This window comes from Candidatus Kryptoniota bacterium (assembly GCA_036567965.1).
In the GTDB taxonomy this organism is placed as follows: domain Bacteria; phylum Bacteroidota; class Ignavibacteria; order Kryptoniales; family JAKASW01; genus JAKASW01.
In genome coordinates, this window is sequence record DATCTN010000025.1 from 57672 (window position 1) to 115342 (window position 57671).

At 49.9% G+C, this 57671-nt stretch carries 37 protein-coding genes (2 of these 37 cut by a window edge); 13 read left to right on the top strand and 24 right to left on the bottom strand.

What is annotated here, in order from left to right:
- The 7 genes from VIS48_10365 to VIS48_10395 all read left to right on the top strand — a co-directional run.
- Nucleotides 1-269, top strand: partial view of a DUF5009 domain-containing protein gene (locus tag VIS48_10365; protein ID HEY9166552.1) — the final stretch only. The gene continues 868 nt to the left of window position 1, outside the view; only the last 269 of its 1137 coding nucleotides appear in the window; its start codon lies beyond the left edge, outside the window; the stop codon is at nucleotides 267-269.
- Between the two features lie 6 nt (nucleotides 270-275).
- Nucleotides 276-1097: a PIG-L family deacetylase gene (locus tag VIS48_10370; protein HEY9166553.1), complete on the top strand. Its 822-nt coding sequence runs from the start codon at nucleotides 276-278 to the stop codon at nucleotides 1095-1097.
- Nucleotides 1094-2068: a GNAT family N-acetyltransferase gene (locus VIS48_10375; GenBank protein ID HEY9166554.1), complete on the top strand. Its 975-nt coding sequence runs from the start codon at nucleotides 1094-1096 to the stop codon at nucleotides 2066-2068. Before VIS48_10370 ends, VIS48_10375 begins: the two co-directional genes overlap by 4 nt.
- Nucleotides 2065-3534 (top strand): sodium:solute symporter family protein, encoded by a 1470-nt coding sequence (locus tag VIS48_10380; GenBank protein ID HEY9166555.1) that lies wholly within the window; start codon nucleotides 2065-2067, stop codon nucleotides 3532-3534. Before VIS48_10375 ends, VIS48_10380 begins: the two co-directional genes overlap by 4 nt.
- Nucleotides 3535-3693: 159 nt before the next feature.
- Nucleotides 3694-3870, top strand: coding sequence for a hypothetical protein (locus tag VIS48_10385; protein HEY9166556.1), 177 nt, complete (start codon nucleotides 3694-3696; stop codon nucleotides 3868-3870).
- Nucleotides 3871-3898: 28 nt separating this feature from the next.
- Complete coding sequence (locus tag VIS48_10390; GenBank protein HEY9166557.1) at nucleotides 3899-5773, top strand: discoidin domain-containing protein; 1875 nt, start codon at nucleotides 3899-3901, stop codon at nucleotides 5771-5773.
- A gap of 8 nt (nucleotides 5774-5781) precedes the next feature.
- Nucleotides 5782-7005, top strand: a complete 1224-nt coding sequence (locus VIS48_10395; protein HEY9166558.1) for a DUF1343 domain-containing protein — start codon at nucleotides 5782-5784, stop codon at nucleotides 7003-7005.
- A gap of 907 nt (nucleotides 7006-7912) precedes the next feature.
- Here VIS48_10395 and VIS48_10400 read toward each other — a convergent pair.
- A complete protein-coding gene (locus VIS48_10400; GenBank protein ID HEY9166559.1) occupies nucleotides 7913-8764 on the bottom strand; it encodes a phytanoyl-CoA dioxygenase family protein in 852 nt (283 codons plus the stop codon).
- A gap of 160 nt (nucleotides 8765-8924) precedes the next feature.
- On the opposite strand from VIS48_10400, the gene VIS48_10405 reads away from it, so the two are divergent.
- On the top strand, nucleotides 8925-10103 hold the full coding sequence (locus VIS48_10405; protein ID HEY9166560.1) for an SH3 domain-containing C40 family peptidase: 1179 nt from the start codon (nucleotides 8925-8927) through the stop codon (nucleotides 10101-10103).
- Entirely contained in the window at nucleotides 10072-11157 is a 1086-nt protein-coding gene (locus VIS48_10410; protein ID HEY9166561.1) for a dipeptide epimerase, read from the top strand. Before VIS48_10405 ends, VIS48_10410 begins: the two co-directional genes overlap by 32 nt.
- Nucleotides 11158-11275: 118 nt before the next feature.
- Here the strand turns inward: VIS48_10410 and VIS48_10415 are convergent, their stop codons facing one another.
- The 8 genes from VIS48_10415 to asnA form a co-directional block, all read right to left on the bottom strand.
- Nucleotides 11276-13522, bottom strand: coding sequence for a GH92 family glycosyl hydrolase (locus VIS48_10415; protein HEY9166562.1), 2247 nt, complete (start codon nucleotides 13520-13522; stop codon nucleotides 11276-11278).
- A gap of 156 nt (nucleotides 13523-13678) precedes the next feature.
- Nucleotides 13679-16408, bottom strand: coding sequence for a TIM-barrel domain-containing protein (locus tag VIS48_10420; protein HEY9166563.1), 2730 nt, complete (start codon nucleotides 16406-16408; stop codon nucleotides 13679-13681).
- Nucleotides 16409-16923: 515 nt separating this feature from the next.
- Entirely contained in the window at nucleotides 16924-17679 is a 756-nt protein-coding gene (locus VIS48_10425) for an antibiotic biosynthesis monooxygenase family protein (GenBank protein HEY9166564.1), read from the bottom strand.
- 112 nt (nucleotides 17680-17791) lie between these two features.
- Nucleotides 17792-20533 (bottom strand): protein kinase, encoded by a 2742-nt coding sequence (locus VIS48_10430; GenBank protein ID HEY9166565.1) that lies wholly within the window; start codon nucleotides 20531-20533, stop codon nucleotides 17792-17794.
- A gap of 159 nt (nucleotides 20534-20692) precedes the next feature.
- Nucleotides 20693-22810, bottom strand: a complete 2118-nt coding sequence (locus tag VIS48_10435) for a protein kinase (protein HEY9166566.1) — start codon at nucleotides 22808-22810, stop codon at nucleotides 20693-20695.
- Nucleotides 22811-22919: 109 nt separating this feature from the next.
- Complete coding sequence (locus tag VIS48_10440; protein ID HEY9166567.1) at nucleotides 22920-24224, bottom strand: PP2C family protein-serine/threonine phosphatase; 1305 nt, start codon at nucleotides 24222-24224, stop codon at nucleotides 22920-22922.
- A 426-nt stretch (nucleotides 24225-24650) separates the two neighbouring features.
- Entirely contained in the window at nucleotides 24651-27899 is a 3249-nt protein-coding gene (locus tag VIS48_10445) for a PDZ domain-containing protein (protein HEY9166568.1), read from the bottom strand.
- 306 nt (nucleotides 27900-28205) lie between these two features.
- Entirely contained in the window at nucleotides 28206-29336 is a 1131-nt protein-coding gene (gene asnA, locus VIS48_10450) for an aspartate--ammonia ligase (GenBank protein HEY9166569.1), read from the bottom strand.
- Between the two features lie 307 nt (nucleotides 29337-29643).
- Between asnA and VIS48_10455 the strand changes: the two genes are divergently transcribed.
- Nucleotides 29644-32802 (top strand): cellulase family glycosylhydrolase, encoded by a 3159-nt coding sequence (locus VIS48_10455; protein ID HEY9166570.1) that lies wholly within the window; start codon nucleotides 29644-29646, stop codon nucleotides 32800-32802.
- A gap of 116 nt (nucleotides 32803-32918) precedes the next feature.
- Here VIS48_10455 and VIS48_10460 read toward each other — a convergent pair whose 3' ends face one another.
- The 5 genes from VIS48_10460 to VIS48_10480 form a co-directional block, all read right to left on the bottom strand.
- The gene (locus VIS48_10460) at nucleotides 32919-34124 is read right to left on the bottom strand and encodes a hypothetical protein (protein HEY9166571.1); all 1206 of its coding nucleotides are present in this window, start codon (nucleotides 34122-34124) and stop codon (nucleotides 32919-32921) included.
- Nucleotides 34125-34432: 308 nt separating this feature from the next.
- The gene (locus tag VIS48_10465; GenBank protein ID HEY9166572.1) at nucleotides 34433-36436 is read right to left on the bottom strand and encodes a YCF48-related protein; all 2004 of its coding nucleotides are present in this window, start codon (nucleotides 36434-36436) and stop codon (nucleotides 34433-34435) included.
- A gap of 128 nt (nucleotides 36437-36564) precedes the next feature.
- Entirely contained in the window at nucleotides 36565-38247 is a 1683-nt protein-coding gene (gene ggt / locus VIS48_10470; protein ID HEY9166573.1) for a gamma-glutamyltransferase, read from the bottom strand.
- A gap of 151 nt (nucleotides 38248-38398) precedes the next feature.
- Nucleotides 38399-38848: an SET domain-containing methyltransferase gene (locus VIS48_10475; protein HEY9166574.1), complete on the bottom strand. Its 450-nt coding sequence runs from the start codon at nucleotides 38846-38848 to the stop codon at nucleotides 38399-38401.
- A gap of 177 nt (nucleotides 38849-39025) precedes the next feature.
- Complete coding sequence (locus tag VIS48_10480) at nucleotides 39026-40090, bottom strand: tetratricopeptide repeat protein (GenBank protein HEY9166575.1); 1065 nt, start codon at nucleotides 40088-40090, stop codon at nucleotides 39026-39028.
- Nucleotides 40091-40603: 513 nt separating this feature from the next.
- On the opposite strand from VIS48_10480, the gene VIS48_10485 reads away from it, so the two are divergent.
- Nucleotides 40604-41401 (top strand): hypothetical protein, encoded by a 798-nt coding sequence (locus VIS48_10485; GenBank protein ID HEY9166576.1) that lies wholly within the window; start codon nucleotides 40604-40606, stop codon nucleotides 41399-41401.
- Between the two features lie 291 nt (nucleotides 41402-41692).
- On the opposite strand, the gene VIS48_10490 is transcribed toward VIS48_10485, so the two are convergent.
- The 5 genes from VIS48_10490 to VIS48_10510 form a co-directional block, all read right to left on the bottom strand.
- On the bottom strand, nucleotides 41693-42172 hold the full coding sequence (locus VIS48_10490; protein ID HEY9166577.1) for a DUF2012 domain-containing protein: 480 nt from the start codon (nucleotides 42170-42172) through the stop codon (nucleotides 41693-41695).
- Between the two features lie 65 nt (nucleotides 42173-42237).
- On the bottom strand, nucleotides 42238-42519 hold the full coding sequence (locus VIS48_10495) for a hypothetical protein (protein ID HEY9166578.1): 282 nt from the start codon (nucleotides 42517-42519) through the stop codon (nucleotides 42238-42240).
- A 467-nt stretch (nucleotides 42520-42986) separates the two neighbouring features.
- A complete protein-coding gene (gene galK / locus VIS48_10500) occupies nucleotides 42987-44162 on the bottom strand; it encodes a galactokinase (GenBank protein ID HEY9166579.1) in 1176 nt (391 codons plus the stop codon).
- Nucleotides 44163-44496: 334 nt separating this feature from the next.
- Nucleotides 44497-46212: a T9SS type A sorting domain-containing protein gene (locus tag VIS48_10505; protein HEY9166580.1), complete on the bottom strand. Its 1716-nt coding sequence runs from the start codon at nucleotides 46210-46212 to the stop codon at nucleotides 44497-44499.
- Nucleotides 46213-46388: 176 nt separating this feature from the next.
- Nucleotides 46389-49394, bottom strand: a complete 3006-nt coding sequence (locus tag VIS48_10510) for a carboxypeptidase-like regulatory domain-containing protein (protein ID HEY9166581.1) — start codon at nucleotides 49392-49394, stop codon at nucleotides 46389-46391.
- A 905-nt stretch (nucleotides 49395-50299) separates the two neighbouring features.
- On the opposite strand from VIS48_10510, the gene VIS48_10515 reads away from it, so the two are divergent.
- Together VIS48_10515 and VIS48_10520 are read left to right on the top strand one after the other, a co-directional pair.
- On the top strand, nucleotides 50300-50599 hold the full coding sequence (locus VIS48_10515) for a hypothetical protein (GenBank protein ID HEY9166582.1): 300 nt from the start codon (nucleotides 50300-50302) through the stop codon (nucleotides 50597-50599).
- A 112-nt stretch (nucleotides 50600-50711) separates the two neighbouring features.
- On the top strand, nucleotides 50712-52058 hold the full coding sequence (locus VIS48_10520) for a glycosyl hydrolase 53 family protein (GenBank protein HEY9166583.1): 1347 nt from the start codon (nucleotides 50712-50714) through the stop codon (nucleotides 52056-52058).
- Nucleotides 52059-52212: 154 nt separating this feature from the next.
- Here VIS48_10520 and VIS48_10525 read toward each other — a convergent pair whose 3' ends face one another.
- The 5 genes from VIS48_10525 to VIS48_10545 form a co-directional block, all read right to left on the bottom strand.
- On the bottom strand, nucleotides 52213-53607 hold the full coding sequence (locus VIS48_10525; protein ID HEY9166584.1) for a tetratricopeptide repeat protein: 1395 nt from the start codon (nucleotides 53605-53607) through the stop codon (nucleotides 52213-52215).
- A gap of 280 nt (nucleotides 53608-53887) precedes the next feature.
- Nucleotides 53888-54292, bottom strand: coding sequence for a response regulator (locus VIS48_10530; protein ID HEY9166585.1), 405 nt, complete (start codon nucleotides 54290-54292; stop codon nucleotides 53888-53890).
- A gap of 348 nt (nucleotides 54293-54640) precedes the next feature.
- Complete coding sequence (locus VIS48_10535) at nucleotides 54641-55666, bottom strand: YncE family protein (protein HEY9166586.1); 1026 nt, start codon at nucleotides 55664-55666, stop codon at nucleotides 54641-54643.
- Nucleotides 55667-56018: 352 nt separating this feature from the next.
- Nucleotides 56019-56525 (bottom strand): PepSY-like domain-containing protein, encoded by a 507-nt coding sequence (locus tag VIS48_10540; protein ID HEY9166587.1) that lies wholly within the window; start codon nucleotides 56523-56525, stop codon nucleotides 56019-56021.
- A 271-nt stretch (nucleotides 56526-56796) separates the two neighbouring features.
- On the bottom strand, nucleotides 56797-57671 hold the final stretch of the coding sequence (locus VIS48_10545; protein ID HEY9166588.1) for a T9SS type A sorting domain-containing protein. The gene runs 1189 nt beyond the window's last position; the window shows 875 of its 2064 coding nt (coding positions 1190-2064); its start codon lies beyond the right edge, outside the window — the gene reads right to left on this strand; it ends in the stop codon at nucleotides 56797-56799.

Sequence of the window (57671 nt, forward strand, 5' to 3'; positions counted from 1 at the left end):
AACCGTTCAAAGTTTTCGGCGCGAATGCGATCGCTTCCTTCTTCCTCTCCACTCTCGGCGCGATTATCCTCGAGCTCGTTACGATCACAATCCACTCCCCCGCCGGCGCCGCAATCAAGATGAGCCTTAAGGAATACGTTTACAGCACATTCTTCTCTCCGCTGGCGAGCAGTTACAACGCTTCGGTGCTTTTCTCCGTTGTTTACCTCCTCATCTGGTACGGAGTGATGTACGTTTTCTACAAGCGAAAAATATTCATAAAGATTTGAATACTCATGAAGAAAAAAATCTATTCTTGCGCGCTCCTGTTACTATTCGCCTTCGCGGGTGGAAAACATGACGCCGACGAAAGGAACTCCAGCAAAATGAAAAACGGTACACAGACTATCCTGGCAATCGGGGCTCACGCGGGTGATATGGAGATCTCATGCGGGGCAGTTCTTGCAAAGCAGGCCATGATGGGAGACCGGGTCGTGATTCTTCACCTGACGCTCGGTGAAGGCGGAAATCCAAAGATGTCAGCCGAAGACTACGGCAGCCAGAAGAAACGTGAGGCGCTCAAGGTCGACAGCCTCCTTGGCGCCGAGCCAATCTTCGGACCCTACCACGACGGCGAGCTCCCTAACGACGAGGTCGCGAGACATTATGTCGCCAACGTCATCAGGATGGTGAAACCGAGCTGCATAATAACACACTGGACAAAAAGCATTCATAAAGATCATTCCAACGCGCACGCGGTAGTGGTAGATGCCATACTCCTCGCAAGCTTGCCGTCGGTGGGAACTGTAACTCCTTACTCGGAGACCGAATATCCTGAGTGGCGCGGTGTGAAGCGCATCTTGTACACCGAGAACTGGGAGGACATGGACGATTATCAGCCGTACGTTTACGTGGACGTGAACGAGTCGCTTGAGAAATGGGAGAAAGCGGTAAAGGAGTACGAGTTCATCGGAGGAAAGATCTCGAGCTTCCCTTATTTGAATTATTACAAGTCGCTTGCATCGGTTCGCGGAGCGGAAGCCGGATTCGCCTGCGCTGTTTCATTCAACGTCGACCAGTTCGATAAGAAACTAATATGGAAGACAATTAATCCATGACAAACTTATATACTGCCACAAGCAGGCAGGAGTTGACCGGCGCATTTTCTATCCGTCCGTATGTTGGCGATGATGAAAACAGCGTGGTCGCTCTCTGGAACAAGTGCCTCCTCCGTGATCCGATAACAACGGAGACCTTCAGGAGAAAGGTGTTGCTTGATGAAAATTTCGATCAAGATGGTTGTATAATAGTTTCGATCGACGAGATGGTAGTCGGATTCTGCCTCGCGGTGAGGCGGCGATACCCGTACTTCGGTCTCGACATGGAACGCGGCAGGGGCTGGATCACCGCTTTTTTTGTCCATCCCAGCTATCGAACTAAGGGCTTCGGGAAGAAACTGGTGACCGCCGGTGAGCACTTCCTGAAATCCTGCGGGGTCCAGGACGTATTCGTGTCCTCATACACACCAAATTACTTCGCTCCCGGAATCGATCTCGACGCTTACGAAGACGCGCTTACCTTCTTGAAAAACCTTGGCTACAAAAGAAGCGAGAGAGTATACAGCATGGGCCGCTCACTAATGGACTTCCAGCTGTCCCGGGAAGCGGAAAACAAATTGGCGGCGCTCGCCTCACAGGGAATCAAGATCAGCGTATTCGACCCCAAGTTCCTCACGGGATTGATAGAATTCCTCCGGAACGATTATCCGGGAGAGCTGCTCAGGGTAGCTCTCGAAAAACTGAGAAGGAACCCGAACACCGATGAGATCATACTCGCGGTGAAAGACGAACACGTGATCGGCTTCAGCCACTTCGAAGAAGAGCACTTCGGGCCGTTCGCCATCGAGAAGGAATTTATGGGAAGGGGGATCGGGACTTCCCTTTATTACGCGACGGCTGTCCAGATGAAAGAAAAGGGTCAAAGAAATTTGTGGCTCGCGTGGACCACGGGGCACGCAAAAGATTTCTACCACAGATGCGGTTTAAGAGTTACCAGGCGGCATGAAATAATGAAGAAGTCGCTGAGATGAATTTTCATCTGGCGGACTGGGTCATCCTGATCGCGTATCTCAGCGGGTCGATTTATGCCGGGCTCCGCGCGCGAAAATATGTTGAGAACATGGAAGGCTACTACGTAGCCGGTAGAAAAGTGAAAGTGGCGCTCGGCACTGCAACGCTCATCGCTACAGAGATCGGCGTCGTGACGTTCATGTATTTCGGCCAGCTCGGCTACATGACCGGTTTCTCCTGCTTCGTGCTCGGTGTGATCGGTGTCTTCGGATACCTCGTAATCGGAAAGACGGGCTTCGTCGTCTCCCGTTTGAGAGAGCTCAAAGTCATAACGATACCTGAATTCTACGAGATGCGTTTCAGCAAGTGGGTGAGATGGCTCGGCGGCGTTCTGCTCTTCCTCGGAGGAGTCCTGAATATGGGCATCTTTCTGAGGTTCGACAGCATTTTCCTGACGGAGACGATGGGGCTGGGAGAACAGGCGAGAGTTGCGGTCATGGTCGTCATGCTGCTCGTCGTGATAGCGTACACGGTACTCGGCGGAATGTTCTCAGTAGTCATCACCGATTTTATACAGTTCGTAATTCTCTCGTTCGGTATGCTCATAGCAACGATCTTCATTCTCATGAGAGTAGATATCCACAAGATTGTAAGCGCAGTGACCCAGCAATACGGCGCATCAGGAGTTAACCCCGTGATGAATCCGCATTTCGGGTGGGCATTTATTTTCTGGATGCTGATAGGAAGCATCGCGCTGTCTGCTTTGAATCAACCCGCGGTGTCCAAATCATTCGCCTCCGAGAGCCCTGAAGTCGGAAGAAAAGTGTTTCTTTACACCGGTCTCACTCTCGGCGGACGGTACATGATCCCGATGTTCTGGGGAGTGGCGGCCCTCGCCGTTCTCGGGCCTCATGCTGATTCACTTGTCGCCATGCCCCGGCTTCTGGGCTTATTCGTGCCGTCGGGATTCCTCGGACTCATGATCGCAGGAATGCTGGCTGCCTCGATGTCGACTTACAGCGCATACTTGCTTGCATGGAGCACGGTCGCGACGAGAGACGTAATCTCTCCATTATTGAAAACCTCACTCACCGACGCACTCAATGTCAGGATGACGAGAACCATCGCAATCTTCATCGGCATATTCATGCTTGTATTCGGACTGGTTTACGAGATTCCATCGACCGCGTATCAGTATCTCGCGATCACTGCCGGCATGTACGCTGCGGGCGGTTTCGCCTGCGTGACCGCCGGAATCTACTGGCGAAAGGCGAACGTTGTAGGTGCCTACTGGGGTCTCGGGTTGGGTGCGGTCGCGCCTCTGACTTTCCTTGTTCTCTCCCAGTTCAAGGAATCCTTGCCGGCCGGATTCCTCTTTCTGGTCGACGTGAACATCTCGGGGTTCATTAGTTTCGCGCTTGCCGCCATTGGAATGATACTTGGCTCGCTCCTCACGCAGAAGAGTCATCCCCCGGTGAAATTATGAAAAATCCTCAGCACTCAGCAGAAATAAACGTGAAGGCACCGTGCCTCCTGCCCGTTGTGTTGGATATGAAATTTGCGACCGGACAAGGTGCAAGTACATTCGAATGTTGCGGGACTGACTCCCGAGTGTGGAGTGTCGATAATTCAGAAAGGAATTCAATTGCCGACCATTGATCTTTTCTGGCTAATACTTTTTTGCATTTCCACAGTCGTCCTTTTTTCCATCGCCGGCATCATAACTGTTTTTGGAATCAAAGACATGAAGAGTCTGCTTTCCCGTTCAGATAAGAAAGAAAAAGGAAAAGCGAATAGCGGGAACGGAAATCCGCTGCGATGAGACCCTCATATTCTGCAGAAGTGGAACGATGAAGGAATTCTCGGGAAGAAGCAATTCGCTGCTTGTGCTCGCTGTGCTCGTGGCGCTTTTAGCGGTGCCGACAAGTGCGCAAGTACCGAAGCGCCATTCCTGGAATCATTCTGCAAAAGTGACGGTGGATGCGTCAAATCGTTTGTCGGTAATCAACCCGCTTATATATGGTCTTAACGTCGCGAGATGGGACGAGGATTTGTTCCCGGGACCCGCACAGGATATGCTGTTAACCTCCGACCAGACAGCAATAAGAAGAATCAGGCAAAGCGGGGTAACAATCCTGAAATATCCAGGCGGGAACGACGCCGATCATTATACATGGAACGATCCGAAGAACAGCGCCGCTGAAATGAATACTGACGAATACGCCGCACTGCTTGCCGCAACCGGCACCGAAGGGTTTGTTACCATAAACTTCAATGAATCTCCCGAACTCGCTGCGGAATGGGTGGCGTATTGCAACAAAGAGAAAGGCTACCACATCAAGTACTGGGAAATCGGAGACGAACAGTGGGGCTCGTGGGCGAGGGGACACACCACTCCGGAAAAATACGCCGAAAGATTTATCTCGTTCGCGAAGGCGATGAAGGGAGCTGACTCGACCATACTCGTCGCATCCAACGTCATGCCTTCGGCGGACACGAGCGGCTGGACATACCGCGTCCTGAAGTCCGCCGGCAAGTACATCGATATGGTGAGTTTCTCGTTTTATCCTTTCACCAACAAACAGGAATACGAAGACACGATATTGACCGGCCCCTACCGATATCGCCTCGCGTACAAAACCATTCGCGAAGCGCTCGAAGAAGCACTCCCGATAGCCGATCCGGCGCATGGCAAGGAAAAAGCAGACACAATGTGGATCGCTGACGTCGGCTACAATTCAATCTCAGGATATCCCGGACCGATCACGCTCTCTATCGCGAACACATTGTATATCGCCGATATGATAGGTACCATGGCACAGCTCGGAGAACAGATTTCATGTTACTGGGCGCTTCACAACTCCTATCCTCCAAGACACGGCGATTACGGTATCCTTTCAGAAGATGGAAAAGGCAGACGAAATTTCGTTTACTACGTTTTCCCGTTATTCACTCGATACTTTGGAAGAGATCTTGTCAACAGCACATGCTCAGACACTTCCCTTTCCGTATACTCGAGCCTGACCGGTAACGATACTCTTTCGATCATCCTCATCAACAAAAACAAACGCACCGCCGCGAGGGCTGACATAGAGTTGAAAGGATTCACGGCGCAGGGTTCTCCCACAGCATTGATCCTCAACTCCGAGCACAAGCTGGATAAGTTTGATGCGCTCAAGCATACCGCTTCTGTACTTTCAGAGAATATCCCTCCCTATTCTATTGTCGTTCTTCAGCTGCAGCGAGAAGGTGCCGTTCCACCGCCGGAAAACCTGGCGCTCGGAGCGCGGGCCACTGCATCCTCATTTGCTCTCAATGGTCCTGACTTCGGACCCTCAAGGGCTGTAGACGGCAAGCAGTACACACGTTGGGCTTCTTCAGCTTTGTGGGGAAAAGAAGGCGGACTCGACGAGCAGTGGTTTGAACTTGACTTTGGAAAGCAGCGCAAGTTTAACACGATCGTTCTCCACTGGAGTGAGGGACACGGAGTTCAATTTATCATACTAGTCTCGCCGGACAAAAAGAACTGGCACACAGTAGTTCAGGAGCAGCAGGGTGCCGGCGGAACGCAAAATTTTGGTTTTGAAGATGTCAGAGCCCGTTTCATCAAACTCATCTGTCTGAAGGGAACGCACTCGGTCTCGACCTACTCGATAAACGAATTCGAAATCTATGATTATCCGAAGAGTTTGCGAAAGAGTACGTCTTACAAAAATGAAAATTGAATACTGAAATGACACTTGACCAGGCAAAAGCGACAAGAAAACAAGGCGGTGAATCTCGACAGGTTAAGTTCGGAAGCGAGCATTTCTTCGAATCAGGGCTTGAACTCATCAAAGGAAAGAGAATCGGGTTTGTCACGAACCACTCGGCAGTACTTTCCGATGGGAGACACGAGGTGGACGTCCTAAGGGAAGAAGACGAAGTGGTGGTTGCGGCTTTGTTTTCACCCGAACACGGCATACGAGGAAGCGCTCCTGCCGGTGCACATGTCGAAAGCGAGTTGGACCCGGCTACCGGGCTCCAGATTTATTCCCTCTACGGAGACCATACAAAACCGGAAGAATGGATGCTCAAGAATGTAGACATCTTGATTTATGATGTTCAGGATGCAGGGACACGTTTTTACACCTATATAAGCACGATGGCGCTCGCCATGGAGGCTGCCGCCGAAAAAGGAATCCCGTTCGTAATTCTCGATCGACCGACGATAGTCACCGGAAATTTGATCGACGGTCCATTCCTGCACGACGATGCGCGTTCATTCATAGGCATGCTTCCGGTCCCAATTCTCTACAGCATGACGCCGGGCGAGCTCGCGGGCTTGATACAACAAGAGTATCTCAAACCTAAGGGACTCGAACTCGATCTGACCGTTTCCACTCTGCTGAATTACAAAAGATCTATGTGGTATGATGAGACCGGCCTCCCTTGGGTAATTCCTTCACCTAATGTCAAAACAATAGAGGCAGCGACACTTTACCCCGGTACTGCATTGGTCGAAGGAACTAACTTGAGCGAAGGCCGGGGAACACCGTATCCATTCCAGTACATCGGTGCGCCATTCATCGACGGGGTCAAACTAGCTGCGTCATTGACTGAACTTGGTTTACCAGGAGTTGAGTTCGACCCGGTTACTTTTGTTCCACGATTTTCCAGCGTGGTCTCTCACCCGAGATTCAGCGGCGAGTTGTGCCACGGCATCTACCTTCGCGTTACAGATCGTACCATGGTGAAACCTGTCGAAGCAGGAGTCGCTTTGGTCTGTGCGATGCGCAAGCTAAATCCGGCCCAGCTCAAGTTCCGGTCGGACGGCGCTTTCGACAGACTGTCAGGTGACAAGAATATCAAGTCGATGATTGAGAAGGGAGCCGGATATCTGGAAATCGCGGCGACCTGGAAATCACGCCTTGGGACTTTCGACGAAGAAAGAAAAAAGTATTTCCTCTATCCTTAATTCTTGATCTGACTCAAATACGACTATCGGTTTCTGCCGTAAATTTCAAACCCCCACTCCCTTCATTCACCATGTCAATCCAGACATCGCATTCGTCCGAGATCATGTTTGGGTAGTGTCTCATTTTGAACTAAAGAAGAAAAATTCCACATATGGCCTTCGGAAAAAATGGCGATTAGGAAATTTCCAAAGTGGGATCAAGAAACAAATACTGTCCGACGGCGCCGAAGGCGCCTAGTTTATCCCGCTCATTAATATTAATTGCGGATAATGCGGGATGCCGCAAGGCGGCATTTGTTTCTTCAATGAGGAAATTTCCAGCTCAACGAGTTGAGTTGTCAACCGTTTTTTCCGACAGCTACACTTCACGAAACGTTTCGTGAAGTGAACGCTTGATTTTTCTCCGCCAGAGGACGGATCCGCCTTCGGCGGACTTTGGTACTTTCCGGCGCCTGTCCCGATTTCAATCGGGATATCAAGACAAAGGAAAGTACAACAGAATCGTTAAGAGTCATCAGATCTTTATTGTTCACTTTCTTTTGTCCCGAAGGGATCCCTTCGGGACTCACTCAAAAGTCCCGCTCTTCGGGATCCCGTTCATCGTATGGTTATTTCTGAACGGGAAAAGTGAACGGAAAGTCCGCCTTCTGCGGATGCGCCGCATATAAATAATCGGAGGCGCAAAAAGGGTGCCCTGCGGAAATGGTCCCGACTGTCGTCGGGATCGTCCTGTACTCAGCTATATGCGATTTTTTGAATAGCTATTCCGATTCGTTCACCTGACAAAAAATCGCTAATACGAGTCGTCAAACCTTGTGAGTATTCTCTCTTCCCAACGGGACTCTCCCGAAGGGATCCCTTTCCCTAAGGGACTCCTTCGGAGCGGGACATTTTCGCAAGGGGATATTCACACTTCAAGTTGAGACACTACCAATGTGTGCGCTGGCTTCATTCCTTTTGGAACATCGGCACGATACAGGACCGGATTCAGCTCGCTTGCGGCAGGTTCTCCCGGCCTCGCTCCCGGGACAAAAACGTTCGCGTCAACCTGCTGGTACTTGTTCGGACTTTTTACCATTCTTGCGCCATCGGCAAAATAAATTATTGTCATTGCTTCCCTTACCGATTGACTTCTGTTAGGATAGGCGGAATGCACGACAAATCCCGAATGGAAAGTTGCGTCGCCTGCTTTCAGTTCATGACTTCTTCTCATGTAAGTGGTTTCCAGTATAAGCTTTTCGACTTCATCTTCATTCGAAAGAGAAATCGGTCTATTGCAGATCAGTCCATTCTTGTGTGAGCCGCAGGCAAAAACCAGGGAACCCATTTCTTGAGTGACATCAGTCAGCGGCATCCACATGGTTATTGTCTTGTCGGTATCGAGCGGCCAGTAAAACATATCCTGGTGCCACGGCGTCCTCTCTCCTCCCGGAGGTTTGAAGAGGGCTTGATCATGGTACAGCCTTACAGAATTTACCCCGATGAGACCTGCGGCTATTTTAGCGAACTTCTCCTGAAAGACGAATTTCGCAATCCTGCCATCGAGCCTCCATGCATTCGTGACCTGCAGGAAAAGTTTGGTGTAATCGTCGAGCCGTCCCTGCCTGTCATTCTTCTCCGTCATCTTTCTCACAACTTCCTGGATGTACGTTCGTACCGATCTTATTTCCTCCACGCTAGCAAGACCCTTGATCAGAGCGTATCCGTTGGAATCGAAATATCGTTTCTCTTCAGGACCGACGTCCAGAGTGTCGATCAATTTGAATGCGTCCTTTCTTACCTCATGCTCAATTTCGTTAAGATGTCTGAATATTCACATGAGGTTGCATCATGAAATCAGAGAAGGTCAGCGCGACAGCCAATTCGATTGTCAATTCACCCTTTTTGGTTTAAATTTGAATATTAAACCTGGTGGACTGATGAAGCACCTTCTTCCCATACTTTTGCTTTCATTTATATTGGCCGGATGCGGCGTGAACAAAGCTCGTATCGCGCGCATCGACATGATCCTGGATTCCCTGAGGGGCGAGTACGCTCAGGATCCAAGAACTTCCGTTTTCAAAGTCAGCGCGGAAATTCAGGACGAAGGCATCGTCTTAAGAGGAGAGGTGGACGATCCCGATGCGAAAGCAAAACTCTTTTCGGACATTCACGCCGCAGGAGAGAATACTCTGACAGACTCTGTGACAGTCCTGCCGGAATCAGGTCTCGAGCCCAAAGTCTACGGAGTAGTCGACGTGAGCGTTGGAAATTTGTATGCCGGCCCGCACGATGCGGCAGAGCTTGTCGATCAGGTTCTGCTGGGTCACACGGTCAAGGTTTACAAAAAGACCCGCGATTGGTTCTATGTCAAGTCCACTCCTGAGCTGCCATGGGACAAAGGATATCTCGGCTGGATTGACACGGGGAATATCGTGTTGATGGATTCTTCGGCCATCGCCTCGTATCGCGCTAAGAGGAAGATCATCGTCACTACGATTCTCACGACACTTCGGAGCATGCCAAACGGCGGTTCGACGATATCCGACCTCGCGATGGCCGACTATCTCACGCCGATCAGAACTACTTCCTCAAGCTTCAAGATTGAGCTCCCTGACGGCAGAACCGGTTACGTGTCGAAATCTGACGCCCAGTTTGAAGATGAGTACTTAAACTCACACAAGGCAACGCCGCAAAGCATAGAAAAACTCGCCAAAGATTTTCTGGGATTTCCCTACCTGTGGGGTGGTACGAGCACCAAGGCGATGGATTGTTCCGGTTTTGTTAAGACCGTGTTTAGAATGAACGGCATCGATCTTCCCCGCGACGCGAGCCAGCAAAGCGACATCGGAGACAGTGTGGATCCCGGAGTCGACTTCTCAAATCTTGAGAAGGGCGATTTGTTATTCTTCGGAGACAAAGCGACCGCGCAGAAGCCGGAAAAGATCGCGCATGTAGGAATATACCTCGGGTCCGGCTTTTTCATTCATTCGAGCAGCCTGGTGAGGATCAGCAGCTTCAACAAAAACGATTCCCTTTTTGACAAATACGATCTTGAAAGATTTGTAAGGGCAAGGAGGATACTCGGTGTCCAACCGAATCAGGGCAAACATGATTGACAGCGATTTTACGAGGATCGCCTCAAGCGGGAAAGCAACACTCGACTTTCTAAAATATGATCTGAAGCTTACTCACACTTTCACGATCTCCAGGAGTTCTCGCGACACCGTGCCTGTGGTGATAATCAGATTCAGAAAAGATGGCATCACATCTTATGGTGAGGCGTCACCCAACTCGCGTTACGGCGAGACCGCGGAAAGCGTAATCAGATTCCTTGGTAATGTGGACCTCGGGAGATTGTCGGATCCTCTTCAGCTCGAGGCAATTGGCATTTACATTGACTCGCTCGGCCCGGGCAATTCAAGTGCGAAGTGCGCTATCGACATCGCGATGCACGACTGGGTAGGCAAGCATCTTGGCATCCCGCTCTACAGATATTTTGGTGCCGACAAACAGAAGATTCCGTTGTCGACGTTCACGATCGGGATTGATTCCCCGGAAGTCATGATTCAAAAAGTGAAAGAGGCCGAGAACTATCCTGTTTTAAAAATCAAAGTAGGGTTGCCGAACGACGAAGAGATATTCAGCGCTGTACGGAGCGTGACGGACAGGGTCCTTCGAGTAGACGCGAACGAAGGATGGAAGTCGAAGGAGGAAGCACTCGAGCGAATAAACTGGCTGTCGACGCAAAACGTGGAATTCATCGAGCAGCCGATGCCCGCCGCGCAACTCGACGACGCCAGGTGGCTGCACGAGCGGGTAAAGATGCCGATCATTGCCGATGAAGCGCTTTCGATTCACAATGTCGAAGCGCTGTCAACCGCTTACGACGGAATCAACATAAAGCTCCAGAAGAACGGGGGATTGGCGAAGGCGGGAAAACTCATAAGAGCAGCGCGCGCAAAGAAAATGAAAATAATGCTGGGCTGCATGATCGAATCGTCCGTCGGGATCACTGCTGCCGCTCACATTTCGCCGCTTGTGGATTGGAACGATCTCGACGGGAACGTGTTGATCTCGAACGATCCTTTCACCGGTGTCCTGAACAGAAACGGCACGCTCACGCTCAGCGATCAACCCGGACTCGGAGTAGAGATTCGGGAAGAAGACTAGCAGGCCGCGCAATTCAAAAAAGTTCCGCCTGATTTCTCATGACGGGACTGATTCGGTGACTTATTTTCGATTATTCTAATTCAAGCAAAACAATGTACTTTATGCAAAATGTATCGTATTACTTCCCCCAATCAGATGGCTCCCTGCTCATAGTGAATCGCAGCGTCGCTCCGTTTTTCAGTTCGTCATGAGTGATGAAAGGACTGTTCCACGGCTTTCCGTTTACAGTGAGCGAATGTACGTATATGTTCTCATCGTTCGCATTCTGTCCATAAATCGTGATTGTCTTTCCGTTGCCAAGACGGATCGTGCATTTTGAAAACGCAGGTCCATGGAGATAATAAAGATTCTGGCCGGCGTTCGGGAAGAACCCCATCGCCGCGAAGACAAACCACGATCCCATCGCTCCGCTGTCGTCGTTTCCCGGCTCGCCCGTCATCGTGTATCCTGTCTTCATCAGATGTCGCACCCAGTAACTTGCCAAATCCGGTCTGCCTGCGTAATGGAAACTGTGAATCACAAGGAATGCGGGCTCGTTTGAGTAGTCGATGAGTCCGTTTTCCAGCGCGTGATTCAATCGGGACACGTATTCTTGCTTCCCACCGCACATCTCCACGAGTTTCTCAGTCTCCTGCGGAACAAAATAAGAATACGTCCAGGAACTCCCCTCATAAAAATATTCGTGCCATGATCCCCACTCTTTTTTCGGATCGATGTTAACCCACCCGTCGGCCTTACGCGGCGAGATGAATCCTTTGAATCCGTCGCTGGTCAAAGTCGAGTCCCAAAGATTCTCCCAGTCGGAACTGCGGGTCAGGAATTTTTTATAATCGGCCTTCGTACCCAGACTGTGGGCTATCTCTGCCGCGCAATAATCATTGTAGGCATATTCGAGTGTCTTGGAGCATGACATTATCCCGGCAGGTATCCAGCCGGTTCTCCGATATGCGCTGTCGGGGCTTGCTGTATCGCCGTAACTTCCTTCGTATCCCCTTCTTTCGAAATCAGCGTCGTGCCTGATAATCCCGTACGCGTCTTTCCAATTCACTCCGTCCATTCCCTTAACGAAAGCGTCCGCGATAATATTGTCCACGTCGTTTCCGCCTTGCTCCTCTTTCATGTCTATACCGCCGATGAATGAATCCTTCACGACACCATTTTTCTTATACCGCTCAATGAATGAATTAATATTGCCTCTCACCATCGCGGGATCGATCAGTTCCATCAGCGGGAACAATGTCCGCCACGTGTCCCACACAGCGTATTCATCGTCCCACAACGGCGCTCCAGTCGGATATCCTTTCATGTCGCCCGTTCTGTCATGCGGCATCAGGAATGAATGGTACAATGCTGTATAAAAAATTTCCTTGAGTGAGTCAGATCCCCCTTCGACTTCAATCTTGCGCAACTCCCTGTTCCAAATTGTCCTTGCTTGTCCTCTCACGTTGTCAAATCCCCATCCCGGTATTTCGGTGCTGAGCCAGTGCCCGGCCTGGTCGATACTCCTGAATGAAACTGCGATCTTCATGAACAATTGCTCGTTCTCGCTAGTCGCAAATCTTAAATACCCCCCGACTCGGTCGTTACGTTCAACAAGACTGTCGGAACTTTGTCCCGGCGCAATACATCCATTTCGCCATGTACCATAAGTCAAGGGCTTCTTATTGAATTCCGCCCGGAAAAATACTTCGTGCCTGCCGTCTCCAAATCCGCCCGAGTAAGTGCCTTCACCACTGACAGCGAACCCACCACCGGTATCGATGGCGATCTTGCCGGCCGATACGTACGCTGACCCGTCTTTCATAATATCCATCGGTATGTTGTGCGTAATGTCGATCAAAACATAAGCGGAATCAGATTTTGGAAATGTGAATCTGTAAATCGCCGAATGATATGACGGAGTCACATCGACCTTAATTTTGTACCGAGTGAGAAATACCGAGTACTCATAAGCTTTCGCGGCCTCGCCGGATTTCGGAGAGTCGTGATCAGTTTCCCCGACACGAAGACCTATCTGCGGCGATACTAACACTTCCCCGTATTTTCCCCAACCTGTCCCGCTCACATGAAGTTGGCCGAAACCTCTTATCGGCTCAGCTGGAGAATAGCCGTCTTGAGATCCATTTTGTGTTTCCGGACTCGGGTTGATCGAGCCGAAAGGCAGCTGAGGTCCGATGACACAGTTGGTTCCATCATCCAGAACCCCGATAAAAGGATTTACGAAATCGACAGGTTCGTGTTTTGATTGCCGTCGATCCTGCGCTTGAGCCTGCGGTTGAAATAGAATCAAGGTCAAAACGAAGCAAAACATACCACTCAGGAACAATATCCGGTTTGTGATTGGAATTAAGATCTTATGGTTCATAATGAATTCCTCTTGAAAATAAAATTAGTCCTGAGCTTTCAGTGATAAAAGGCCCGATCGGATTTTACGTTTCGATTCAGAGATACTTTTATATTCCTGACTCGCCCGAGCAAGTATATAGACCAAAATTCTGTTGTCTCAATTCAGAAGCCCTTGTCATCGGATAACTATGTCGATCTTCTTATCCATATCTTCAAACGGAACCGTCACTTGAATCCTTGAACGCGCGTCATCCCAGCTCCATTCGAAACTGTGGTCGGTCTCCGACAAACCCGGATGATTCGTCATTCTCACTTCAGCCGGCCGCCGCAACCCGGTTACGTTTATCGAGTAGGCCCGCCTTTTCAATTGTCCTTTGAAAGTCCCCGCCGATGGACCTATCGACAACAAGTAGCTTCCGTCCTTCTCCCTATTGAAAATGATGGGAGTCCATGAGCAACGACCTTTCTCATAATCCAATGAGATGCCGTCATCTTCATAAAGATTAAATGACGCCGAACCAGGTCCATAGACCTGGACATCAAGAGTGTCCAGTCTTCTCTGATCGGAAAACTGCATTGGGTTTTGAAGCGGAAGAATCGATCCCTGTTTTACGAAAAGAGGAAGATCTTCGATCGCGTATTTGTTTGTGATCGTCTGACCTCCTGAGTAAACCTTTCCACTAAAGTAATCGACCCAATGGCCTGGAGGGAGATACGTCGTTGCACTATCGGTGGAATCCACGACCGGCGATACGAGAAGCTCATCTCCCAGCAGATATTCCTCTGGATACAAATACGCCTGGGGTAATGAAGGATATTTAAGATATAAGGCCCGAGCGAGAGGCATAGCACTGTCATAAGCGATTCTTGAATAAGTATATATGTAGGGAAGAAGCTGCTCACGCAGGTTGAAGTACATCCGGGCGACTTTCATTCCGGTATCGCCGTAGACCCAGGGCATTCTCAGGTTTCCGTCCGCCGGATTCTCATAAGCACAGTGAAGTCTGAATAACGGGCTCAGCGCTCCGAACTCGAGCCATCTTGAGTACAACTTTACGCTGAGCGTGTCGCCATGGAACCCACCAATATCGTGAGTAATATACGGCACGAGATCGTTCCCGCCGCGCGCTGTGAAGCTGACCTGGTATGCCAGCATCGGCCACTCGGAGTACGTGTCACCCGTGAAGAATGCCGGGTATCTCTGGCTGCCCCATCCGGCGTACCTGCTGGCGATCAACGTCCTCTCCCGTGTTGAATGTTCCGAGTAATCGTAGTACAGCTTGTTCGTCCACAGCTGGCTGTTCAGTCCGGAGACCGGGCATGGGCCACTCCCGTCGATCCACCAGAAGTCGACACCCTGCTTCATGAGCGGAGCGTGGAGGATCTTCATGAATAGATTTGCTTGGCGCTTGTCGGCAAGGTTGAATTCGATTAACCCGCCAGGAGTCGCGTCGCTAATCTCAATGGGAAGTTTCGTGAGGCCGCCATAATTGCTCCAGTCATTGATCCGGAGCGCGATCAGGTTCGAGTTGCCTCTCTGAATGAAGTTACTGATGTCCGTGCAAGTCAACGTATTGTAAAATTTGTTGCCGGCAGACATGTGGTGGGCAGTTTCTTTTCCATTTATGTAGAGATCGTACTGATCTGCCGCGCCACCTAATATCAAGTATAAACGCTTCGGAGAGTTTTCAGGTATCTCGACCCATTTTCTGTACCATCCGAATCCATGATAGTCCGGATGTCCCTGGCTTTCCCACGGCGCCCCGCCGTTGATGATTTCCCAACTGGAATCCCGGAGGCCTGCAGAGAACCACGACGCGAGCATTCCTGTGTCGGTCGGATCGGTCTTGAATCTCCAGCCGGTCGGGAAGCTCAGCGAGAAGGTCGGCTTGTTTGCGGGAGTGACATTTAGAAGCCGTTGCGCTTCTTTTGAATGACTGTCCTCTTCAGAAAGTGCGCTCTCTCCGATTCCTTTAGGGTGGTCGTTGACGCTTACATGGATTCCTTCTTCATGGACTTTTTTCAAAAACGCCGGAGCGTCTTTGAAAACCGGACTCCAATCGTAACCTCCTTGCCATCCGAAATTGTGCCAGCCGAAATCCAAAACGAGCACATCGAGTGGGAGCCCGACCCCTCTGAAACGACTGATCTCGCTCAGAAGATCGTCCGAGGTGAAGTGATAGTTTGCGACCAGATCCGAACCTTTTACATATTCATAGTTCAAGTCTGTCATCCAGATGCCGAAGCTGTAGCGCGGCACCATGGGGATCTTTCCGCAAAGTTCGGAAAATTCTTTCAGTCCGTGGGAGTAATCGAGGCCATAAACCAGGAAGTACCAGTCCTGGTCGGCTTTATCCGGACGGGCCGCGATCCAACCTGATGCCGGATCTATCACAGGCGAATTGCTATCGTCCAATTCGAAGCAACCGCCTTTGCTCAGGACTCCGGTCTGCGGCTCAGGAAGTCGATCGCCGCTTGCGCCGTCGAGAGTCGTAACTCCTCCAAGGTTCAGACTGTCTCTGTTTCCCGGTGCCCAAGTGCCCGCAGTGTCTTTGTACCGCCATGACAGGAGGAGATTCTTCCCGGTGAATTTCCCTGACCCGACCAGATATCGTACAGAAACAAATTCTGAAGATACTTCAAGCCACCCATCCTTCTCCATGCTGGTCACAGCAGTTCTGACCCAATGTCTATTTACAACCACCACAGTCGGCGCGTTCGTGAATCTTGAGTTAGAAGAATATTCAAGTCTGACCAAAGTGGGAGACAAAAATTCAATCCTGACAGGACCGGAGACAACTGTACCACCATGTTGCTTGTATCTCTGTTTTCCATCGACAATCAGGTTTGATAAGACTGTCAAGAAGAAAATTGTTGCTGCTGCAATTTGAAAGTGTCTTCTCATTTTCGCCTCCTTAATCCAGCGGTCCATTCGATCATTTATAGATGTCGAGAAATTACGACACTACTTCGCAATGCATTCTTAGAAAGCTTCTTCATCCGAGCCACACACTGCAAATTAGCTATTTAAGTTAAAGTGTTCATCACAGTCTGACGCAAGCCTGTGAAGATCAGGCGAATAAAGATAGCCATTTGAACTTTGCAGTTCCTGTGAGGGGTAATGGCTCTTATCGATGTTCGGACTTATAGTTCAATGAAGAGCTGGCGGGCCATCTGCTTTATGCAATGAGAATCAACTGCAGCTCATCACGGGTAAGATCTTAAAGATCGGATAACCAGTGAGGTTTAGTCGCAGAAAGAGCGATCATGTGTCCAAATTTTCGGAGAACTTACAGAGAGGACTGAAGGAGGAATTCGCTCTTCCCGTCTTGAAAGAGGTGAAATTTCAAAACAGGAGTGTTTAGACTCGAGACATTACAGATCAGTAGTCCGGAAGAAGAAACAGTGCGGACACGTGCACTACATGAAGCTCCTTCCGGTGACAACTCGGTAGCCCTGCACTGACAGGTCATCGCTTGTGACTGCGGTCTGGCTTCCGCCTCTTCCGAGCGACATTTTCCACTGATATAAACCGGAAAGGAGATGTTTAACATTCCGGACGAGCAGATCGAAAGTGCCGCTTGCTTCATACTCATCAGCGGTTTCTTTGCTGTCCCATATCGTCAATGAGATAGTCTCATCATCGTCGTTTGCGCTCTCAGAAAGATAACTATACCTGCATCCCTTCGTGGTTCGTAGCACGGGAAGGATCTTGCTTATGTAAGTTTCCAGGAATTCGCTCATTTTCCCCGGCTGAATGCGCATCGACAGGATGCGAACATAAAGTGCGCCCGGGCTCACAGAGATCGGAGAGGTCTCAGGCAAATGAGCGACCTGGTACGCCTTCACCGTCGGTTCTTCAGTGATCGGGACATACTCCATTGTCTGATCGGCTGAGAGTTTCACTTTCCACTCAGTGGCATAAGCAAGGTACGACTGTACACCCTCGAGGAGATAGGTGTATGTGCCTTTCCGTACATATTCATCGACCGCTTCAGCATTCTCCCAGAGAGTTAGCGAGATGCATTCGGTGGGTTGATGGATGCTCTGCACGAGAGTCGCGAACTTGCAGCCCCTGACCTTCGCGAGTTCGGGAATGATCTCCATATCATAAGCGGCGCGAAGCTTATCCACGCTTTCCCGCCTGACCTTCACTTGCACCAGTCTCATGAACATGGGCCGCCTTCTTTTCTAAGCGCGATCGGATTTCAATTTCAATCGGCTGTCCAGTCCGTCCCGCTCGACATTTGCGCAGACGAGGGATCGGGATTCGTCTTCCGTGTGCAGCTCATCTCCCCTGAATTTCTTCCTTCCAGTTCGAAACAAGTGTGATAGGTGAGGGCATGCTTTTATTGTTCGGGACCGCAGCGAGTATTTCATTTCCCGACTTATCTATCGAAAATATTCTCGTCACCGTGCCCTGTGAACCGAAAACAACATATGGTCTGCCGGGCGAGATGGATGACCCCGATTCATTTACGTCGACCGCTTCAATCTTATCATCGTATGTCTGGAAGTAGATCTTCTTCCCGTTCTCCATCCAGAGAGGAAAATCACCGCCGTCGACGGATACTTGCCATTTTCCATTTCCGTTTCCGAACGGAACGATGTAGACCTGATTTCTACCGGACTCATCCGAGACGTACGCGACCCATTTCATGTTAGGCGAAAACTGGGCTGCACGCTCATTGAAATCCGTAGCGAGAAATTTCACGGGCGTTTTCGTGCCCGTCAGCGATAGGACCAGCAGGTCCCATCCGCTGTTTTTACCGGCGAACCCGACATCTCCGAGGAGCGCGTACTTCATGTCGGCTGAAAAACTGTAGACAAATTCGGGGTCGTCGGACTTGTGAAACTGGACGGCGTCGCGGGAGCCGTCTGAGTTCTTGATATACGGATTGAACGACAGCTTTTCGGGATTTGAGCTGTAAGCGATCTGTTTTCCGTCTGGTGTCCAGATTGGATTGATGTGGCCCGCCTGTTCAAACGTCAGCCGCGTCATGACATTCCTTTCGATGTCGTAAGTCCAGATGTCGAGGTTCCTGTCGATTTGGTCGTACGAGTCGAAGGCAATCTTGTGCCCGTCAGGTGAAAAACAAGCGGAAAGAAAAATTTTCTTGTTGAATAAGTTTCTGGTAATATTTCCATTCTTGTCAAGGAGCACAACTTTTTCGTTATCCGGGTTGCTCTCTTCATAAACCAATGTGCCTTGTTCGGACACAGAAAACGTTCCGGATATTCTGATGTCCCAGTACTGCATATTTTCGGCGACGGGTATTCCTTCGCCGGAGAGATTCATATTGCCCGGATCGAATTTTTCCGCCAACAGAATCGACTGTCGCAGATAGAAAATATATCCATCCGCGTACTGCACGTTCGATGAAGCGCGAATAATCTTCTGACCTCTCGCGTCGCCAAGCGAGGCAACGAATATACCGTCAGTTGGACTCGATCCCGATTGACTGTTTTGGCTGGAATAGAGAAAGTGTTTGCCATCGGGAAGGAAGAACGGCCACCTGAGACTCAATGTGGACGTGTCGGTCTTGACCAACAGATTCGGTTCGCCTCCGGACGATGCCACTTCGGAGAGTCCGCCCGAGGAATTCGGCGCAAAAACTATCATCCCGTCCTTGTTCCACGAACCTCCCCTTCCTGCCGGTGCGTCGCAGATCGGGAGCGAAGTACCAGCATCGAGTGAGACCTTCATCAACTTATGACTGTCGAAGTAAGCAATGTATTTGCTGTCGGATGACCAGAAAGGATAGGCTTCAACCGATACATCCACGAGCGCCCTCGACGCCAGCGAGTTTGTCGGCCTCAGCCACAACTTTATTGTTCCTAAAGAGTCAGACCCGACAAATGTGATATATTTTCCGTTCGGAGAGATTGCCAGATTGCTTCCCTGAGAATTCAGCAAACTCACACCGGGCGGCGGAAGCACAGTGGCTTTAATTTCCTGGTCGTGGTTATCGCCGCTTTTGAAAACCGGTAATAAAACCGACAGAACCAAAGCGACCATGAGGAGTCCCGATCCGGCCCAGAGGATCCGGGGATTGTAAATGAACCGGCGCGAAAAACTTTCGCGGGGAGGAGAATCGATATACATCGAACTCGCATCAACTCGAATTTCCTTTGCCGAACGGGCGTCCGACGCCGTGTTGAGAGGCTCATGGACCGTCGACATGCGGCTGACTCTCTGTCGTCCTGTGTCTCTCCTGAATCTTCTCAGATCTTTGGACAACTCACGCGCGGACTGGTACCTGTCGTCCTTTTCCTTTTCAAGACACTCAAAGATTATCCGGTCAAGTTCAGGATCTATTCCTTCCTTCCTCGCGCTCACCGGCTCGGGATCCACGTTTACAATTTCGTACATGATCGCAGTCTCGTGAACCCCTTTGAACGGCGACTCACCTGACAACAATTCGTACAATACCACTCCCAGCGAAAAGATGTCGCTTCTATGATCGACATCCTGACCCTGGACCTGTTCGGGAGACATGTACCCAATTGTGCCCAGTGTTGTGCCGGCTTTCGTGAGACGGGAAACATCGGCCGGGTTATTGAGCTTTGCGAGACCGAAATCCATCACCTTCGCTATCCCGTTTTTTGTCAGCATGATGTTTTCGGGTTTTATGTCGCGATGAACTATTCCTTTCTCGTGAGCCGCTGCAAGTCCTTCGGCAGCCTGTGCCCCGATATCGACGACTTGTCTCACCGAAAAATTTTGGTTCCTGTTTCTGAGCGTCTGGCCGTCGACGTATTCCATGACAATGAAAAGCTGTCCTTCGTGTTCCTGGATATCATAGATGGTACATACGTTAGGGTGATTGAGCGCCGAAGCGGCTTTCGCTTCCTGTGTGAATCTCATTTTATCTGCCTCAGCGGCCGTGAAGCTTGAAGGAAGAAATTTCAGAGCGACGAGCCGATCCAGCTTCGTATCATGGGCCTTATACACTTCGCCCATTCCGCCTTCGCCAAGTTTCTCGAGGATTTCGTAGTGCAGGATGGTCGTGCCTGTAAGCTCGCTCAATTATTCCTCCGACTTGATTTCAGAACAAAATGCACATGGACCACCTTCGCTGGTGCCATCCGTTCTCTCGCAGCAAATTATCCTTTATAATATTAGCCCAATTCTCCGTGACGTTAATCGGCGTTGGAGCGGTCCTGTAAGAAACATTGAATATCAGGTCTATTTGTCTCCGATGAGTTCAACGAATTGAGGATCGCTGCGAATGCTGTCGAGATCGGAATCACGCTTCATCCATTCGTAGTTCTCCCAGCCGGTCGCCAGTGCCTTTCGAAGAGACTCGATTGCAAGCTTAGACTCACCAAGGCGAGCGTAAAAGCAAGCGCCATTGTACAACATCAAAGCATCGTTCGGACTTAGCTCGAGTGCTATTCGCCCCTGGACTTTTGCTTCCTCAACTTTTCCAATTTCAGCGAGAGCGGTGGCATGGAAGATTCGCGCGCGTGCGTCGTCGGGATGCTGGGCCTGGTAGCGCACATACATTTCCAGAGCCTGCATTAGGACTTCCTCAAGCTTTTTCGGGTCGCCGACTCGCTCATAGCACATTCGGAGATCCGTGTACGCCGAGTAGAAATCGGGATTAAGCGCGATGACTTTCTTGAAAAGATCGATCGCCTCCTGATACCTGTCCGTGCTGAAAAAGATCCTTCCCAGTATCCAGTGGCCGGTAAAATTATTCGGATCAAGGTCGATCGCCTTTCGCCCGGCGGCGTTCGCTTCGTCGAGCGATTTCCTGTTGTAGTAAGCGAGCGCAAGCGCGGCGTAAGCTTCCGAAAGTGTCGAATCATACATCAACGCTTTGAGCCCGGATTCGATCGCCTTGTCCAGCCAGACAGTATTTCTCTCGAAAAACTGGTAGAAGTAGGCGTATGCTTCACCGAGCCCCGCGTAGGCGGACGCGTATCGCGTGTCGAGCTCGGTGGCTTTCTGAAATAGCTGAATAGAAAACTGGAGATTATTCTTCGACATCCTGTAGAGGAAATCACGGCCGCGTAAATACATATCGAACGCCTCAGCATTCACGGTTGAACGCTTCTCGAGCACGATCTTTTCCGTAGGCGACAGCTTCACCCGGAGGGCTTCCACTATTTGCCTGGACACCTGCTCCTGGATATCGAAGACATCGGCAAGCCTGCCCTTGTAGGTTTCGCCCCACAACTGAGTCCCGCTAGCGACGTCGATCAGCTGGACCGAGATTCGCAGGTCATCCTTGAATCTCCGAACACTTCCCTCCATTATGAATCCTGCGCGAAGTTCTCTGCCGATCGTCTTGATATCCTTTTTCGTACCCTTGTATTGCATCGAACTCGTTCGTGCGACGACGCTGACATTTTTAATCCTCGACAAATTCACGATCAACTCTTCGGCCAATCCTTCTGCGAAATAGTCGGTCTCGTTGTCAGAGCTGATATTTTCGAACGGCAGAACGGCAATTCTTTTCTCACCGTCCTCGTCTTGTCTTGTCTTGCCGCTCACTTGAAGCGCCCGCACGTCGGAAAGAAACTCGGACGCATGCTGATACCTCGCATCGGCATCTTTCGACAGAACTTTCTTTATTATATCGTCCAACCCGGGGGGTACATCAGATCTGAAGCTGCTCACCGGCTCAATCTCTTCATTCAGAATTGAGTAGATCATTGCCTGTTCGAACTCGCCTTTGAACGGCAGTTTTCCGGTCAGCATTTCGTAAAAAATCACACCCATCGACCAAAGATCCGCGCGATGGTCTACTTTGTCGCCGCGCGCTTGTTCAGGAGACATGTATGCTGCTGTACCGACGGTAGTCCCTTCCCTCGTGACCAGCACGCTCCATTTTACTTTTGCCAGACCAAAATCCATGATCTTGACCTGCCCGGTTTTAGTGAGCATGACATTCCCGCACTTTATATCACGGTGCACTATCCCTTTTTGATGAGCCGCTTGCAGGCCGCTCGCGACCTGTTCAATTATTCTGAAACATTCGTCGACTCTTACCTGCCCGCTCTTGATTCTCTGACCGAGCTCAGGCCCGTCTATGTACTCCATGACTATGAAAACTTCTTCTCCGTCGTCTTCTATCGCATGAATAGTCGCAATGTTAGGGTGATTTAGCGCTGCCGCCGCCTGTGCCTCCAGTTCGAATCTGTTGCGCTCCTCCTGGCTGGCGGAAATGTGATGAGGGAGGAACTTAATAGCCACTTCTCTCTTCAACTTAGAGTCTTCAGCTTTGTATACGACGCCCATCCCTCCCTCGCCCAGCTTCTCGATAATCCTGTAGTGGGAGATTGTCTTACCGATCATAAAAGTCCTCCTTTAGACCTGGATCAAAAATCAATCTGAACGTATTTCAAATTCACACCGGAAACGTCGCACGAATTATCGTCATACTCGGCCGGCATATCTTAGAGTTTCAAATCGCTTCTCGTTTAACGACCAATGCGGTTATATCGTCATACTGCGGAGCCTCACCGGCATAAGTCTTAACGCCGTCGACAATCTTTCCCACCATCCCCTCGGCGGAATTACCGAGGTTATTCCTGATTATGTCCAAGATTCTTTCTTCTCCAAACTGATCCCGGTCGGCGTCCATCGCTTCGGTTACGCCGTCTGAAAAAGTAATCAGGAAATTCCCGGGGCCAAACTCGATCACCGATTCCTGGAATGGAAAGTCCTCCATGATGCCGACGACCGTACCACCTTCCCTGAGGCGAACGTGCTCGGCTTTCCCGCTGATCACCACGGGCGGCTCGTGACCTGCGTTGCAGTATGTCAGCGTATGCATCCGCGTATCCAGGATGCCGTAGAAAAGTGTAGCAAACTTTTCCGGGCTCGTGCTCTGATAAAGCTGTCGATTTACTTTCGCTATACACTCTTTGACTGAGCCCGCCATGTGAGATTGACTTCGGAGGGACGCTTGAAGATTTGCCATAAGAAGCGCGGCGGTCAATCCTTTTCCGGACACATCTCCCAGGCAAACCGCGATCCTGTTTTGATCAAGAGAAATGAAATCGAAATAATCGCCGCCGATAGTTCTGGCCGGATAAGTTGCACCGGCGATGTCGTATCCCGGGATCTTCGGCGACTCTTTCGGCAGGAGGTCCGCCTGGATTTGTGCGGCAAGCTTGAACTCCTGCTGCATCTTTATGAGAGATCGTTCCTCCTCATATAGTCTCGCGTTCTCAACGACCTGCGCCGACTGGGCTGCGATGATTGCAAGCAGGCGCTGATCGTCCAGCGTGAAACCCTTTCCGCCCTTCTTGTTATAGACGGCAAGCACGCCCTTCAAGGCCGAACGGGTAAGCATCGGGACGCACAGGACAGAATGCACGGAGCCGTCCCACGGAATGCCCCGGAACCTTTCATCATTGGGCGGGTCGTTAACGGTCAACGGCTTCTTGTTCAGGATCATCCAGCCCAGCAAGGCCTGATTGAAGTGGAACTGTCCATGATCCGACGAACTCACCATTGAGCGGATCAGAGTCTTCATCGGCTGATCGGGCTGCTCATCGACAACTGTGATCACGCCCTGTTCAGCATTGACCGCTCTCAGCGAACGGCCGATTATCTTCCGGATGACTTCCTCGGAGCTGTTGAGAGCGCCAATCGCAGTTGCGAGCTCGTTGAGAATCGACAACTCGTCCACTGCACGCTTCAGACGTTCGTTTTCTTCTTCGAGCTTGTGCACCTGGGTGGAACTGCCATCAGAAGTGATCATCTAACATGAAACCCTTTTTTAACTGACCGGATCAATCTTTGAATTGAAATTGGCTGGCTCTATTGCGTAGCCGGCTGCATGACGCAAAGCATGACATCAGTGGGATCGCTCAAAGTTGTGAACGATATAGCACGGGCCAAAGTTCCGATTCCAGAAGGGGATCGCGGAAATCGTCAGGATGGACGAGATGCCTGAAAGTAAGAGGTCCCGCAACGATTACTCGTGACGGGACCCGAATTTCAGAGGAGCCGGGACTCAGCTAACCGCAGGGCTTGATCCTCCAGCCTGCGTCTAAATTTGTCGACTGTCCGTAGAGACGTTCCTTGCAACGCCGCTTATGTGAATTCCAAATCGAGGCGATGATACGGATTAATCACACATAATTCGCGTTGACGGACATTTTTAATTCAGGACAGCGGAGTCAATCTATTTTACATCTGGGAACTTCCGAACCGGTGGAGCCGGTTCCTTCTGCAAGTTCACAGGATGCTCTTTCAGCAGGCGAAGTGCCTCGTTGACTGCACTCTCCAATTGAGGATCTCTTCCTGCCGCCACATCTTTCGGAGTTATGATGACATCGATATCGGGAGCGATACCTTTGTTCTCAACGTCCCATGCACCGCTCAGATTGTAAAATCCGCCGCGCGGGACGGTAACAAAACCGCCATCTATCAGAGGTGGATAATCCCAGATTCCGACCAGACCGCCCCATGTCTTTCGCCCGACAAGAGGACCCAGCTGTTCCTGTCTGAACATGTAGGGCATCATGTCGCCGCCCGATCCGGCAAATTCATTTATAAGCATGACCTTCGGTCCCCAAATCCCGGCGAGAGGTTCGGTCCAGGAGTCATGATTCCCGACGGGGTTGTTGAAATATCCACGAAGTTTGCGGGCGACTATATCTATAATGTAGTCGGCGATCAGGCCGCCACCATTGAACCTTTCATCCAACACCGCGCCCTGCCGGTCTTGCTGTCCGAAGTAGTAGCGATTGAAGTAAGTGTATCCTGCATCAGCCGTGTTCGGAAGCCACACGTAAGCCAGCTTCCCGCCGGATAGTTTGTCTACCAATCGCCGGTTGTCTTCCACCCATGCCCGCGAGCGAAGTGCGGACTCACTTCCAACCGGAACGACTACCACGTTTCTTGCGCCGTCCTTCGAAGGACGTGAATTAAAAGAGATGGTAACTTGTTTTCCCGCGAGACCTTCGAGTGCTGCTTCCGGGGCGACAGGCGGAGCGAGATCAACTCCGTTTATCGCAATGATATAGTCTCCTTCATGGACATCCACTCCGGGCGCAGAGAGAGGCGCTTGAAGTTCAGGATTCCAATTCTCACCGGTGTATATCCGTTTGATTCGGTATCTGTTATTCTCAACGACGAAGTCAGCACCGAGCAATCCTACCGCAGTCGACTTTGTTTCCCCTACGTCTCCACCGAAGACAAAGTGATGTCCCACTGCAAGCTCCCCTCCCATCATGTCGAGGATATAATTCAAATCCTGCCGATGGTTAACATACGGCAGATATACCGAATACTTTTTGTAGACTGAGTCCCAGTCAGCGCCATGATAGTTTCGGACGTAGAAGAAATCGCGGAAGAAACGCCACGCTTCTCTGTAGATCTGCCGCCACTCAGCGGTCGGATCCACGCGCATGTTGAGCTCGACTTTCAATTTGCCGTCACCTGCTTTCGGCTCCGATTCCGAGCCGGCGATGAACCAGTCGTCTCCCTGATGATACAGGATCTTCATACCGTTTGTTGAAACCGCGAACTGCTGCACCCCGCTCAGGAAGGTCGCGTCCTTTCGTTTCTCCATGTCCCAGCGATGCACAGTCAACGGAGGGTTATACGTTTGTTCCGGATAAAAAGTGAGACCGGATTCGACCACGAATACTATGCCCGACTGGCCCGGATTAATCCCGACGTAATTACGAAGCGGCAATGGAAGCGCAAGTATGCGTTGGCCGATCCCTTCGAGATCAATTTTCACTACTCCGGAATCCGCCGCTTTCTCGGACTTCTTGTCCGTTTCTTTCTTGTCGGTCTGCGCTTTCTCCTCATCGCTTTGGGGAAGGAGGGGAGATGGAACATCTTTGGTCAGCACGGCAAAGTACACTCCGCGTCGCACCGGCCGCTCGAGCGAGCCGAGATCGAGCCATCCTGAATTAAGTGCAATATCTGTGCTCGCAAGAAAATAGAGATACTTTCCACTCTTGTCCCATGCGGGCGAGATGACATCAGAAAGTCCGTCGGTAATTTGGGACGACTTTTCTTCCTCGAGTGAGTAGACCATGATGCCGCGAAAGAGGTTCGGCAGCTGCTTGGCATACGCAATCCATTTTGAATCGGGAGACCAGCATGGTATCATTGTCCGTTCGGGATGGGCCATCCTGTCGGTGTCCACGCGATGACTCGTTCCCTTTTCAACGTCAACGATCCAGAGATTCCTGTCCGCATCGGTAAATGCAAGATGCTTCGAGTCGGGCGACCACGATAAGTCAAAGAAGAATGTCGGATGCTCCAGCACAATTTCTTTCGGTGGAAGAAGTCCATCCTGATCCGAAATCATCAGGCGGTATTCGCCGCTCTCATCCGAGAACCAGGCGATCTTCTGTCCATCTGGCGACCATGCCGGGTCCCTGTCGGCGGCGCCGGCGGAGCGCGTGATATTTCGCGTGTCACCTTTCTCGGCTGGCACCGTGAAGATTTCTCCCCGAGCCTCGAACAATGCACGGCTGCCGGTTGGCGAAAGTGAAGCCGCCATGATTTCCTTCCTGACATCCTTCCATTGAGGCATTGCCCAGGGAAAATCCCCGTGTACGGTGATTGTCAGCCCTTTGTCAAGGCCGGTACCGGGATCCAGAGTGTGAAGAGTGCCGGCTTGTTCGTATACCAGAATTCCGCCGCCGGCTGCAAGCGACTTAACATCAACGCCGTCATACTGTGTCAACTGTCGAACACTGTCGGTATTCTGGTCGTATTCAAAAACGTTGAACGTCCCGCTCCTATCCGACAGGAAATAGAGGCGGCTGCCGAGATACACCGGATAACTGTTGACGCATACTGGGCCCGGCACTTCGGTCTGAACGAGGTCGGGAAATGAAACGATTCGAATCGGCAGCGCCTGTCCGCCGCGGTACCATTTCCATTCCGACTGCCATCTCTCATCTTCATAGGCCAGATGCCGGCCGTCTGCTGAGTAAGATGCTCGCATCGCCGATGGAATAGGCAGGCGTGTCGCCAATCCGCCGTCTTTTGATACCGTCCATAGCTGAGTCAGTCCGACCGGCGCGCTTGCACGATTTGAGGCGATCAGAATCTGGCTTCCATCCGGAGTCCAATCGCACACGCCGTCGTAACTCGGATGCCACGTGACGCGTCGGGGCTCACCCCCGCCGGCATCCATGACATAAACATCAGTGTTCCCCCCGTAAGCAGCCGTGAACGCGAGCAACTTCCCATCGGGTGAGAAGTGCGGCGCGCTCTCAGTTCCTGGAAAACTCGTCAGCCTTCGTGCTTCTCCGCCGGTCCGGTCGACAATCCAAAGATCGTTCGCGTAAGCAAATACGATAGACTTGTCACTCACGGCGGGTTCGCGCAGCAACTTTGTACCCTGTGCCTGCAAAACGCACGGGACCAAGATTGCAATGAAAATGAAAATCCGCTTTAGCATGGACCAATCTCCTTTCTTAATTCAATCGATTGATGCACCGGATGCAGAATCATAGAATTCCAGATAATCGCAGCAGACGAGACCTATAAATGATCCGATCGCCACAAGCCCTCTGATGTTGTTGGAGTTTAACTCCGGATGTCATGACATTCAAGCGTTGTAGGAAGCTGTCGAAATCCGTTTGCAAACTGATAAAGCCTGTCGATCTAACAATACAAGAAGAGTCCCCGCCCGCAAGATGGAACAGGGACTCCTGACGTTAATCGCACAAATTATTTAGGCGTGAACTTTCTTTCCGCGTTCTCTTCAGTTCAGCACGTGGATGTTCTTCAGTGAGCACATGTCCTTCAGCACTTTAGGCCAGACAGTCACGCTGACTTCGCCGAGATGCGCCTTCTTCAGGAGGAGCATGTAAGTACGTGATTGCCCGATGCCTCCGCCTATCGAAAGAGGAAGCTCGTTCTTTATGATTCCCTGATGATAGGGGAATTTAAGAGACTCAAGTTGATGGGAGAGTTCCAGCTGCTTCTTAAGGGTTTCACCGTCGACGCGGATCCCCATGGAAGTCAATTCATGACGCCGCTTCGTGACGGGGTTCCAAACCAGTATGTCTCCGTTGAGGCCATGCATCTGTCGACCATCTTCCGATTTGGTTTCAGTCACCCAGTCGTCATAATCCGCGGCGCGCATCTCATGCGGGTATCCGTCCTTGAGGACCCATCCGATCCCGATGATGAAGACGGCCGGATACTTCTGAAGAAGCGCCGTCTCGCGCTGCTTGCGGGGAAGGTCCGGGTACATATCCAGAATATCCTCGGCATGAAAGAAAGCGAGTTCCTCCGGCAGGTTTGGGTACTTGGCGTTCTTCAATTGCGGGAACATGTGCTGGACATGCGTCTCCGCACCTTTCAGCACCTTCCAGATTTTCGTGACGACTTCCTTCAGGAACTTAAGGTTGCGCTGTTCCCTGCCGATAACCCTTTCCCAATCCCATTGATCGACGTACACGCTGTGATCGTGATCGAGAAAGTAATCCTTCCGGACAGCGCGCATGTCGGTACACAGCCCTTCGCCGCTCTTCATATCGAACTGCTTTAATGCCACCCGTTTCCATTTGGTCGCAGCCTGGACCACCTGCGCGTCGATGGGGTGCTTGTTGTAGTCGTTTGAAATGTGGAACTGGATCGGTGTCCGCGAGCCGTCGCGGTCGAGCATGTCGTTGACGCCGCTCTCGACATCGACGATAAGCGGAACTTGTACCATCATAAGGTTCAGTTCTTTGCATAAGTTTTCTTCGATGTAATTCTTTACAGCAAAGATAGCCAGCTGTGTCTCTTTCGGGCTGAGGAGAGAATGATAATCGGCGGGGAGGATCTTCTCCAATTCGTCGTAGTTACCAATTCCTGGCCCTGCCAAATCAGCTTTTTTGTCCGACATTGTCCAGACCTCCGGTTTGTGGTTGCAATAGTTTTTGTTCGCGAAAGAAGACTTGCTCTTCAAATATTGGAATCACATGCGTAAAATTCAATCGCAAACTCACATCCGCGCAACAGATTGATCTCTTCCGATACCATATGTCCGTTAAACTTAGCTCCATCCTCGGCTGTAGGAGGAAAATGTCTGCCTGAATCCAATCAAGCTTGACGCACACTTAGTCGCCCGTTAACTTAGGCATTGACAGAGATGTGGACTGCGACCTGCTGTACATTAACATTTCAAAATTTCCGTGATGGAGCAACTGACAATGGTTTACATGAAATTATCAGATCGATCCACAGGCAATAGTCTTTTGTGGATTTCCGCATGCTTGTGTCTTCTATGGCTGACGCCGGGCACGACAATTTGCCGGCAAGGATCCGGTCGGCCGGCACAGATCATTTGTTTTCAGTCAAACACATTTCCCACCGTTGATGCACCAAGGATCGACCCGGCAACACTCAAGGATGCACTTAAGGGTTATGATGTCGCATATCCTGAAAATACAGAATCATTGAACCGGGAATTAAACGGAGCTGGATCCTCATTACTGATCCTTGCATACGGGAGCGCGTTTCCTGTCGGTTCATGGCAATCCATTCGAAGTTTCATCTCGCGAGGCGGAGGCCTCATTTTGCTCGGGGGTTCTCCGTTTCATCAACCGGTCATGGAAAACTCCGGTAGATGGGTCATGGGCACACTTCAGCCGACTTATGCACACGAGCTCCTCATCGGTCCCGCTGATGAAATAGACATCCGCTCCGATCCATATTATTACTCCGGCGCAAGGTTGAAAATCGCGGAAGGAGTCGAGATCAGCCCGAGCAAATTCCAGATGCCGTCCAAAGTTTACGAGCTTACAGTGCGGTTCACATCTGGAAATGATTTTGCAAATGAGATTGGAAGCGCCGGTCCGCGGGACGCGGTGATGCGGCCGCTGGTCCAGGTGTTGAACGGCGACGAACTTCCGGTCGCCTGCCCGCTTCTTGAAATCGACAGGCTTCGAGGCGACGGAGCCGGTGGGAGGTGGATCATCGAACCTTCGGACTTGACGGTCGATGTCTCTCTCATCAGGTTTTGCGTACAGAGAGCTCTTCAAGGCGCAGTGGAAATCGAAGCGAACCCGTTCTTCGCATGCGTCGCCGATGGAGAGTTACCGGCCATAAGAATAAACCTGTCTCGACCGGCCCCAACAGAGGAAGACACGGACTCAATTCAAGCCCGCGTGACGGTCACGAATTCCGCTGGCGAGAGGGTCTTCAACACCTCTTTTGTGCTGGTTGGAACAAAACAATTTCAGTCGGCTGCTGTTAAAATTTCTGCAGACAGGCCATTGCCTCCCGGATTTTACAGAGCTGACGTGGAATGCGCAGCTGTACCATGGCGACCCAACTCTGTTTCAGCAGGCTTTTGGATCAGAGACGAGAAGCTCCTTCGATCGGGGCCTGAACTTTCGACCTCGAGAGACTGGCTTCTGAGAAATGGAAAAACTTTTCCGGCAATCGGAACGAGTTACATGGGAGCTCACCAGGGGAGAAAATTTCTCATCGAGCCCGATCCACTTTCATGGGAGCAAGATTTCGCCAGGATGGAGAAACTGGGAGTGAATTTTGTGAGGGCCGGTCTCTGGACAGGGTGGCAGAAGATTATGCTCGATCCCGGCAACATCGACGAATCGTTCCTGCGCTCGCTGGACGCGCTCGTACTCACGGCCGCGAAGCACAACATCATTTTGTGCTTTAATCTTTTCGCCTTCCAGCCTCCTCTTAACGGCGGAACGAATCCATACCTGGATCCTCGTGCTCTTGAGTGGCAGAAGTCGTTCGTGACATTGATCGCGTCGAGATATCGAAATGTCGGATGGATCAATTACGACCTGATAAACGAGCCGTCGTATTCTCCCGCCGACAAAATATGGCAGAATCTCCCCATCGGGGACGAGTTCGAGCGAGCCGCGTGGAAGGAATGGGTTGCGAGGAATTGCGGACCGGATCGCGACTCGATCACGGATAACTGGCGCGGCGGTAATATAGATTCGCTGCCGAGCGAGGACGATATTTCCTACAGTCAGATCAGAGAGAACAAGCATCCAAGAAAGGCACTCGACTTCGTCAGGTTTACTCAGGACGTACTTACGAATTGGGCAGACGAAATCCGCGGCGTGATCCGCCGGAGCGGAGGGAATTCACTCGTCACGCTCGGCCAGGATGAAGGTGGCACCGGCCTTCGCTCGGAACAACAATTCCACTACACTGCAGTCGACTACACTTCGATGCACACGTGGTGGCTCAACGACGAACTGCTGTGGGATGGAGTAATGACAAAAGTCCCGGAGAAACCAAACCTGATATCTGAAACCGGACTCATGCGTCTTGAGAACATCGATGGAGAGCCGTGGCGTTCGCCGGGAGCAGCGGAAAAACTCCTCGGGAGAAAATTCGCGTATGCTTTCCAGAGCAGGGGCGCAGGCGCGGTTGAATGGTGCTGGAACATAAACGAATACCAGTCCACGGACAACGAGGTCGGAATCGGGATGACCCGCGCTGATGGGACTTTGAAAAAAGAATCTCAGGTGATCAAGGACTTCTCCGACTTCTTCCGCGCAGCAGCGCCCTACCTTTCCGATTATCAGCCCGACCGCGTCATCTTAGTAATACCGGCCTCTAAACTATTTTCAGGCCGGCCAAACGCGCTTGCAGGCACACAAAGGATAATTACTACGCTGGCGCGAAATTTCGGGATTGTGCCGACCGCACTATCTGAATACAAGCTCACCGATGTACGTCTCAGGGGCGCGAAGCTTGTGATTGTCCCTGACCCGGAAATGCTTTACGACAGCGCAGCCTCCGCGCTATTCGAGGCTTCCCGCAATCGCTCGATCATCTTGTTCACGGGAAGTATTGAAGGTAACCAATATGGAAAACTCACTCCTCAAATCATGAGACTCGGTCTGCAACTGACGAGCACACCCGTGAGTCACTACGAGGGGACTAATTGGGGTTCCGGCAGCGAAAACGGCCGTCGATTTGTAACGTTCGGACAAGAGGAAAGCGAGTATCTGAGAAAAGCGGATTGCAGTCCGCTCGATTCGCTTACCGGAACAATTCTTCAGGAGCCCTTGCCGATTGAGTGTGCGAGTGAAGATGAGCCGTTAACGGATATGCTGACGGCGGTACTGAATTACTCCGGAATTAGTACTCATGTTTTCAATTCGCCGGTTGCCGCGAGAGTACTCATGAGCGCCAGTTCGGCGCTTGTAGTCTGCGTCAACGAGTCGTCCGTTGAATTCACTCAGCCGGTACTTGTCGATGGCCATGAATTCGGAATACCGGTCGGTCCGGGGGGAACAAGGCTGGTACTCATAGAACGAAAGAGCGGTAAGATCATCGAAGCAACATCAGGAGAAGCAATTTCAAAAGTAAAATGATTGCCTGAGGAGTCGTGCTTGTCCCACCATCATCGCATTTACCGATGCCTCGCGTACGAGTCGACTTACCGGCGGGCGACGGCTTTCGATCAGGTCACTTACTACGTATTCGACAGCTATCTGTGAATCGCGACCTTCCCTTTGAGCAGCTTGAGGCTCCGGCTGGCGGTTGCGCTTTGTGGAAGATAAGTTAAAAATTTCGACGCGGGTTTATAGAAGAGTCCGCTCAGAGTGGTCACGTACACATTTCTTCCAAATTTGTTGACAGAAGTGATCTCGTTGTATTCTAAACCCCTGTCATCGATTTCCTGGTACACCCCTGTCGCAAGGTCGATGCGGGCGATCTGGCTGTATACATAAAAGAACATGTTACTGTCAACCTGAAAGAATCTGCAATTACGAAACGTAGGATCTGAGAAACTCCCGAACTGGGTCCAATTTTCTCCGTTATTTGTAGACCGGTAAATCGCGGCAGCCTCTGTCATAGCGTACAGCGTATCATTGTAATTGAACATATCATAAAATCTTCCGAGGATGTCCGGCAGAATTCTTGCGGTTCCGTTCGAATGAATGATGTAATCATTATTGCCCATGGCAATAAAGAAATTGTCCTTGTAAGAGCTTATTAAGAACGTCTGCCCGCTAAATTTGTCGCTCACGTCAGGCTCAATTTTTTTAACTACTGGAGAAAGGGCGATGAACGGTTCATAACCCACTGTAAGAGTTTTCCTGGCATTGAGATCCATCAGACAAAGAGATGCTCCGTCGGAATCGAGAACACACGTGAAAAACTGTCCCAGATCGTTGAATGCCCCGACGGGAAATTGATAATCAATTGCGGATGGAACTGCGTCGGTTGAGAATGATGAATCGAGGTCGTGCATATTGAACCACCATTCATAAAATCCACCCCTCACCGTGGTATCTGTTCCGATCAGTGTGGCTGTTGAGGGAACGAACAGATACTCCGCTTCCCGCCCTCCGTACGTCCCGTACGCCCAGAAATCACCGCAGTATTCCGGCTTCGTCGAAAGATTAAGCTGCGTGGGGAAGAAGAGTTCAATTGACGGCGCAATAGAAGACGTATCGAAACGCGAAACGGTCTGAAGCCCCGCCACAGTATAATCATTTCCGTGCACGGCGCCGTTAAGGAGAATCTTATCCAGGCGATAGAGACTCGGATCAACCTGCCACGTTCCGCCTGTAGTGTCGTATTGAGCTTGAAGAGTATTCGAACTCTTTTTTGAGCACCCTAAGAGAATTACACTCGCCGTCGTCAGGAATAATGACAGTCGAAAAATCTCGATTAAGCTTTTTGCCACAATTCACCTCCCGAGAAAACTGCTGCGTTTAAGAACCGGGGCTCGAGGGTAGCTTGCATGCATGCGCACGACAGAAACGCACCCGCCACAACTCACCCGCGAAGCACTATCATTTAAGAATATGCTTTGCCTCGGGATATTCTTCAAGCCCGATTCCGTCAGAACCCTTCACCTTGTCGTCGTCTGTTAGCGACAGGAGTCGCTATGTACCATCCCGCAGCATCACAATGATAGGAAAGAAAGATCTTCGAGACGATCAGCAGTTTCTTCTGATCATTGATTTGAAGAAGCATGAACTCGTTAGCAGGTTAATGGCCACCGAGCTTTTTACGATCGATATCCCTCTGACCAGGTGCACGCGATCGTATTGTGTGATCGACAAGCTCCGCCACACTTCTTTTCCAGACGCCATAATCCCATGTTCCTGCGTACAGATAACCGTCGCTTATCGTGAGTCCGATGATCACTGAATCGATGAGACCCGTATTTGCGAGCGTCCAGTGATCGCCATTGTCATTCGATAAATATACTCCCCCTCCTCCACCGAGGAACAAGTTCTTTTCGCTGTTGACGAGCACGTGCGCGTCGGTGTCAATGAGACCGTAGTTAATCCGGGTCCAATTCCGTCCGTCTTCATTCGAGCGGAAGATCCCGTTGCCTTCCGTAAGCGCGAATAATTCGGAGTCTACAACAGTAATTGCATTGAAATAGTTATCTGTCAAATTACTATCGACCTGCGACCATGATACACCGTCATTGGTCGAGACAAAAATATTGCCGCCCGTGATTCCTGCAAATATCTTATTGTCCTTGAAGGCTAGCGCCTGCGCTTCACGAAGCTTTCCGGAGCTGGATGACGCACGTGGAGGCGGCACAGAGGGAATGACCTTTGATGGGCCCCGCTTCTGAATTACGACTCCCGGATACCATTGATTCCCATTGTTTAAAGATAATCCGCTGTCGCTCCATGCCCAGGTCCTGCCGTTGTCGGTCGAATGAAGAAGTCCGTCGCCCGTTGATGCAAAAATGTCGGAATCCCTCACCGCAAGTGAAGAAGCGAAGCCTCTTCCCTGGCGGCCTCCAATATTCGAATCAATCCAGCTCGCGCCTTTGTCTGTCGAAGCATAGAATTTGTTCCATGTCCTAACGTAGAGATTATCGCCATGTGCTTCGAGCGCCGTGATGAAGTGACTGGGAAAAGTTGACGCAGCGCTGTCCAGCCTCGACACGATCCATTCTTTTCCACCATCGGTGGAGCGGGACACGCCGAATCCCTTTGTCCCTGCATATATGTTCTTTCCACTTGCTGCCATGTGAAACACGCCAGCCTTCAGCAAGCCATTGTTAATTTGACTCCAACTTTTTCCATTATCCGATGAACGATAGATGCCATTGGACGTAGTGCCCACATACATATTACTCTCGGTCTTGCAAAATGTAAGGAGGTCTGCTTCATCATAGTTCAAGAGAGTCCAGGTCTTGCCTCTATCGGGCGAGACAGAAAGTTTCATGTCTGAAAACACATATAAATCCGTTCCCGTGGTACCGGCCAAATTCGGATACGTTCTCATTCCCAGTTTATTCGTAACTATCCATTCGTTTCCATTATCAGTAGAATAAAACAGGCCGCCGTTGGTCTGTGCAAACAGGACTGAGCCCGACATCACGGCAAGATTGATTATCCAATAATATTTCAGCCCGCCGTCATGCCAGCTCCTCCCCAAATCTGTTGAAATATATATTCCGCTGTCTGTGCCCGCGAACAAGTTGCGACCCACGAAGGCGAGCTTACGAATGTTGACTTTGTTCAAGGTAGAGTCCGGCACGCTCCAGGACTTACCTCCGTCGGTGGATTCATACAGTCCACGCATCCAGGTCCCGGCGAACAGGAAGTGCTTTCCTGAAACTGAAATCGCGGCGAGCGAGCTGACCTTGACTTTTTTCATGCTCGTGTCCGGCTCGGACCAGGTTTTCCCGTTGTCTCTTGATTCAAGGATCCCCTCCGTACTTCCAACGAAAAGGTTCGATCCCTGGGAGACGATGGATCTGAATATCGTCTCCGTACCGGCGGCATAAACCGGAAGCCAGCTATCACCACGATCCGTCGATAAGAATATTTCCGATGCGACTAGGTTAGGTCTAGATACCCAGGGTGCACTCACGCCAGCCAGGAGAGTGTTTCCCTTTGCATAGAGAAACCCGATACTCCCGCCGCAGTACGGACCGTTTGTTGGAACCCATTGTCCCCTTGCAATACCAAAAGCCAATAGAACTAAGATGAAAAGAAAAATTGTGCTGTGTGTGGATTTCATTTCGACTCCTCGCTTTCCTGCGCCATATTTGCCCCTTGTGACATTCCTTCGTCAAGTTAGTGGATGGGCAAGGAATTGACAATCCAGATTCTTTCAATGACTCCGTACTTCGACGGAATAATTTGGAATCAGTATCCTTCCGCAGTCCCGGCGCCTCTGGGATCCGCTACTCCCTCGAACCCGCCGGGCGACACGAGAATAGCCTGGACTTCGCCGATGTAATCTCCCGGAACAAGCTTGTACCCTCGCGCCATGAGACTCTGCTCAACATCGTAAACAAGAGCCGACTTTTCATAATGGACCTCATCAGGGACCCACTGATGATGAATCCTCCCTGCCTCTTCTGCTTGAGCCAGAGGCATATCGAAGTCGATGATATTCAACATGACTTCGAGGACCGCATTTATAATTGTCGTCCCTCCGGGTGAGCCAAGGACAAGAAACGGTTTTTCATTTTTCAACACGATTGTCGGAGACATAGAGCTCAGCATCCGCTTGCCAGGCTGAATCGAGTTGGCGTCGGCACCGATCGCGCCGAACTGGTTCGGTGTGCCGGGCTTTGCGCTGAAGTCATCCATTTCGTTGTTCAAAAAAAATCCCGCCCCATCCACAACCACCATCGAACCGAAATAGCTGTTCAGAGTCGTAGTGACACTGACCGCGTTCCCATCTTTGTCGATGATCGAGTAGTGCGTCGTGTGTGACCCTTCTTTGGGCGGATTTATCAAGTCAGGATATATTTCTCCACTTGGAGTCGCCTTGAAGCTGTCTATTCCAGCCGCGATAGTCGCTGCGTACTCTTTCGAAACCAACTTTTCCACCGGCACCTTGAAAAAGTCGGCATCACCGAGGTACTTGTCGCGATCTGCGAATGCATGTCGCATCGCCTCTATCTCGTAATGAAGGCTCTGCGAGGCTCCATAACCGTATCTGCGAATGTCGAACCGCTCAAGAATGTTAAGAATCTCTGCAAGGCACACTCCGCCGGAACTTGAAGGCGGCATACCTACGATCTGATATCCATGATAAGTAGTCGAGATCGGTTTAAGAATAACGGCATGATAATTCTCAACGTCTTGCGCGGTGATGACACCTCCGGTCGCCTTGTCTTCATTTGCGATCAACTCCGGAATTTCACCTTTGTAGAATCCATCTCTGCCTTCTGTTGCGATCTTTGACAAAATTCTCGCGAGATCCCCTTGTTGGATAACATCACCTTCCTTGAACCGTGTGCCATCTTTTGTGAAGTACTTCATCGTAGATGGAAAATCTTTCATGAATCTCGCAGCGCTGTCTAATCCGACCTCAAGCCATTTGTTGACCCTGAATCCCGTATCCGCGATCGCAATCGCCGGAGCCATGACCTTACCGAGAGGGAGTTTGCCGAACTTTTCTTCCGCCATGAGCAGTCCATCAACGTTTCCCGGGACACCAACAGCCAGCCCGCCTGCAAGACTTTTCCCGGGAATGACATTTCCGACACTGTCGAGAAACATGGTGCATGTTGCGGCAGCGGGTGCGGACTCTCTCGCGTCGATCGCGTAATTGTCGCTATTGCTCAGATGGATCAAATAATACCCGCCTCCACCAATGTTTCCGGCTTGAGGGTAAGTTACTGCCAGCACGAATCCCACCGCTACTGCGGCGTCGACGGCGTTTCCCCCCTCTTTCATAATTCTTACTCCAACGCTCGTCGCCAGCGAATCTGCAGAAGATACCATTCCGTTTGTTCCGAAGGCCGGCTTCAGAACGGAAACCTGGGCAACGGTCGACGTTGCTGCAAAAAGAACTGCAAGAAGAACTCGACTCACGTGATATTCCCTTCTCTCCGAGATTGGTGTCATAAAGTTCTATTAAAGGAAAATTTAGACATTCAATCAACCATTGGCAATCATGGTGGTCGTGAGTACGGTATCTGGGGGATCCGCCAATTTCACAGGCGGGACATTCGAGTACAGGTGGCTAATCAAGCTTGCCTAACAAGAATGGAGGTAACCACGGCCGCAGCTTCACCTGCTCTTCTCTTGTTAAATACTTAAATCCTCTTACCTCTCCGACGCAATTTGGTGAACCGCAAGTACAGGTGAACGGCTCAGTGAGCTCATAGTCTGTGGTCAGGTAGTTATTTGTGACTTCTTCCCCGGCCTTGATGCTCCTTTTTGCCAGCAGACAGAGTTTTTTCCAGTCCACATACGTGTTGGCGTTACAGCTATGATTCAGGTATGCGTTTGAATCGTCAGTTCCCTCAATGTGCTTATCATCGTCAATCTGGATCGAGTATCGAGTGGGGTGATCCAGTATGGGGCCATCAAAAGTGAGCAATACTTCATCCCTTACTATTTCTTCCACAGCGAACAGACCCCTCTGATTGTCTTTTCTGGTTTCAACAATCACTTTCTTACTAAGTGCCAACGTTCACTCCAGTGAGGCAATAAGATTCCGAAATCGTTTTAAATATTATTTCAGATGAATCTCTGGAATAAATTCAATTGCAGTTTGAATCTTCACAAGCGATACCATCCGAAAGAATATGGATGTAGTGTGTTCGTTCCACTTTATGGACATACAGACGCAGTGTTCGGTCGTATCTCAATGCAACTTTTCCAAAGCCTTCTTCGACTCCTCGAGGTCCGGGTTAAGCTCCAGGGATTTCCTGTAAGCCGCGCGCGCGGAGTCGACCTTCCCGAGTTTTTCATATATCATCCCTATACGCCAGTAGCAATATTCGGGTGCAGGGGCGTTCTTCACATCATGAGCATTGAGAGCTTTTTCAAAGCATGCGACCCCTTTATCCAAGTCGGTTCCTGAGAGAAGGTCCACTTTCCCCAGCTGATAGTACACGGGATAGTTCTGCGGATCTCTCTTGAGTGCGCTGTCAAACATCTGGCGAGCATTTGTGAAGTCATTTTTCTGGGTATAATACAGTCCGGCCTGGTAATAGACGTCAGACTTATTGTCGACCGCTGCCACGGCTTTGGTGAATACGTCGTCGGCTTTTGTCCGGTCATTCTCGTCGATGTAAAAAATCCAGAGAGCTCTATACGCTAATGGTTTTTTCGCATCTATGGAGATTGCCTTACGATAGCACTCTTCCTGTTGAGCTTTCTCCTTCTGGTATTCGTGAACCCTCGCTTCGGCAAGATATCCTGAGTACGTATCATAGCTTTTGATCGTGTCCGATTGCGCCGCGGCTTTCTCCACGCTTCCACCGATGATTCCGGGTGCCTGAAGATAATACTCCACAAGACTCATTCTCGCATCTGTATATTTAGGATCGAGACTTACCGCAATGAGCCACTGCTCCTTACAGTTTGAGGCGGCACCGAACTTACTGAAAATCCCCGCACGCTGTGCCTTGACGCCGTAAGCATCGCCGAGCATAAAATGGTATTTCGCGACTGCCCCGTTGAGGCTAATCGCTTTATCCAGGTAATCAATTGCAGCGTCGTAGTCGCTCCCCATAACGAGACTGCCGAGATAGTAATACACTTCTGCATTCTGAGGATTTTCCTTTGCCGCCTCCAGGAAAAGAGATTTCGATTGTGCAAATCTCCCTTCATTGTAGAGACGTACCGCTTCGTCGAATTTCGTTTGTCCCGGCGCGTCGATTGAAAGAATCGGAGTCAGAAGTGCAATAACCAATAATGTCTTCATCGTAAGCCCCCTCCTGAAGTAGAATCGCGAGCAACAGTCGATGTATAATGATCCTGAAATCGGTTGATTATTTCATTTCCGTCCGCTGTCGTGCATCCGTGAAATCACATTGGGGTCCTCTGTCCTCAACATTAGATAAGGGTCCAAAATGGATTTGTGAGGAAGTTTTTTCAATTTCAATTTTCCTCGTTTCTTGGGATGATTTCTAATAAGGTCGCATTCTACTGTGAATATTCCTAAGGTTGATCGTTGCTCGAATCGAATTTAGCGGAATGGAAGATCAAGAAACCGGGCGGGACAACTTATTACAGAACTTAAGTGTAGGATATCGCTCTGTATTTTCAATCTTACCGGAACTTGAAACAAGCGGATTTGTTCTTATAAGAAATCGGGTATATGATGAACAAACTCGGAAGCTTTGTTACCTGTTTGATAGTAGCGGCATTCTTCTTACCTGCCACAGTCTTCAGCTGTGCATGTGGATGCAGTGTCTTTTCAGTTGGTGCAAGATGGATGATGCCCATTTCAGCAGGATATCGGATTTCTCTTATGTATGATTTCATGGATCAGGGTAAAGACTGGAGCAACTGGCATGGTGCATCAGCGGACTTAAATGACGACAAGGAAATAAGAACGAGCTTCTATACTCTCGGGGTACAGGACATGATAACCAGAGACTGGGGAGTCATGATAGAAGCACCATTATGGGACAGATATTTCAAAACCAAAGAGGATGGCGGGGGCGCGGCTGGTGTAGACCATGAAGCATTTGGTGACACACGAGTCATGGGAATGTACACCGGTTTGTCTGAAGATATGTCAACCGGAATACAATTTGGCTTGAAGCTCCCGACCGGGCCATTCAACCAGTCGCTAATGGACAGAGATACGCAAATCGGAAGTGGAACGACAGATTTGCTTCTTGGCGGGTATCAAATGGGCCAGGAAGACAACTGGGGATGGTATGCACAGGCGCTCTGGCAACACTCGTTTGACGCGCGTGATGGTTATCGCCCCGGCGATAGTTTTGATTTTAGCATAGGGGCTCACTATGACAATCTGCTGGAGACATATAGGATTGTCCCGATGCTCCAACTCATTGCTTCGTTCCGCGACATTGACAGCGGAGTCAACTCGGACCCAAGCAATACAGGATACGATAGACTCTACCTGGCGCCAAGCGTTCAAGTCAATTTAAGTCAGATGGTCAATCTGTACGGAGAATTGAAAATTCCAGTAGTCACTCATGTTCGGGGATATCAGCTTATTTCGCCGGCGCTCTTTAGTGCGGTAGCAAGCTTCAGCTTTTAAAATAAAACCTATCGCTCTCTCACAACTCCCGTTAGAGACGTTCTGAACCGCGTGACCGGACTCATGCGCGTTGTGATTCCTGTAAAGTGAATTTCTGCGTGCGGATTTCATGCTCAACAATGGCGGACAATTTTGGGGGCGTGTCATTCGATGACGGAGTGGAAGCTGACGATCCGTTACAGCTTCAGTCGCAGGCCTAATTCCGCGGTCATGCCGTAGAACTCCTCGGCACTCGGGAAATTTGCGCCCTGATTGATCTGTGTGTCGCGGGCGCCATTCAAATTGTTGAAGTCAAGGTACACCTGGATCCCGTACCATGGAAGGTCTTGTTTGACAGAAGCGTCCCAGCGATTCGGCGGCATTCGCGTCAGGGAGCTCCTGTATTTTTGCGGCTGATACAACACTTGTGATTTGCATGGCTGACAGCTGTTGGTTTATAGCCGCATTTTGCCCGCTTGCCTGTGCGGTGACAACCACTTCTTTTCCACGAAGTGCTGCTGCCGTCAGCTTAATTTCGAGCCCGGTAGGAATATCCGGACCAACACGAACTTGCATCTCTTCCGTCTGATAACCGACGTAAGTAATTCGAACTGTGTAAGAACTCGGCGGAACGTCCCGGATTACAAACCTGCCGTCAAGATCAGTCGCTGCTCCCATGCTGGTCCCCTCAAGCATCACAGTCGCTCCCGGCAAAGGCTCATCGGTCGTCGCGTCTCTTACGGACCCTTCAATTCCGGAGCCGCCGGCTCGAGTCGGGTCATGTCTCGACATGAAATCGGAATCCCGAAGACAATGCAGATACTCTCAAGAGGATTCTGATGCCGGGAGAGATCTCCTCAAGGCTGAAGATGGTGAGGCGTGCCGGTCCATGGAAACGGCATTGCGGATTCTATTTCATCCCGGAATGAATCACAACAGACTTTTCGGATCTCCCATTCAAGTGGATGTTTCGCGAGATTCATCTCGATCGTCGCGTTTGCCTCTTGCCCGTGAAGCGGACAGGCGACTGCAGCAAATGCAGGTCGAACGATATTGATCATCCTCTCGCACAAATAAGCTTTCGGATCGGTGTTTAAGTCAACGCTTCTTTCCCCGTCTCTGAACTCATAAGCAATCATAATCACTTTACTCCTTGACACAATTTTCTGAATGCGACTTTTCTGAGGAGTGTTATCGAACTAAAGTGTGCGGGTTACATTTTCGATTTCAAACGACATTTTCAATCTGCCATAAAGACCGGCTCCACTTATTCGATCCTTCTCAGACAACCCAATGACAGGATCAACTTAACACTCTTCGGAAAACGAACAATCTTTTTTGAGGTTAAATTTCTGTTAAAGAATGCCCACTCGTAGGTATCGAATTAGAAAGGTGAGCCAGAAATCTGACTTGTAAGGAATATCAGTCTTCTCAATTCGCTGTTATTAGCCGAACTGATACTCGATTGTTAGTTCATTCCTTCGTCGGGTGGCTCATTTGATTTTCTGTTGAATGCTCCTGCTACCCACAGCGTATAAAAAACGACAATCAAATCACTTCCGGATTGAGTTGAGAAGCCGCCATACGGATACCACTCTTGCGAAGGTCAATCGGGAACTACGTCGGTGCCGGGCATCAGATCGCATTCATACACCTGGGGCAACTTACCCGTTTTCTCGAGGTAAGCCTCCTTGATCTTTCCATTGAAATCTTCCAGCGAGTCGCGTTCCACAAGGTTCAGCGTACATCCGCCGAATCCTCCGCCCATCATTCTAGCGCCGAGAACACCATCGATCTTCGATGCCGCTTCGACAAGCAAGTCGAGCTCTCTGCAGCTTACTTCGTATTTGTCCCTCAAGCCCTGATGGGAGAGATATAGGAATTCTCCGAACCGGGCATAATCGTTCTGCTCGAGACATTTGCAGGCGGAATCGACACGGGAGTTTTCTTCGACCACGTAGCTGCACCGGTTAAACACGATATCACCCAATTCGTCCCTGTGTTCCCGCAGCATTTCAAGTCCTACGTCACGAAGGCTCTGAACCCGCGGATCATATTTCCTCACAATCTTCACCCCTGTCTCGCACTGTTGTCTTCTCGGATTATACTCGGAAGACGCGAGACTGTGCTTTACGCCTGTATCGCACAGGACGAATCTCAGGTCCTTCCTCACGAACGGGACGTATTCGTAATCAAGACTCCTGCAATCGAGATGCAGCGCCGATTCCCCTTTGCTCATGAGATTCGCAAATTGATCCATGATCCCGCATCTTACGCCGACAAAATCATTCTCGGAGCGCTGGGCTATTCTGGCAAGCTCGGCGCGTTCTATGCCAAGGTTGAAAATACTGTTCATAGCAAACGCCAGCCCCGATTCCACTGCAGCGGAGGATGACAATCCAGAACCTATCGGGATATCTCCGGCATACACACATTTGAATCCGGTGACTGGATATCCGGCTTTGCCAAGTTCAGCTACTACCCCGATGAGGTAGTTCGCCCATGCCTTCTCTGATCTTGCGGGACTGCGCGATTCAAAACGATAATTATCTTTGAAATCCAGTGAGGTCACCGTCACTTCGAAGCCGTTCCCCGGTGCCACGGCAAGATAAATGGCCCGGCCTATCGCTGACGGAAGAACAAACCCTTCATTATAATCAGTGTGTTCGCCGATCAGATTGATCCGGCCCGGTGACCTGACTATGATCATCCTCTCATTGTTACCGTACAATCGTACGAATTCTCTCCTTAGTAAGTCGACGATTGATGAATTTGACTCCAAAATTAATCGCTCCGATTTAGATTGAACAGCCTTTCGGCTTTTTATCTCAATTATGTTTGGAATGCACCTTCGTGATCCCCAACAGGTTTTTATTTTCCTGACGCTTACGGGGGCGTCTTACATCTCACGCTTCTCATTCCGAATGCAGATCTTCATTCGATACAGAGGGAGATCCTCGATTTCATAGAGTGTTTCGATACTCAGCTCGGATGCCGGAGAGAAATTTCAAGCGCGCTACCGAGCCGCATGAAACATTTTGACGGACATCGGGAACCGCCTGCAGCCGGGGAAGGGCTGCAGGCAGGATCCGTCACTCCAGAAGGAGAAGAACCCGTTACTTAAGAAGAAGCATCTTCCTCGTAATCGAATTAGTCCCTTGTCGAAGGGTATAGAAGTAAACTCCGCTGGCGAATTTATCCAAGCTGACATTGTAGACGTATTCACCAGCTACTCTATTACCCTGGTCAACCACTTGCACAACCTGTCCAAGCACGTTGTAAATAGTCAGACTCATCGCTCCCGAATGAGTCAGGCTGACTTTAATTGTCGTGGTCGGGTTGAAGGGATTTGGAAAATTCTGACTCAAGTCGAACTGTGTAGGTATTACGTTGGGGATCTGACGCACCGCCAACTCCTCGGGGAACCAATTCAAGTCACCCAGGTGCTTACCATCAGAGCCCGTGAGCGAACCTGAGTATCTCAGATTCTCAGGTACAGGGTAGCCCTGAGTCGTCGCCCAATTGCTCGCCACGCCAGGCCAATCCCCCGTTAGTGACGGTGGATTATAGAGAGAGTACACATAGGGGCGTATTCCCTGGCCCGTTCCGCCGTTATTCCAACACGTATCAACAAATGCAACCATTTTCCCTGCTGCCAGAGTCACCAGTGCGGAATTGAATCCCGGGTCGACACTATCGTTGTTTGCGACATTGATGTTGGGCCACGCTGTCGTGTTCGTAAGCATGCCAGGCTGAGTGTTTATGAATGTTGGCCAATGGAGGCTGTCGCTCGCCCAAGCACCGCCTTTATATTGCATCCAATTGTTCACTATTTGTTGTGGCCAGAAGTAGGCATTGTTTGTGATCGTGATGTGCCTGGCAGCTTCCGTCAAGTCGTAAGGAGATCCCACCAGCGAACGCAGCGAGTCTATCGGGATTAGCGAAGATCCCCAACTGCCGGGAGTATTGTTGTACCATGACGCAGGGTAGGCTGTCGAGGAAACGCTGAAGAATATGTTGTTCTTTATTACTGTGTTGGTCATTTGGTACAAATCAAAGGCTCCTCCCTCTCCCGAAATGAAAATAGTGTTGTGCTCGAAATCCAGATATGCACAACCGTACCCTGATGAACCCAGGACGTAACCACCCGTTAGAAAGAAAGTGTTGTTCTTGAATATCGCAGTATCGCACGGGTATGTTCCCGGATCCACCCACGCAAAGCCCGGATTCTGCGGATTATCATCCTGGTTATTCCTGAACTCGCAATTGGTGACATAAAAGCTCTCATGATCATGGTTATACGTATCAAAAAGGTTAGGAGTACCGGCGCCGGAAATATTCTCAAGGATACAGCGGTCAAAAATATAAACATCGCTGTCACCGGCCGGAAGAACAAACCGGCCTGTAAAAGCTACGCTGTCGGTACGCGTACCTAAGAAGTATAAACCCTTCAGTGTGAGAGTATCATTTCCCTGTGGATTGAAAAAATATCCAATCGACGAGTTGTCCTCAGCAATCGACGGCGCGACTACAGGAGGGTGTCCCGTAGTTGGGTTGATGTAGCCAACGATAGTGACACTCCCTTTCGCTGATACAGGCGCAGTCATGTAATAAACGGTGTCCAGAGCGCCGGTTGGCTTCAACAGAAAGACGGTATTAGGTTTGACCAACCCCGACGCAACCGTATCAGCGTTTATGAAATTGTTGAGGTTGCCCGGAGGCAATGCCGATACGATGACAGTATCAGCGCCTTGGGCGGCAAACGATGCCGATGGCACTGTTGCAAGTGACACAACAGCGATCAAAAGCAACGAGATGATAGCTGATTTCATGATAAGTCATCCTTTCTTTTGTTGGTTATATTTCGGGAATAAAATTCGGCGACAATTTTTGATCACATGATAATCGGACTTGTTTCGGAGCTTGCGTTCTGACGGCGACGAAACATTCACGTACACGCTCCTCTCATAAAACCCCTCTCGCATTTTCGGGGTTTGCCTTTGGTGAGTCATTGCAGTGTCCAACGGAGACCTAAATCTGCCGAAAGTCCATAATCAGACTCTGACGTTGGAAAACCGGAGCCTCTGACTAAGTAGTTATCGTTTGCACTGTTCAGATTGTTGATGTCAAAAAATAATTGGGTACCGAACCATGGCAAACCTTGTTTCACCGCGAGGTCCCACCGTACGTAGTTTGCTTTGTCGGAACGAAGCGCGTTATAGAAGTTCGTACCATTATATACTTCTGACTGGTATATCATGGAGGTTAAAATGGAAAATTGGCCGTAATCATATCCAAGCGAAAGGTTAACAACATCATTTGGCTGCTGGATGAGTCTATCGTTGTAAGAGGAATCTATGTGTACTGTCGGAAAAGGATAGACCGGCGAATGCTGTGTGACGTTGTAAGGGTATGTCGCTTTAGAAAATATGTGGGTGTAATTGACGTTCAGAACCAGTCCGCTCAAAAGACCGGGTAAATACCAGAAATGCGTCTGCCACTCGGATTCAATTCCCCAGACATTAACCGGGAACGGACTGTTGATATAAGTAGAGAGCGAAAATGTTTTTGTAGTACTGGGAACCCCCGGATATTTTGAAGGATCGGTTATGTACGTGCCCTGACCGAAGATCAAATCATCGATACGCTTCAGAAAGGGACTGACCGCAAGTAATCCGACAGTGTTGTCGTATACCGCCACCCGGACATCGTAGTTATGTGAATACGCGGGTTTTAATGCATAATTATTCCAGACCACATAGTGACCACTGTTGCTCGCGACATCCTCTCTCGGCACGATCTGGCTGAAATCCGGATACGCGAGTGTGGTAGTATACGAGCCACGGAAACTCAGCCAGAGAAACGGATCATACTTCAGACTAACGTCCGGCAGCAAGTATCCATGGTATTCATCTTTTGTTACCCAGGTGTGGGGCAGCGAGCTCGGATACGGATTGGTGGCATCCGCATCTCCAATAAACTGAGCGGCGGTATAGGTGGTCTTAAGTCCCTGATACCGAACACCGGTGATCATGGCTAACTCGGCACCGAGATTAATAGTTGCCATCAGATACTCAGCGCTCCTGAATTCGTTTCCAGTGTAGTCACTCGCGAGACTTCCGTACACGTCGGGAACATAGTCAGGAACCGTTTCCGGCTGGGCCGTTTGCTGACCAAGGGTTTTTAATTCGTCGATGATCGTACCGATCGTGCCCGCAGTTACTCCGGAATACATTCCATAGTCGCCGTTAAGGAATTTTCCAAAATTCATATTTGGATCGTAGAATCCAAGAATCGAGAAGTTTCTGGCGCCGGTAGAATCAAGATTATACGGCGGTTTTGTCAGCCATGGGAGAGCCTGAACAAGTTGTAATCGGCGTCCGGTGGCATAGCCACCATACAAGCTCCCGTAACCGTCGTCAAAATTGTAATATCGGGTGGTGTATTTATATTGCCCTCCGCCCTTCAGCATCACAGAGACTTCGTCCGATAGATTGAAACTCCTCTCCAGGTCAATCGAGCCCTGAATATCGTTCTGCTTGTTGTAGCTTCTCCATGTCGCGTTGCCCTGCCAGAACATATTATTCAGGTTTATCATGTTTTGAGCAGCTTTGGAGATCTGCAAAGGGTTTTCATAATTCGGTATGCCGCCTGTCCCTGCTGAGAGCTGCTGAAATACCAGCCTCCAACCGTTAGGAGTAAAATTATCCGAGTACGAATTAGAAAGCTTCATACTCACGTTGATCGTACTTACAGTCTGCTGATAGTGCAAAATATTTGTCATGACATTGAGATCATTGGTTGACCTCTGTGTTCCGAATAGTATATCATTGCCGTAGTTCGCGAGATCGTAAGTTTCATCGTGGGATTCGTTGGTCATCGTACCGTGACTTAGCAAATTCACGAGAGATATCTTGCCGTTTGGCAATCTGTAATCCAATGTTAGTGTTCCATCATATCGCTGCTCTAGTGTCGGGTCGAAAGAGAGATTCAGGCTGCCGAGGACTATTGAGTCGGGCTTGTCCTGTTTGTCGGGTTGATAGTATGATCCTCCCAGTTCGTTCGAAGTGAGGTTCTGCCTTTGCGCAATTCCTTGTACAAATATTCCCAAACGGTCGTCGAAGAACCTCTTCTCTATGCTCGCGACAAACTTGTAATCGTTATATGTACCCATAAGATTATTATACGCCCCTTGGGCAAGGAGAGTAACCGAAGGCGCACCGGAATGTGTTCCTTTTGCTTCCCTGATGTCAAAGTTCACTGTACCACCAAGAACAGCGGCATCCATATCAGGTGTAACTGTTTTGTAGACTTCAATTCCTTCCAGCGAGCTTGACGAGATCATACTTACATCCACCGCGCGGCCACCAGGACTGTTAGTAGGAGCAGCGTAAGCACCGCTGGCAGAAATGCTGCCAGCATCGTTTGATGGTATCGGTATACCATCGACCGTTATCATATTGTATTGAGGTTGAAGTCCGCGGATCACTATCTGCGTGGCTTCGCCTCCATTTCTGACAAGTGAAATGCCCGGCAGCCTTCCGACGGATTCCGCCGCGTTTGCATCAGGAAGCTCTTGTATACGCGCCGCAGAGACAACATTTACCACATTGCTGGAGGTCAATTGTTGATTGATCGCAGCATTTTGACCGCTCGCCTGGGCTGCGACAACTACTTCTTTTGCGGTGACACCCACCGCCACCAGCTGTATATTTTTTTCAAGCTGCTGATCTTCTTTTAACTCTATTTTTATCATCTGCGTGTTACAGCCGATGTATGACGCCTGTAAGGTGTAAGAACCCGCCGGAACATTTGATATTGTATACTTCCCCTCCAGGTCTGTAGCTGCCCCCATCGAAGTTCCAACAAGTTGAACGGTGGCACCGGGAAGGGCATCGCCGGTACTCGCGTCGGTAACCTTGCCTGTAATCCTGCCGGTGGCGCCCCACGATAATTGAGATGCTACCGCAACGATCAAGATGGCCAGAAAACAAGTATAAGCTTTTGCCAACATTTTGATTTCTACCTCCATCTACTTTTAAGGAATCGACCGCAGTGTATTTTAAGAGGCTTTCGCGAGATAAAGGGGAGATCGCCGCCGATCCGCCAACTGCCACATGGCCTGTCGTAAGGTGTCCCACATTCGAGGCCCTGAGCGGGGGCGATCGGGTTAGAGTTAGCCAACGGAACGAGCGGATAACGATGGCGCGCGGGTAGTAATGAGGGTCGGTCTTCAGGCATCGCCAATATCCGCAAATGGTAGAATACGGCAGGAAATCGCACAGTGGTCCTCATGCAAATCGAGGCATTTGGGGGGATAGGCTGTAACCAAGCTTTCAAATAATATCTCCCTTTAGCGATTCCAGCACCAAGTAAGCGCCAACATAGCACGAAGATTTGTTAGCGCTAACAAAAATCGACGACCTCAGGCCCTAACCAGATTTTTCAATTATTACCTCCCGCCGTTAAGAACACCGATTTAAGACGAATGACGCTCGAAAATTGTTAGCGCTAACATAGTTAGCAACGCGAAAAGTTAGCGCAATCAAATACTAATGTCAAGAGCCCCCAGGTTATTTCTTTCATACAGCACCGGTTCATGAAAAAGTGTGACTTTACTGTCCTGACTATTTCAAGCTCTTGAGCGGAGATGGAACCGTTATCAATCCGAATCTCTGACGTTGTTCGTCCCAGAAGGATCCGATTCGCCTCTACACAAGTATCGTCCGAGAGGTTTATTACGTTTTTCGCCGGCCGCCAGCGAACACGAACCCGGCCAAGAGTCTGCGACCCGAAATCCCGGCCTCACAGGGAATGGTCGTGATGAGTGATCAACGGAAAACTGGATTTCCTTACGGTCCCTTGTTCCCCCGTCTTGCTTTCGTCTTTTAAAATGAACAGCTTATCTTCTGATGAACGATGCACTTGTATGTTACAGTTTTTGCGGATGCCGAAGACATCGCCAATGTGAAGCTGGAAATACTCGACAATGATGGCTGGGTGGTCCCCGATGCGAATAACCTAGTCGAATTCAAAATCGAAGGAGAAGGGAGATTGGCAGGTACCGATAACGGCAATCCTCTAGATCTAACGCAAATGAAAAGCAACCAGCGCACCGCCTTCAATGGACTCGCACTCGCAGTTGTTCGATCGACACACAAAGCAGGTACCATTCGTTTGATCGCCGGTTCCAAAAATTTAAAGAGCACGGTAATTTAAATTACTTCACATAGTTCAGTGAATGCGCCAATGAACGTCGAGAGTTTAGAACATTGAATGTTCCACTTAAAGACAATAGAATAGATAGGACAAGAACATGAGACAATGCTCGATGACTGAACAGTCAGTTGTGAGAGGAAAATGGATGATGGCACGAGTATTTTCCCTGTCATCCATGAAACTCTATCGGATACTTGTGTTCTCCAGTGTGTTGCTTTTTCATCCTCAGGAAAACATTGCGCAATTTGCAAATGGCGCAGATGTCGGTTGGCTCTCGCAAATGGAGGCGATGAAATACGTGTTCAAGGATAATTCGGGAGTTAAGATGAACTGCCTGGATATTCTGAAGGAAAAAGGGATCAATGCACTCAGGTTCAGAGTATGGGTCAATCCGAGCGGCGGATACTGCAATAAAAAAGATGTGGCGTACATGGCTCACCGTGCTGACAGCATGGGTTTCAGTGTGTTGATAGACTTTCACATGAGCGATACCTGGGCTGATCCAGGCCACCAAACAAAACCAGCAGCCTGGGCGAGCGATTCAATTGCTCAACTACAAACAGATGTTTACAACCATGTTTACAGCGTTCTGGATACACTCAAATCAATCGGTGTAGTTCCAAAATGGGTGCAGATCGGGAATGAGACCAACGACGGCATGCTGTGGGAAGATGGAAGGGCAACGACTCACATGAGTAATTTTGCCGCCTTGATTAAGAGCGGTTATAATGCCGCAAAAGCTGTTGACAGCACAATCCAGGTAATTGTTCATTTATCAAACGGGCATGACGATGTAATGTACAGGTGGATGTTCGATGGCTTGAAAAACAACGGCGCCAAATGGGATATAATTGGAATGTCGGTGTACCCTTATTGGGCTGGTTTATCCTGGGCAACAGATGATAGCCTGGCACTGGTAACCATGAATGACATGATCGCAAGATATCAAACGAAAGTAATGGTGGTTGAAGCAGGCTATCTTTATAACGATCCGGTCAATGCAAATCATTATTTGTTGGATCTTATAGCGAAAACAAAATCGGTGAGTGGGCTGGGTGTCTTTTACTGGGAGCCTGAAAGTTATAATTGGAACGGTTATCAACTTGGGGCATGGAATCCCGCAACGGAGGAGCCCACAGCTGCCATGGATGCTTTCTTAGGAATAAGTGCTACTCTTGTTAGACCGCCAAAAAATATTCCAGGTTACGATTTCAATATCTATCCCAATCCATTTAATCCGAGCACGACAATCGAATATGAACTCCCTGCCTACTCAAATATTTCTATCGTTATATACAACGTGCTTGGCGAGGAAGTAGCCAGACTCGTCGACGGTTATGAGAACGGCGGTTATCACAATATAACCTGGTCGGCGGACAACGTTTCAAGCGGTGTGTATTTCTGCAAAATGGTATCAGAAAATTTCCTGGCACTGAAGAAGATTGTCTTGCTCAAATGAGACCCGGTTCCCGATAGAGTCGAAGAAGATTTTATAGACTTGCTCATTAACAAAGTCTCAGCGACTTGTTTCTACAGATTCCCCATGAACATTCCCTCGGTTGACGCGTTTGAAAAGGTTTTTCTAAAACCCTAAGCAATAACCTTTGCAGATTCTACTTGGCGTAGCCGTTCTGCTCAAGCCAGCTTTGGGCGTCCTTGTTCCCGAGCAGGGCGGCCTTCTTAAGACAATCAGCCCCCTTTCTGGTTTCTCCCTTCTTATCGTATGCAAGACCGAGATTGTAGTATGCGCTTGAAAACTTTGGATCGAGCTTTATGGCTTTCATATACATGACTATTGCAGTGTCGGTGTTTCCCTTCTTACTGAATGCATTTCCCAAATTATAAAAGGCCCGGGGATGTTGAGGACTTATCCCAATCGCCTTTTTATAGAGGAAGATAGCTTTGTCGACACTATCTAGATCTGCGTACACAAATCCCAGGTTGTCGTAAGCAAACGCATTGTTAGGATCAAGTTCTATTGCCTTCTGCAATAATGGAATGGCTTTGTCGACGCTGTCTGTCACCGCGTAGTAGTGCCCTAGTGCGGCGTAGCCATAAGAGTCGTTCGGATCAATCCGTATTGCCGTCTCGTGAAATTCTATCGCCTTCTCGAGGTCGCCCTTCTTGTAGTATGCATATCCCAGATCATCGTACCCGTACGAATCGTTCGCGTCAAGCTCAATTGCCCTGTTGAACATGGGTATAGCTTTATCGATGCTGTCTTCGCCTACATAGGCAAACCCCAGATCGTCATACGCGCGCGAATACCCAGGATTCAACGCGATAGCTTTCTGAAAAAGTGAAATAGCCTTGCCGGTATCCCCATTGGAGTAGTATGAAAGTCCTAAATTGTGGTAAGCTTCGGAGTACTCCGGATCAAGTTCAATTGCCTTTTCAAAGAAGAGTATGCGCTTGTCCCTCTTCTTCATCACATCGGCGCCGTATCCCTCCTCAAACCAAAGGCTCGCAGACAAAATTCTTGCGGCTGATGCATAGTGAGCCAGTTCTTCCTTCCTTTTGCTCACATCCTTCTCTCCTGCAATCAACTCCCGCAAAGTATCCATGAGTGTGGCCGCCGAATCCGCTCTCCAACCTGTGATCACGAGATCTTTCATTTTGTCCCGGTCATTTACGATAGTCGAAATCGATTTTGTGACTTCTGTGCGATTCACCGATACAGACGCCTCGATTAAATATTTCTTTCCATTCCAATGCTCATTCACAATCTTTGTGTTAGTAACCCCGCCCAATATTGAACATATCTGGCCGCTGTCGAGTCGTGAGAACGCACTCGCCTTCTCCGTGCTTCCGTCGGCGGAGGTGTTCTGTAAATACAGACTGATCTCTTGCAGGAGTGCTCGCTTGACATTATAAAGTGCCAGGGTACCTGAGGACATCTTATTATCACCGATGCCCGCGAGATAAGTGTAACTACGAACGAACGTTTTGCTCTGGGAATACAGCGGCAGGCCGCTTAAGAGCATCAAAATAGAAATCCAGATTTTCATTGACCCTCCTTCTAAAAAAATCAATTAAGACTCGAAATATGTTTTGGACCAATTCGATTCCTCATGCGTCTCAGCGTTTGAAGAGTGGGTACACATCAACTCGGATTGGACGTTTGTCGAGCCAGAAAAGTTTGTCCACAGTCTGAATCACTCCTTGAAGGGTGATTGGAAGATCCACTTCCGAGCCGTTGCTCGTCGCTCCCATTCGATTTGCTTCCCGATAAGTCCTATGGAGCCGCCAGTCAGGGCTTGATTACCCGGCGAGGTATCCGGGTTCCTTTTACTGGTTCTCAAGTTTAGAAGAAAGAGTTTCGTGGACTATCTGAGCAAGAGCGTATGGGGTGAACGGTTTTCGAATGAATTGCATGCCTCCTTTCAGAATTCCCTGAGGAGCGAGTTCGTTCGCAGTGTAACCGGACATAGACAGTGTTTTGATTCCAGGCTTCGGCATGGCAATCTTATCACCCAATTCTTTCCCGCTCATGATTCGCATGATCACATCAGTTAATAACAAATGAATCATTCCGCCGTTAGCTTCGGCATGCAGCAGTCCTTCGTCCGGTCCAAGGGCAGTCAGAATTTTATATCTCGATGAGCACACCTTCAATATTGCGCACTGGCACCCACTTCGATGACTTCGGAGTAACAAGTCGTTTTGCAGGCCTTCCCCACTTTGTTTGTACATGTAATGTTCCTGCAGGGGCTTGCAAATACACGCGCGTGAGAAGGAGCATCCCGATTTGCCGGGAAGTATCCGTGCGTTATGGTGTCATGAAGAATCACGCAGACCCGAAACGAGTTCATGCACAAAAATGGATCGCCGATTTTGAGGTCAGAGACCATTACCAGACGCTCGAAGCAACCAACCTCTTCCACAATCTGCCTTGCGCTCCGGAGGTCGACTTTAACCGGGAGACTCCTCCCGGCCGCAGGCAGTCTCAGGTTCGGGTACCGATAACGTGTCCATTTCCAAATGCAACTTCTACCTGCTTAAAAAGCAAAGTCACCTTTTAGATCACCGTTCAGATTTTTGCTATCTGCCCAGAATAAGTATGGTGAAGGAGCCAGGGACCATCGGCGGCCGCGGTCGTGGATTATCATTCGTCGGTTCAGGCGCTTTACCGAACTCAGCGGCCGAGAGATAAATCCGGTGTGTCTTTAAATCGATCGACATTGTGCGTGCGCTCATTTGTGTTTTCACGTTGTCGACAACCGTGAACTTGTCCGGTGCATCTTCATGTACCACTGTCAACGTTCCGTCGCGTCCGTTCGAGCTGAATGCATATTGAGTTTCCGGATCGAAGCCGGCGGCGTCCGGACCTTCTCCAATCGGCACGTCAGCGATCACTTTCCCTGTCCCAAAATCGGAGACGATCATCTTTTTGTTGCTTGCAACCGAGAACAGAAGATGATGTTGCCGATCAATGGCAAGACCGGAGGCCTCTTCGCCCGGAGCAATCGACCACGTCTTAAGGACTTTCAGCGTCTTCGCGTCAAATCCCGTGATTGTGCTCTTATCCTCTATATTAACGTATATATTTCCCGCACCATCGGCCTGGGCAAACTCCGGCTTTCCGTCGAGTGGCACTGTTCCCACGACAGAATCAGTCGCGGCATCGATGGCCGTGGCATCCGAGCTTCTTCCGTTGAACGTGAACACGCGTTTCGACACCTCGTCATAGATGATCGCGTCGGGATTGAGTGCGCCGATCTTGATCACCTTCAGTGTCTTGAAATCTTTCAGATCAAACACGGTGACGGCTGTGTCCCGCCCGTCGCTGATATATCCTTTTCCAAACTCGCGCGCCAACGCGATGCCATGGACCCCGTTCGTATTCGGAATGTCGGCTACAAGAGTTTTCTTCTCCATATCCATCACCTGGACATGAGTCCCGCGCGAGATGAAAAGCATCCCGCTCACGGGATCGGCGTTGAGATAATCCCATCCGCCTTCGCCGCCCAGCTTCACTTTGTCCAGAATTTTATATCCCGAATCCTGCGCACTTGCCGAGCAGACAATCAGTGCGAAGACGCCAAAGATAGAAAGCAATTTCCGCATGATAACACCTCATTAATAGTTCAATAAAGTTAAGTTGAAGAAGCTAAGTTTAACCCGACCGATATTCAATTCACCGGTTCTCAATGACCCGCTTCAACATATGCCGGCTGAAAAGTCACGGGATCTGGTCAGAAATTGAGAGACTGGAGATCAATGGGGTCACATCGCGCGGCGCAAAACGAACGCCCGATGAAATCCGACGCATGCCCTGGACAAAAGACTGAAACAGGATGCCGTTAGTCGTTGACGAGAACTCAATTACCGTCTCTGAGGAAAAACCTTGAGAATTTTAGTAGAGCACCAAAGTAACATCATTTTCAAAGTAGAGCCACGATGCCGTTCAATGGTTCACCTAATCTTCGTCCTCACCATCGTTCTTCGCGCTGGATTTCGAATGTGTGATTATCTTACCGGATGGATCAATTTCCATCCCCGCATGAGTCTTGCCCGTTTTAATTCTCAATTCGTACGTCACCACGGTTCCAGTGGTCTTTTTCTCTGCCCTTGTGATATTGCCATGGGGGTACGCTGTTTTAACTGCCTTCAATACCTGATCCGGAAGATCCTTTGCCGGAACACCTTCTTCTATCTCAGTGGCTGTCCCATCTGCCAGATACGAAACATCCAGGCTCATTTTGCCTTGCATGCTCTCGACCTCGTAGGAGGTCATCCCATTTTCAGTCTCGGTCGAGTAGCCTTTGACCACTGCTTTGGGATACGCTTTCGTGAATGCTGAGATAACAGCCGGTGGAACATCTTTCTTCGTGATCTTCTTTTCCTTTGCACCCGCGTCAACCACCAGTATAAATGAAACAAGAAGGGTAAAACCTTCGAGAGCCACGCGTCCGATGTTCTTCATGTTGCAACTCCTCTCAATTTTCTGGAACGATAATTACTACCTTAGAACGAACAACCTGCAATTTATCATCAAACCATGAAACCACAGTGAAAAACCGCACCCATCCATTTGATTGGTTACGATTGGCCTGCCCTGGGGCCAAGATTAAAATAAAAAAGTCCCGCCACGATTACTCATGTCGGGACTTAAGATATCGATCTTAATAAGAATTGGAGCTAGTTGGTCAGCAGTTCGCCACAGCGACTGGCGTATTTCTGACCAGACGACCGAATCATTTGGCCATCAGCATCTTTCTGGTGATAGTTACACCAGGTGCGTTAAGCCTGATAAGATAGACGCCGCTCGCAAATCTTGATCCGTCGAACGCAACTTCATGATAGCCCTGTGTCTCTTCGCCATCGACAAGAGTGCTCACTTTTTGTCCGATGAGATCGTAGACATTGATCGAGACATGCGAGTTCTTGGGCAGAGCATATCTTAACACCGTAGTCGGATTGAACGGATTTGGAAAATTCTGAGACAGAGAGAATTCTGTCGGGAGGTCGCCATTTGTTCCTTTGATTCCGGTGATCATCTCAGATAGTGGTCGTTTCCAAACGCCGCCTTGCCAGGTCCCTGCATAAAGAGTGGTGCTACTGAAGGCAAAATCTTGAACGTTAGTGTTTGTCAAGCCGGTACTGACTTGAGTCCAGCTGCCGCCATTGTCCGTGGTGAGATAGACACCGCTCTCAACGGTCCCTGCAAAGACGTTGGTACCACTGACGCCAAAACCCCAGATTGTAGTACTTGTCAAGGTCGTTTGTGTCCAGCTGCTCCCGTTGTCTGTGGATAAAAAGGCGCCGCCACCTTCAGTCCCGGCAAAGAGGTTTGTTCCGCTGACGGCAAGAGCACTAATACCGTAGTTTGTCAAACCCGTGTTGACTGCTGTCCAGCTTGCGCCGTTGTTGGTGGATAGGAAAACACCGCCACCCTGGGTCCCGGCAAAGAGGTTCGAGCCGCTGACGGCAAGAGCATAGGCATCTGTATTTGTCAAGCCGGTATTAACAGCGATCCAGCTTGAGCCATTGTTGGTGGAGATGAGAACTCCGACATTCGGAGTCGCAGCAAATAGGTTGGCGCCGCTCACAGCAAGAGCACAGACCGTGG

What these genes read in the sequence shown, in the direction of transcription:
- VIS48_10435 (HEY9166566.1), bottom strand. Translation starts at nt 22,810, where the DNA reads ATGATCGGTAAGACAATCTCCCACTACAGGATTATCGAGAAGCTGGGC.
- VIS48_10515 (HEY9166582.1), top strand. Translation starts at nt 50,300, where the DNA reads ATGCACTTGTATGTTACAGTTTTTGCGGATGCCGAAGACATCGCCAAT.
- VIS48_10465 (HEY9166572.1), bottom strand. Translation starts at nt 36,436, where the DNA reads ATGAAATCCACACACAGCACAATTTTTCTTTTCATCTTAGTTCTATTG.
- VIS48_10375 (HEY9166554.1), top strand. Translation starts at nt 1,094, where the DNA reads ATGACAAACTTATATACTGCCACAAGCAGGCAGGAGTTGACCGGCGCA.
- VIS48_10395 (HEY9166558.1), top strand. Translation starts at nt 5,782, where the DNA reads ATGACACTTGACCAGGCAAAAGCGACAAGAAAACAAGGCGGTGAATCT.
- VIS48_10415 (HEY9166562.1), bottom strand. Translation starts at nt 13,522, where the DNA reads ATGAACCATAAGATCTTAATTCCAATCACAAACCGGATATTGTTCCTG.
- VIS48_10505 (HEY9166580.1), bottom strand. Translation starts at nt 46,212, where the DNA reads ATGAAATCAGCTATCATCTCGTTGCTTTTGATCGCTGTTGTGTCACTT.
- asnA (HEY9166569.1), bottom strand. Translation starts at nt 29,336, where the DNA reads ATGTCGGACAAAAAAGCTGATTTGGCAGGGCCAGGAATTGGTAACTAC.
- VIS48_10535 (HEY9166586.1), bottom strand. Translation starts at nt 55,666, where the DNA reads ATGCGGAAATTGCTTTCTATCTTTGGCGTCTTCGCACTGATTGTCTGC.
- VIS48_10495 (HEY9166578.1), bottom strand. Translation starts at nt 42,519, where the DNA reads ATGATTGCTTATGAGTTCAGAGACGGGGAAAGAAGCGTTGACTTAAAC.
- VIS48_10480 (HEY9166575.1), bottom strand. Translation starts at nt 40,090, where the DNA reads ATGAAGACATTATTGGTTATTGCACTTCTGACTCCGATTCTTTCAATC.
- VIS48_10525 (HEY9166584.1), bottom strand. Translation starts at nt 53,607, where the DNA reads ATGAAAATCTGGATTTCTATTTTGATGCTCTTAAGCGGCCTGCCGCTG.
- VIS48_10510 (HEY9166581.1), bottom strand. Translation starts at nt 49,394, where the DNA reads ATGTTGGCAAAAGCTTATACTTGTTTTCTGGCCATCTTGATCGTTGCG.
- VIS48_10390 (HEY9166557.1), top strand. Translation starts at nt 3,899, where the DNA reads ATGAAGGAATTCTCGGGAAGAAGCAATTCGCTGCTTGTGCTCGCTGTG.
- VIS48_10520 (HEY9166583.1), top strand. Translation starts at nt 50,712, where the DNA reads ATGACTGAACAGTCAGTTGTGAGAGGAAAATGGATGATGGCACGAGTA.
- VIS48_10530 (HEY9166585.1), bottom strand. Translation starts at nt 54,292, where the DNA reads ATGTACAAACAAAGTGGGGAAGGCCTGCAAAACGACTTGTTACTCCGA.
- VIS48_10440 (HEY9166567.1), bottom strand. Translation starts at nt 24,224, where the DNA reads ATGATCACTTCTGATGGCAGTTCCACCCAGGTGCACAAGCTCGAAGAA.
- VIS48_10540 (HEY9166587.1), bottom strand. Translation starts at nt 56,525, where the DNA reads ATGAAGAACATCGGACGCGTGGCTCTCGAAGGTTTTACCCTTCTTGTT.
- VIS48_10405 (HEY9166560.1), top strand. Translation starts at nt 8,925, where the DNA reads ATGAAGCACCTTCTTCCCATACTTTTGCTTTCATTTATATTGGCCGGA.
- VIS48_10490 (HEY9166577.1), bottom strand. Translation starts at nt 42,172, where the DNA reads ATGTCGAGACATGACCCGACTCGAGCCGGCGGCTCCGGAATTGAAGGG.
- VIS48_10420 (HEY9166563.1), bottom strand. Translation starts at nt 16,408, where the DNA reads ATGAGAAGACACTTTCAAATTGCAGCAGCAACAATTTTCTTCTTGACA.
- VIS48_10425 (HEY9166564.1), bottom strand. Translation starts at nt 17,679, where the DNA reads ATGTTCATGAGACTGGTGCAAGTGAAGGTCAGGCGGGAAAGCGTGGAT.
- VIS48_10380 (HEY9166555.1), top strand. Translation starts at nt 2,065, where the DNA reads ATGAATTTTCATCTGGCGGACTGGGTCATCCTGATCGCGTATCTCAGC.
- VIS48_10445 (HEY9166568.1), bottom strand. Translation starts at nt 27,899, where the DNA reads ATGCTAAAGCGGATTTTCATTTTCATTGCAATCTTGGTCCCGTGCGTT.
- VIS48_10485 (HEY9166576.1), top strand. Translation starts at nt 40,604, where the DNA reads ATGATGCCCATTTCAGCAGGATATCGGATTTCTCTTATGTATGATTTC.
- VIS48_10370 (HEY9166553.1), top strand. Translation starts at nt 276, where the DNA reads ATGAAGAAAAAAATCTATTCTTGCGCGCTCCTGTTACTATTCGCCTTC.
- VIS48_10455 (HEY9166570.1), top strand. Translation starts at nt 29,644, where the DNA reads ATGGTTTACATGAAATTATCAGATCGATCCACAGGCAATAGTCTTTTG.